Consider the following 56,559-nt stretch of genomic DNA (forward strand, 5'->3'; position numbering starts at 1 on the left):
CCAACCCTCCCCCTGAAGGGAGAGGGGATAGCACCGAGTTTGCCGCAATGCGCATGCGAACTCAGACCAAAAGCCCTCTCCCTTCAGGGGGAGGGTTGGGTGGGGGTGTCGGCGCAGGCCGAGTAGGCGGGGGGCCAAGTGCAGGTTGCCATCAACATTATGGCGCCGCCGCTAATCCTCATCCTCGTCGAACACCTTCGGCAGATGTGCGCCGAGGGCGCGGACACCCTCTTCCATCGCCAGCGTAAAGCTCGCGCGATTGCCGCTCCAATTGAGCGGCGATCCCACCACCGCATCGACCACGACGGGCACCAGCACGATCTCGCCGCGCGGCAAGGCCTTGCCGGCACCCTGCAGAAAAACGGGGATCACGGGCACGTCCGGATAGCGTTCCTTCAACCGCGCGACGCCGCCCTTGAACTTGCCCATCACTTCGGCGCTACCGCGCGAGCCTTCGGGAAAGACGATGAGGATCTCGCCCCGGTCGAGGGCGGCGGCACTTTCAGCGAGCGGATCTTCGCCGCGCGACGCTTGCCCGCGTTCCAGCGGCAGGATGTTAAGCAAGGTCAGGCTGAACCAGGCGAGAAAGCGGTTCTTCATAAAATAATCCGCCGCCGCAACCGGCCGCACCTTGTCGAGGAGGCCGAGCGGCATCAGTGACAGCAGCACCAGCGTATCGAGATGGCTGTTGTGATTGGCGATGACGATCGCCGGCCCCGACGCGGGCAGATTCTCGCGCCCGCGCACGGTGAGGCCCAGCATCATGAAGGCGACGGGCCGCAGGACGAGGATGGCGAAGAGCAGCCGCAGCCAGCGCGACATCGTCAGTAATGCAGGAAATAGACGATGTGGAAAAAGAGCGGTGCCGTGAAGGTGAGACTGTCGACCCGGTCGAGGATGCCGCCATGACCGGGCAGCAGGCTGCCGCTGTCCTTGAGCTTTAGATCCCGCTTCACGGCCGAGATGGTGACGTCGCCGGCAAAGCCCGCCAGCGCCAGCACGAAGCCGATGCCGGCCGCTTCATACCAGGCAAGTGGGGTGAGATAGGGCGCGGCCAGCGTCGCGACCAACGTGGTGATGACGACGCCGCCGGCAAGCCCTTCGACCGTCTTGTTGGGACTGACCTTGGGGATCACCTTGTGTCGCCCCAGAAGCTTGCCGCTGCAATATTGGCCGACATCGTTGATCTCGGTGAGCAGCAGCAGATAGAGGAGGAGCCCGTCGCCGCCCGCGACCGGATTGCCCGCCGCCGGCAGTGCCAGCAGGTAGGCAGCATGGCTCAGCGAGAAGACAGCGATCATCAGCCCCCAATGCACCGTGCCGGCGGCCTTGATGAAGCCCTGCGTCTCGCCGGCGAGCACCATGCGCAACGGCAGGGCGAGGAAGATGTAGACCGGGATGAAGATGATGAACATCCCGTACCAGCCGATCGAGACCCAATAGTACTGGAGCGGGATCGAGAGATAGGCCCAGAGCAGCACGCGATGATCGGCGCGGCGCGTCGGGATCAACGTCACGAATTCCTTGAAGGCGAGGAACGAGATGAGGCCGAAGAGCGCGATCGGAACCCAGGACGGCAACGCAATCGAGAGGCCGAGGAGTGCGATGATCACCCACCAGGTCCGGGTGCGTAGCCACAGTTCGCGCTTCTTATGGCGCTGCGGCCAGGCAAAACCGCTCGCGATGATCAGCAGGCCGAAGACGGCCGCCAGCGCATAGGCCACATTGGGGGCGATATCGAAGATCATTTTGGCGTCTCGGCGAGCGTCTTGCGGGCACGGTTGAGGAGCGTCACGAGGCCTAAGAGCGCGATCGCGGCCATCGCCCAGTTGATCCAACCGTCAAGGGACACGCCGATGCCGATCAGGAAACCGATGAGGCCGAAGATGGCCGCGCGGTCGCTCTTGCCCATCGGTCCGTCATAGCGGCGGCTGTTGCCAACCACTTGGCCGAGGATGCCGGTCATCTCGCCGATGATGGCGATGATGACGGCAAGGATCACCCAGAAACCGTTGACGGCGGGAAGCAGCACGAAGGGCAGATAGAGCGCCGTGTCGGAGACGACATCGCCCACTTCGTTGAGGATGGCGCCGAGGCGCGACTTCATCCCATGCTCGCGCGCCAGGATACCGTCGACGGCATTGGCTGCCATGCGCAGGAACAGGAAGACGGGCAGGATCAGCCACAGGCCCAGGCAGTCCGGCCACAGGGCGAGGATCAGGCCGACCAGGATCGAGGCCAGCATCGCCGCCAGCGTCACCGCATTGGCCGAGACACCGCGCGCGGCCAGTCCGGCCGCCACGGGTCTGAGAAGCGCCACGAAGCGTGGCTTGAGATCATAAACGGATGCCATGCGCGCCACTATAACTGGCGCGCGATTCCCGCCAAGGCCAGAAACGGGGATTCCGCTGTGCGCGCCGTCACCAAGGCACCGGATAGGCGTTTAAGCCCCTCGCGCCCCCAGCGTTCCTTGACGGCCGCCTCGACCCAAGCCGCCGCCTGGGCTTGGCGCTTCGCCGCGCCGCGGCCGCCTTCGGCGAGCCACGCAGCATGATCGGCGACCGCCCCGGTCAAGGCATCGATCCCCTCGGCCGCATTGGCTGAGACGATGAGCACCGGCACCGACCAGGCATCCTTGTCGAGGCGCCCTTCATTGAGACCGAGGGCACCTTTCACATCGGCCCTTGCCCGCGTGGCAGCGCGGCCGAGATCGCCCTTGGTGACGACGACGATGTCCGGAATCTCGACGATGCCCGCCTTCATGAATTGGAGGGAATCGCCCGAGCCCGGCTGGACGCAGAAGATGATCGTATCGGCGGCAAGCGCGATATCGGTTTCCGATTGGCCCACACCCACGGTCTCGATCAGCACCAGATCGTAAAGCGCCCGCATCAGGACCATCGCGGCGAAGGTGATCTCCGCGAGCCCACCCAACTGATCACGCGCCGCCATCGAGCGGACGAAGATGCCATCATCTTCCGGATCGGTCCGCAGCCGCGTGCGATCACCCAGCAAGGCACCGCCGCTGCGTTTGGAGGATGGGTCGATGGCGATGACGGCGACCCGCTTGCCGGCCTGGCGATAGGCGGTGATGAGCGCGCCGACCAGCGTCGACTTGCCGACGCCCGGCGGCCCCGTGAGGCCAATCACCTGCGCCATCGGCGCCACGTAAGCGGCGTTGAGCAAAGCGACGATCTCAGGATCGTCCGGATTGGATTCAAGACGCGCCAGCACGCGGGCGATGGCGGCCTTGCTGCCGGTGCGCAATGTCGGAAGATCGGTCACGCCATACCCCCCTCCCCGACCCTCCCCCTCAAGGGGGGAGGGAGGGTGGCGGTGTTGACTTCGACAGGAACAGCGAATTCGAAAGCAAGCCCTCCCCCCTTGAGGGGGAGGATTGGGAGGAGGGTATCGTCTACCCGCCTCACCCCTCGCCCTTGCGGCCGGACTGATCGCCGGTCAAGGCTGCTTGCGCAGCGGCAAGCTTGGCGATCGGCACGCGGTAGGGCGAGCAGGAGACGTAGTTGAGGCCGACCTTGGCGCAGAAATGGATCGAGGCCGGATCGCCGCCATGTTCGCCGCAGATGCCGAGCTTGATATCGGGGCGCGTCTTGCGGCCGCGCTCGGCGGCGATCTTCACCAGCTCGCCGACACCCTCGACATCGAGCGTGATGAAGGGATCGCGCTCGATGATGCCCTGGCGCTCATAAGACTGGATGAAGCGCGCGGCATCGTCGCGGCTGAGACCATAGGTCGTCTGCGTCAGGTCATTGGTGCCGAAGCTGAAGAAGGCCGCATCCTTGGCGATCTCACCGGCGAGCAGCGCCGCGCGCGGCAATTCGATCATGGTGCCGACCGAATAGGGGATCGGGCTGCCGCTCTTCTCGGCCACTTCCTTGGCGACGCGGTCGATGATCTCGCGCATCAGGGTCAGCTCCTTGGGGATGCCGACCAGCGGGATCATGATTTCGGGTTCAGCCGTATCGCCCTGCTTCGCCTTCACTTCCGCCGCCGCCTCGAAGATGGCGCGCGCCTGCATCTCGTAGATTTCAGGATAGGTGATACCCAGGCGGCAACCGCGATGCCCCAGCATCGGGTTGGATTCATGGAGCTGCGACGCGCGATGCGCCACCAGTTCTACCGAGATGCCGGCGGCGGCGGCCACTTCGGCCATCTCGGCGCGGCTGTTCGGCAGGAATTCATGCAGCGGCGGATCGAGCAGGCGGATCGTGACGGGCAAGCCCTTCATGATGTGGAACAGCTCGACGAAATCCTGGCGCTGCATGGGCAGGATCTTGGCGAGCGCCTTCTTACGCCCGGCCACATCCTCGGCCATGATCATCTCGCGCATGGCGATGATGCGGTCGCCGTCGAAGAACATGTGCTCGGTCCGGCACAGGCCAATGCCTTCGGCGCCGAACTGGCGCGCGGTGCGCGCATCGAGCGGCGTTTCCGCATTGGTGCGGATCTTCAGCTGGCGGAACTCGTCGGCCCAGCCCATCAGCTTGGCGAAATCGCCGGAAAGAACGGGCTCGATGGTCGGAACGGCGCCGACCATCACTTCACCCGTGCCGCCATCGATGGTGATGAGATCGCCCTCGGCGATCTTCTGGCCCTTCACCACCATGACCTTCTGCGCGGCGTCGACGCGGAGATCGCCGGCGCCCGAGACGCAGGGACGGCCCATGCCGCGCGCGACCACCGCCGCGTGGCTGGTCATGCCGCCGCGCGTGGTCAGGATGCCGACCGCCGCATGCATGCCGTGAATGTCTTCAGGGCTGGTTTCGACGCGCACCAGGATGACCTTGTCGCCCTTGGCGGCACGGTCTTCGGCCTCGTCGGCGGTGAAGACGACCTTGCCGCAGGCGGCACCGGGGCTTGCCGGCAGGCCGCGCGCGACGACATCCTTCTTCGCCTTGGGATCGAGTGTCGGGTGCAGCAGCTGATCGAGCGAAGCCGGCTCGATGCGCGCCACCGCCGTCTTCTTGTTGATGAGACCTTCGGCGCACATGTCGACGGCGATCTTCAGCGCCGCCTGGGCGGTGCGCTTGCCGTTGCGGGTCTGCAGCATATAGAGCTTGCCCTGCTGGACCGTGAACTCGATATCCTGCATGTCGGTGTAATGCTTCTCGAGCTGGTCGCGCACCTTCATGAGCTGGCCGAACACGTCCGGCATGGTTTCTTCCATCGCCGGCAGGGTCGAATTATTGGCCTTCTTGCCGGCAATGGTGAGGTGCTGCGGCGTGCGGATGCCCGCCACCACATCCTCACCCTGGGCGTTGATCAGATATTCGCCGTAGAATTCGTTGGCGCCGGTCGACGGATTGCGGGTGAAGGCGACACCGGTCGCGCAATCCTCGCCCATATTGCCGAACACCATCGCCTGCACGTTGACGGCGGTGCCCCAATCTTCGGGGATGTTGTTGATCTTGCGATAGGTGACGGCGCGCGGGATGTTCCAGCTGCCGAACACGGCGCCGATGGCACCCCAGAGCTGTTCCTTCGGGTCCTGCGGGAAGGGCTTGCCGAGTTCCTCTTCGACCTTCGCCTTATAGTCGGCGATGATCTTCTGCCAATCCTCGGCGGTGAGTTCGGTGTCGAGATTGACGCCCTTGTCCTGCTTGTGGAAGTCGAGGATGTCCTCGAAATTGTGATGCTCGACGCCGAGCACGACGTTGCCGAACATCTGGATGAAGCGGCGATAGGAATCATAGGCAAAGCGCGCATCGCCGGACTTGGCGGCGAGGCCCTTTACCGTCTCGTCATTGAGACCGAGATTGAGCACCGTATCCATCATGCCCGGCATGGAAACGCGCGCACCTGAACGCACGGAGACCAGCAGCGGCGCTTTCGGGTCGCCGAACTTCACGCCGACGATCTTTTCGATATGCGCGATGCCGGCTTCAACTTGCGCCGTCAGTTCAGCCGGATACTTGCGCCCGTTGGCATAAAAGTAGGTGCAGACTTCGGTGGTTGCGGTAAAGCCCGGCGGCACCGGCAGGCCCAGCGCCGACATTTCAGCGAGGTTGGCGCCCTTGCCGCCCAGCAGATTGCGCATATCGGCACGGCCTTCAGCCGAACCGCCACCGAAATGATAGACCCACTTCGTCATGGCAACATTCACCCTTCGATCTTTGAGAAATCCGCCACTGAAGACAGTGTGGAGGTAAACTTATTCAGAAGTTGCAATCGATTTAGCCTTCGCGAAACGTCGGCATCGTTAACGATCACCTTCTCGAAAAAGGCATCAATCTTGTCGCGAATGCGTGAGAGATATCCCATCGCAAGTCCGAACTGCTCCAGTTCAAGTTTTTCCTTCGCGCCTCTGATCGCAAATTCAAGTTCAGTGTTGAGCGCTTCTTCTTCGGCCAGCACGAATGTTCTGGGGTCAACTTTCCCCTCGTGCCTCTTTCCGTCTTTCTTTTCTTCTATTCGCAAGATGTTGTTGGCGCGTTTAAATGCAGCGAGAAGGTCAACCCCTTCTTTTTGTGTGAGAAGGCCCTTTAGAGCTTCGACCCGCGCTAATAGGCGAGTAAGGTCGCTTTCGCCCGACGCAAAAACCGCGTTGATCAAATCGTGCCGAACACCACTCTCCTTCAGAACAACACGCAGCCGATCTGCAAAGAACTCCAACAGATCACTTAGCGTAACATCTCGTTCCGCAAGGATTCTCTTGTTGTCTAGACGCGTTTCGATTTTGCCCTTTGCTGGAATCTGCCCAAGCGGGTCAAAACCGCGATACTTGTCCGTATCGATATCTCGAACGTAGTTCAGCAGCGACGTATCCAATACTGCTCTCAAGCTAAAACGCAGCTTGTTCTCGAGGATAAGGCGGATGATGCCCAGTGCCGCGCGGCGCAGGGCGAACGGATCCTTCGAACCCGTCGGCTTCTCGTCGATGGCGAAGAAACCGGTGAGGGTATCGATCTTGTCGGCCAAGGCGACGGCGATGCTCACCGGCGCGCTCGGGCAGGTATCGCCCGGTCCCAGCGGCTTGTAGTGATCGGCAATGGCATCGGCGACGGCGTCAGGCAAATTCTCATGGCGCGCATAGTAACGCCCCATGATGCCCTGGAGTTCCGGGAACTCGCCCACCATGCCGGAGACGAGATCGGCCTTCGCAAGGCCCGCCGCCTGATTGGCGAGACCCGCATCGCAGCCGGGAATGAACTTCGCAAGCTCACGCGACAGTGCTTTGACGCGGCTGACCTTCTGCCCCACCGAGCCGAGCTTGGCGTGATAGGTGATGGTGTCGAGCTGCGGCGTGCGCTCGGCCAAGCTCACTTTCAGGTCCTGGTCCCAGAAGAATTTGGCGTCCGACAGGCGCGCGCGCAGCACGCGCTCATTGCCGTGGACGATCGCCGCACCGCCGTCATTCGCCTCGATATTGGCGGTGACGAGGAAACGCGGCGCGAGCTTTCCATTCTTGTCGAGCAGCGCGAAATATTTCTGATTGACGCGCATCGAAGTGGTCAGCACCTCGTGCGGCACCGACATGAACTCATCGTCGATCTTGCCGACCAGCACCGTCGGCCATTCGACAAGACCCGTCACTTCGTCGAGCAGGCCTTCATCCTGTTTGACGGTGAGACCTTCCTTGGCCGCTGCAGCTTCCGCCTGGCGCTTGATCTCCGCGCGACGCTCGGCCTGATCGAGAATGACCTTGGCGGCTTTGAGCTTCGCCTGATAGTCGGCGAAGTTCGTGACGGTGATCTCGCCGGATGACAGGAAGCGGTGGCCCTTGGTCTTGTTCCCGAAGGCGACCTTGTCGCCACCCAATTCAAAGGCGCCGGAAAGAGCCTGTCCATCAAGAAGAGCAACGATGCTGTGCAGTGGCCGCACCCAGCGCTGCGTGTTGGCGGCCCAGCGCATCGATTTCGGCCAGGGCAGATCATTCATCGCCGCGAGGATGATCTCCGGCAGGATGGCAGACGTCGCCACACCCTTCTTCTCAACGACGGCGAAGTAGAACTCGCCCTTGCCCGTGTCGCGCTTTTCGCATTGATCCAGCGAGGCAAGGCCGGCGGATTTGAGGAACCCATCGACCGCCTGTTGCGGCGAGCCGACGCGCGGGCCCTTCTTTTCTTCCTTCACGTCCGGCTGAGCGAGCGGCAAGCCGTCGACGACCAGCGCCAGGCGGCGCGGCGTCACGAAGGATTTGGCCGATGTGAAGGCGAGACCGGCGGTCTTCAACTTGTCGGTGACGAGGCGCTGCAAATCTTCGGCGGCACGTGCCTGCATGCGCGCCGGAATTTCTTCGGAGAAGAGTTCGAGGAGGAGTTCGGCCATAGCTTATGCCCCCTCTCTCTGCGTTGCTTCCCAGGCTTCGCAACAGGCCTTGGCCAGCGTACGCACGCGGCCGATATAGGCCTGGCGCTCGGTCACCGAAATGACGCCACGCGCATCGAGCAAGTTGAAGAGATGGCTGGCTTTGAGCGCCTGGTCATAGGCCGGCAACGGCAGCGCCTTGTTGCCGCCGAGCAATGCCGCGCATTCCTTCTCGGCATCCTCGAAATGCTTGAACAGCGTCTCGGTGTTGGCGCGCTCGAAATTGAAGGCCGAATGTTCCTGCTCGGATTGCAGGAAGACGTCGCCATAGGTCATGCCGTGGCCGTTGTAATCGAGATCGTAGATGCTCTCGACGCCCTGCACATACATGGCGAGGCGTTCAAGGCCATAGGTGAGTTCGGTCGAGACGGGATCGCATTCGAGTCCGCCTACCTGCTGGAAGTAGGTGAACTGGCTGACTTCCATGCCGTCGCACCAGACTTCCCAGCCTAAGCCCCAGGCGCCGAGCGTCGGGCTTTCCCAATCGTCCTCGACAAAGCGGATATCGTGGGCGAGCGGATCGATGCCGATCGCCTTGAGCGATCCCAGATAGAGATCCTGGCTGTCGGCGGGCGATGGCTTCAGGATGACCTGGAATTGGTAATAGTGCTGCAGGCGGTTGGGGTTCTCGCCATAGCGGCCGTCCTTGGGCCGGCGCGAGGCCTGCACGTAAGCGGCACGCCAGGGCTTGGGGCCGAGCGCCCGCAAGGTCGTCGCCCAGTGGAACGTACCGGCGCCGACTTCCATGTCGTAGGGCTGCAGGACGACGCAGCCATGACTCGCCCAATAGGCTTGCAGCTTCAGGATGAGAGCCTGGAAACAGGTCTCAGGGTTGGGTTTCCGGCGCGCAGGCTTTGCCTCGGCGGGCATAATGACTTGATCCCCTTCAATTTTCATCCGGGCTGGCCATTTGCGGCTTCTTGGTGCGGCGCAACATACTCAGCCGCCGACGCTTTATCAAGCAAAGGCTGGGCGCCTCGCCCGCAAAAAAGCGCGCGAATCCGCCTCTTTCGTGTGACTTGGGCAGGAAAGCGTTGTCAGCAGCCCGGTCGATCCCCTGCGGGGACACTTAGCGCTGCGGCTGGCCGCAGGAACAGGTCGACGTCGCCGGAAAATAGGCGCCGCAGGATTTGCACTGAACCATGTCCTCGATCGGCTTCTGGCTGGCGCCCTTGCCGCCCGGCTTTTGCGGTGCCGATGCGTCATTCTGGGTCGACCGGGCGACCTGGCCACGGCGGATGAAATACCACACGACCGCGATGATGGCGGCGATGATGAAAAGCTTGGGGAAGCTGGGAAGACCGAACATGGGGCGAGATTTAGCGGCCTCGAACCCCAACGGTCAAGCAAGCTCGGTGGGCAGCAGTGACGCAGCATCGCGCAGGATGCGTTCCGTGGCCGGGGTGAAGGTGCCGTCTGCGGCATGCAGCGGCCAGGGCGCGCAACGCCTGAAAGCCGATGGCGCGCCCTTGATACCTTGCATCAGCACGCGTTTCGGCGCCTCGCCCGCGCGCGGCGCCAGGGGCAGTTCGACCAGCGCCCCTAGGCCCCGCTCCATCGCCGTTCGGAGTTCACCGGCACGATCGGCGCGGTGGATGAAACTCACCGAGCCACCCTTACGCGCACTGGCGATGGCGCGGTCGACCCAGTGGGCGAGCTTGGCATCGCCTTCGACATTGGCGAGCGCCTTGATGGGGTTGGGCGAGATGGATGCGCGCTCCCGTGCGAGATAAGGCGGGTTCGCCATCACATGATCGAAGCCGCCGCGCGTGAAATCGAGGAGGTCGCCGCTTTCGAAGCGCGCGCGCGCGCTCAACGCATTGGCGGCCGCATTGTTGTGGGCAAGAGCGATCAGTTGCGGCTGCAGATCGATGCCGAGCACCGCGACATCCGGGCAGCGCGCAGCCAGACACAGCGCCGCCGTGCCGACGCCGCAGCCGAGATCGAGCACGCTCTCGCCCGCTTGCGCCGTCACGAAGGCGGCGAGCAGCACCGGATCGATCGCCGCGCGATAGCCGTCCTTGGGCTGCATCAATTGCAGCCGGTTGCCGAGCACCCGGTCCGTGCTGGTTTCCATCCCACTTGTTTCCATCAAGATGTCGCCTCGTCGGCACGCATTTCCTCCGCTTCGATCAGCACCCGGCGCGCGCGCGCCAGATCGTCATCGGCCACCATCAGGCGCTGCGGCAGGATATCGAGGCTGCCCTGCATGATGCTGGAATGCGTGTCGAGGATGAGGGAGTCGATGCCGGCATCGGCCAAAAGCGCCGTCAGGAAGGACAGCCTAACCGGATCACCTGAGCGGATCAGTTCCCGCAATTTACCATTCCCCCTTTATGGCCTTGCCGCCCCCGCGCCGATATGTCGCGGCCCCGCCCGCCGGTTGGCTTGACCGAACGGGGATAGCGGCTATGCTCGCGCGAGATAAGGTTTTTCTCAAGAATTTAGGTAGGGATTTCACGCGTGGCCGTTATCGTCAATCTCGAAACCGGGCGCAAGGATGCCAAGGGCGATGCGCTCGACCGGCTGACCGACATGGTCAGCGGCGAGCTCGATCGCGTCAATCATCTCATCCTGCGGCATATGCAGAGCGACGTGCAGCTCATCCCGCAGCTGGCCGGTCACATCATCGCGGCCGGCGGCAAGCGCCTGCGCCCGCTCCTTACCCTCGCCAGCGCGCGCATGTGCGGCTATCACGGCGAGCGCGCGGCGGGACTGGCGGCCTGCGTCGAGTTCATCCACACGGCGACCCTTCTGCACGACGATGTCGTCGATGAAAGCGCGCTGCGCCGGGGCGAGGCCTCGGCCAATGCGGTCTGGGGCAACAAGGCCTCGGTCCTGGTCGGCGATTTCCTCTTCAGCCGCGCCTTCCAATTGATGGTGGCCGACGGCTCGCTGCGGGTGCTGGAAATCCTCTCCACCGCGTCGGCCGTCATTGCCGAGGGCGAGGTGTTGCAGTTGATGACCAGCAACGACACCGCGACCACGGAACAGGCCTATCTCGAGGTGATCAAGGGCAAGACCGCAGCCCTCTTCGCCGCCGCCTGCGAAGTCGGTGCCGTGGTGGCCGGTCGCCCCAAGGTCGAGGAAGACGCGCTGCAGAGCTTCGGCCTCAATCTCGGCATCACCTTCCAGCTCATCGACGATGCGCTCGACTATTCCGCCAAGCAGGAAACGCTGGGGAAGACCGTCGGCGACGATTTCCGCGAGGGCAAGATCACCCTCCCCGTCATTCTCGCTTACCTCCGCGGCGATGCCGAGGAACGCGCCTTCTGGCAGCGGACCCTGGAGCAGGTCGAGCAGGCGGAAGGCGATCTGCGCCACGCCATCCAGCTGATGGAAAAGCACGGCGCCCTCAAGGACACGGTCGCCCGTGCCGCCCATTACGGCGCCATCGCCCGCGACGCGCTCGGCATCTTCCCGGAAGGCCCGGAGAAGCGCGCCCTCATTGATGTGGTCGATTTCTGCATCGAGCGCGGCTTCTAAAGGCCGAAAAAGGGGCTTCCCGCTCAATAGGTTGGGCACCGCCCACAAAGTTTGCGGCCGAGGTCAAGGCGGGCTTGCACCTTCCCGTCCCAGCGGCTATAAGGCACCGCGTTTCGCCGCCCGGCACTTCCAGGACCCGGGCGTTTCGGGTCGGAGTGTAGCTCAGCCTGGTAGAGCACTACGTTCGGGACGTAGGGGCCGGAGGTTCGAATCCTCTCACTCCGACCATTTCATCTCCTCACACATCGCCATGTTGCCGGATCAGGGTCGTTCACCCGATCAGGGTCGCTCGCTGTGCTTTCGCGCGGCGTTGCGCAGACTCTTCGTTCAGTAGAGTTGAGACATACAGACGCAATTTCTGAATGAAACCGCGTCATTCAAAGTAAATCTCCCAACAATCTCATTGGCTGAAATAAAGGAAAACAACTTCGCGCTCTCCCGATCTACAGACGCGAGAGTTGCAAGATTGAAAGGTTCATTCTTAGTTGTTTTTGCCGGCAGGCACGAGATTTCTTCCTATTAATCTTAAGTTTTATTCGCCGGGGTGCCGTTTCTTGAAATGATTACTTAACGTTTGCCGCCGAAGCTCTGCGCGATCCAGAGCCGGCGGAGGAATGGGCCTTGCCTGGGGTAAAACTGCGGAGATTTCACATGGGTTTCTGGATGAATTTGAAGATCGGAAAGAGACTGGCGCTGGGGATCGGCGTCCTCCTCGTTCTTTCCGCCGTCATTGCCGGTGGCGCCTTTGTCAGCCTGAACGGGGCCAAGGGCTCCTTCAGCGACTATCGCCAGTTGGCGCGTGAGACCAAGACCGCGCTCAACTGGAATTCGGGCCTTTGGGCGACGCGCGTCATGGTGCGCGGCTATGCCCTGGCGCCAAATGCCGAGAACCGGCAAAAGGTCGTCGACGCCGGTGCTGCCCTGATCGGCGCCATCGACAAATCCGCATCGATCTTCATCGACCCAGACGATATCAAAATGGCGACGGACGTCCGCGACCTCGTCACGAAATACCTCGATGGCTTCAGCCAGATGGCCGATCAGCGCGAAAGCGCCGAAACCATCCTCGCTCATATGAACGAGATCGGGCCCAAACTTACCAGCGCCTACAATGACCAGCTCGAGGCGGCGAAGAGCAGCAACGATGTGGCGATGGCCGCCCAGGTCGCGGATGCGATGGTGACGCTGCAATCGCTCCGCTTGGCCGTCACCAAGTTTCGCACCGACAACAAGCAGGACTTCGTGGATCAGGCGACCCAGTTCGGCGCGACGCTGGACAAAACGACGGCGGCCCTGATCGCGGGCACCCAAGACGCTCAGCGCAAGCAGGTCCTGGGTGGTGCCGTCGAAATCCTGAAGGATTACATGGCCAGCTTCGAAACGCTTCATACAGCGATTGAAACCGCCAACCGGATCTATGCGGACATCAGCAAGATCGGCGGCGAGGCCTCGGAAAAGTTCGGCGCCATGGCCGATGATGCCTCGCAACGGCAGGATAAGCTCGGCCCCATCGCCAGTGCCGCAATGGACACCGGCAAGACCGTCGCCGTTTCCATCGCCGGCGTCGCCATCGTGCTCGGCATCGCCATCGGCTGGATCGTCGCCAGCAGCATCACCAGGCCGATCACCGCCATGACCGGCGCGATGGCCCAACTGGCCTCAGGCAACAAGGGCATCGAGATCCCCGCCCGTGGTCAAAAAGATGAAATCGGTGCGATGGCGCAGGCCGTCCAGGTCTTCAAGGAGAACATGATCGAAGCGGAACGCCTGCGCGAAGAGCAGGAAGCGATGAAACGGCAGGCCGAAGAGCAGCGCCGGCATGCGATGCTGGAACTCGCCGATCGCTTCGAACGCAATGTCGGCGGCGTGGTGAGCGGCGTGAGTTCCGCGGCGACGCAGATGCAGTCGACAGCGCAGTCGATGTCGGTAACCGCCGAGCAGACGACGCGCCAGGCCAATGCCGTTGCGGCTGCATCCGAGGAAACGACGCAAAACGTCCAAACGGTGGCATCGGCAACCGAAGAGCTTTCGGCGTCGATTGCCGAGATCAACAGCCAGGTCACAGAGTCGAGCCGCATTGTCAGCGAGGCTGTCGCCCAGGCCAACGACACCAATGCCAAGGTGCAGAGCCTGGCGGCGGCGGCGCAGAAGATCGGCGATGTCGTGCGTCTCATCAACGATATCGCCGGCCAGACGAACCTTCTCGCCCTCAACGCCACGATCGAAGCGGCCCGCGCCGGAGAAGCCGGAAAGGGCTTCGCCGTCGTCGCCTCGGAGGTGAAGACACTGGCAACCCAAACCTCCAAGGCAACCGACGAGATTGCCGGGCAGATCCGCGAGATCCAGGAAGCAACGGCCAATTCCGCCGAGGCCATCGGCAGTATCACGACCACGATCAGCCGAGTCCGCGAGATTTCAACGACGATCGCCTCGGCGATCGAAGAACAGGGCGCGGCCACGCTGGAAATTTCGCGCAACGTCCAGCAGGCGGCCCTGGCGACACAGGAAACCTCGTCCAACATTTCCGGCGTTACCGAAGCGGCTGAACAGACCGGGACGGCAGCCGGTGAAGTGCTGGAAGCGGCCCGGGAGCTCAGCAAGAACGGCGTTCATCTCCAGGACCAGGTCAGCGAGTTCCTGAGGACCGTTCGCGCCTCCTAGCCTTCGCACGAACCCCACCTAGCGCAGCGACCCCGCTCGGCCACACCGTCCGGCGGGGTCGTTCCACATTGGCGCCCATCTCGTCGCAGTGCAGCAAAATCATTTGCGGATTGGCCGCCGGCAACCCATCTTTGCTGCATACCCATCTTCGGAGCGAGAGATGAAGGCTGCTGGCCAACCTAAATCGCGGGCGCGCAAGCCACAAATACGCAAGGCACCGGCCAACGCCCTGGTTCCTGTGGCGGCGCCCGCTGCCCCAACCCGGCAGCCTGATGCGGCCCCTCACTTGGCCGAGCCGCCGGAGCGGGATCTGCTGTGGGGATCTATGAGCCCCGAGACGATCGACCGCCAGGTCCATGCGGCACTCGCGCGCCTCACCTTCGGTATCTCACCCGCCTCGTTGTTCGAAGCCTATGCCGATTGGGCGGTGCACCTCGCCATGTCGCCGGGGAAGCAGGCGCATCTGGTGCAGAAGGCCGTGCGCAAATCGCTGAAGCTTGCCAACTATGCACGCAATTGCGCGCAGCAGGGCCTGACCGCCGCCAATTGCATCGAGCCCCTTGCCCAGGACAAGCGGTTCAGCGCGCCCGACTGGCAGCGTTTCCCGTTCAACCTGATGCAGCAATCCTTCCTGCTGACGCAGCAATGGTGGCACAACGCGACGACCGAAGTGCCGGGCGTCTCGCGCCATCATGAGGACATGGTCTCCTTCGCCGCGCGGCAGATGCTTGATGTCTTCTCGCCGGCCAATTTCATCGCCACCAACCCGGAAGTGCTGGAAACCACATTGCGCGAGGGTGGCGCCAATCTCGAACGCGGCGCGCGCCAGTTCGCGGCCGATTGGGAACGTCTCATCGCCGGCAAGCCGCCGGTGGGCGCCGAGGCCTTCGTGCCCGGCAAGGATGTCGCCGTCACGGCAGGTGAGGTTGTCTATCGCAACGAGCTGATCGAGCTCATCCAGTACCGCCCGCAGACGGAAAAGGTCCATGCCGAACCGGTCCTGATCGTGCCGGCCTGGATCATGAAGTACTATATCCTCGACCTGTCGCCCGAGAATTCGCTGGTGAAATATCTGGTGAGCCGGGGCCACACGGTCTTCATCATCTCGTGGAAGAATCCGGATTCGGCCGATCGCGACCGCTCCTATGACGATTACCGCCGCCTCGGCGTGATGGCGGCGCTGGATCACATTTCGCAGGCGCTGCCGAAGCGCAAGATCAACGCCGCCGGCTATTGCCTGGGCGGGACATTGCTGGCGACCGCGGCCGCCGCGATGGCACGCGACGGCGACGATCGCCTCAATTCAATGACGCTCCTTGCGGCACAGGTCGATTTCACCGAGGCCGGTGAGTTGACGCTCTTCATCGATGACAGCCAGGTCCGCTTCCTTGAGGACATGATGTGGGAACAAGGCTATCTCGACACCAAGCAGATGGCCGGCGCCTTTCAGCTGCTGCGCTCGAACGACCTCATCTGGTCGCAGGTGCTGCGCCTCTATCTCCTCGGCCAGCAGCCGCAGATGACGGACCTCATGGCCTGGAACGCGGATTCGACCCGCATGCCCTATCGCATGCATTCCGAATATCTGCGCGGCATGTTCCTCAACAACAATTTGGCGCGCGGCCAGCACATGGTCGACGGGCGGCCGATTAACTTGGCCGACATCCGCATTCCCATCTTCGCGATCGGCACCGAGCGCGACCATGTGGCCCCCTGGACGTCGGTCCACAAGATCACCTTCCATCCGGCGACCGAGGTCACGTTCCTGCTGGCAAGCGGCGGGCACAATGCGGGCATCGTCAGCCCGCCGGGCAAGGACGGGCGCCATTACCGCGTTTCCACCAAGGAAGCGGGCGACCGCTACCGCGACCCGGAAAGCTGGTTCGCAGCGACCCCCGAACAGGAAGGTTCATGGTGGCCGGAATGGCAGAGCTGGCTCGCCGCCCATTCCGGACAGCGCGTGACACCGCCGGCACCGCCCCCAAGCCTGGGTGCCGCACCCGGTCGCTACGTGCTGCAGCGCTAAAGAGAGCGCTGCCGGCCTTATTTCAGCGGAATGCCCTCTTCCTGGGCCACGGCGCGGTAGATTTCGCAGGCCTTGTCCGGATTGCCGGCGGCCAGGGCTTCGCCACCTTCGTTCATCTTCGCGTTGGCAGCGACGACGCGCTGGCTGTCTTCCTCGGTCTGGGCGGCACCGGCTTTTTCACCGAGTGCGGTCGATACCTTGACCATGAGATCGACGGCTTCCTGCTGATCGCAGGCGAAGGCTGGGGTGGCGGAAAGGGTGACAAGGGCGATAAGAATGCGAGAGATGTTTTTCATGCCGCTAACTGTTTGAGTTTCTTCATCAAATACTCAAGGTTGTCATTGCCGATATCCTCGAACTGGGTGAGGACGCGTTCAATGACCCGGGCAGAAAACCGCGCTCTATCGTTGACGCCGCCGTCATATTCCGTCTCCCGCGCCACGTCGAAGGCAACACGGAAGGCCGGGAAAAGATTGGCCGGCAAGGGTGTCCGCTGATAGAGCGACTGCAACCCGAGCTTACCTTCGTCGTGGATGAGCACTCTTGCGTTCACGATGGACATGTTTGCAAGAACTGCAAGGCTCGCCTCGAAGAAGCCGAGGTCACCCGTGCAGAGCGTGCGCAGGATGAGGGACGGGGTGAGGCGCCGGGTGTCGCGCAACTGCTTCACCAGATCGACCACGTCGGCCGATTTCGACCCGGGCGGCAGCAGGCCGGCGGTCGCCCGCTCGCGCGCCTGCAGGACCAGATCGGCCGCCATCTCGGCCGAGATTTCTTTGTGCGAGAGCAGATGCTCGCGCAGCGATTCAGAGACCCGCGCCACGATCTTTTCCGAAACGCGCAGCGGCAGGTTGGCACGCGCCACCAGCGAATTGTTGACGTCGGGATCGGCGCCGAACTTGGCGAAAGCCTTCTCGAGCTCGGCATCCTTGAGCGCGGCGCCCGGATTGTTGACCAAAGTCGCCACCACCTGGCCCGTCTTGCCGTGATCGATCAGCGCATTGGCGACGTCGCCCGAAACATTGGCGCGCTTGGCGACCGCCGTCTGCTTCTCGGCGCCCGACATGCGGATGATGTCGATGAGATCGCTGTCCGACAGCACGGTCGAGAATTCAAGCACCGGCAGCGACACGATCTCGACATCATGCGCGAGACTGAGCGCCACGTCCTTGGGCAGTTCGGGGCTCGCCTTCAGATTGACCGAGAGCGCCTCACGCACGCGGACTTCGGCATCCTTCACCATGATGCGGAATATCTCTTCGGCGAGTTGTCGCTCCGATGCTGACAGCTCCGTCTCGTAGAATGCCTTGGCGACCTTGGTCGCTGTCTCGACCCGTGAATCGGCCGAGGGATCCGTCATCAACTTGCGGACATCGGCTTCGGTCAGCATCCCTGCCATCGAGGCGTTCTCCAGTCATGAGGGGCATCACACGCCCCATTGTGCACGCTCATCCCTAACCTGCAATTGGTTAAGGGAGTCACAACGGATCGCACGATAATACCTAAAATTTTCGCGCAATCACATACTTAGCGTTCATCCAACGACGCGCTTCAACGCGCGTCCCATCTTGTCGACAATCTCGTCGAGTTGGCTGTCGGCAAGGTTGAAAGGCGGAGCCAGCAGAATGTGGTCGCCGCTCTTGCCGTCGATGCAGCCACCGGCGGGGTAGGTAATCAATCCTTCCTCGAATCCGGCCTGACGGAACTTGAGCCATTTTTTGTCGGAAGGATCAAAGGCTTGCTTGGTCTCGCGATCGGCCACGAGTTCCAGGCCGATGAAGAGACCGCGCCCGCGAATGTCGCCGATATGGGGATGCTGGCCGAAACTGTCATTGAGACGCGCCCGCAACTTGGCGCTGAGGTCGCGCACCCGCGGCAGGAGATTCTCTTCCTCGAACGCGGTCTGCACGGCCAGAGCCGCCGCGCAAGCGACCGTATGGCCCGCATAAGTGTGACCGTGCTTCAACTGGCCCGATCCTTTTTCGAGGGCACCCACGATCTTGTCGTGGGCGAGGAACGCGCCGATCGGCTGATAGCCCGCCCCCAGCCCCTTTGCCATCGTGAGAATATCCGGCACCACGCCGTCCTCGGCGCAGGCATAGAGATAGCCGGTACGGCCCATGCCGCACATCACTTCATCGAACACCAGCAGCACGCCATAGCGGTCGCAGATCTGGCGCAGCCGCGCGAGATAGCCCGGCACCGGTTCGGCGCAGCCCAGCGATGAACCGGCGATCGGCTCGGCGAAGAAGGCCGCCACATTTTCCGGTCCCTGTTTGAGAATCGCCGCCTCCAGCTCGTCGGCGATGCGGATGCCATATTGCTCGGCGCTCTCGTCGCTGTGGCGCTCGCGATACTCATAGCAGGGCGAGATATGCGTCACCGGCAGCAGCAGCGGCTCATAGGTCTGGCGCCGGTTGAAATCATGGCCGAGAGACAGGGCGCCCAGCGTATTGCCGTGATAGCTCCGCTGTCGCGCGATGAAGTGGCGCCGCGTCGGCTGCCCGATCTCGAGAAAATATTGGCGCGCGAGCTTCATTGCCGCCTCGATCGCCTCCGACCCGCCGGAAACGAAGAAGGCATGATTGAGCCCCGCTGGCGCCTGCGCCGTCAGCTTGTCGGCCAGAGCTTCCATCGCCGGATGCGTGAAAAAGGCTGAATAGGCAAAGGCGATGTCGCCCACCTGCTGCCGCACGGCCTCGATCACCTTCGGGTGGCTGTGGCCGAGGCAGGAAACCGCCGGCCCACCCGACGCGTCGAGATAGCGCTTGCCGGCGCTGTCGATCACATAGGCACCGTCGCCTTTGACGGCGGCGGGCAGCGGGTTGCGCAGGTCGCGATGCAGGACATGGCTCATGATGCGTCGATCTTCTTTTTGATGTGAGGTGTCGGTCAGGATTGGGGAGCAGTGAGGATTTCGCCGATCAGCTTGTCGAAGACCTGCGCCAGCGCCGCTTCGAAGGCGCCGACGATGCCGGGAAGGCCGGCGCCGCTCGCCGGCTGCCGGGCCTCGGCCGAGATCGACTTGACGATCTTGCGTTCCGGCATCTTCACCAGCTTGGCGGTGATGCGCACCAGCGCCTCGCCGCTGCCGCCTGCATAGACGGCTTCGAAATCGCGCAGCTCCGATTGCAGGATATAGTCCGGCTTGAGCCCGGCGGAATCGCGCCCGACGGCGAGCTGCGGGACCACATCCTCGAAGGCTTCAATCAGCTTCGATTGCACCAGGGCCGGTGCCGCGTCCGACCAGACACCTTCGGCGAAATACTCGATGCGGTTGGCGGACCGCGTCAGCGCAATGCGATTGGTGGCAAGGTCCGCACCGGCCTTCGGCTCAGCCACCACCAATTGCCAGTCGAGCGTCGACGGCGCCGAGACGGCACCGACTTTGGGCGACAGAGAATAGAGGTTGAGCGGCTTGTCCACCTCGGGGATCACGTTGCAGGCGGCGAGCAGGCCGGCAGAACCGACGAGCAGTGCGGCGCGCCGGGTGATCGACGTCTTCAATTGGTCCTCGGCCGAATGAGTCACGAATTCGATCATGGCGCTGGCACACCCTTGTTGCGGTCGGAAAGGAAGAAGCGCGCCGGATCGCGCTCCAATTCCTGCGAAATGCGCGCCATCGAGGCGACGAGATCGCGCATCTGGGCGATGAGGTCGGTCGCCTCGTAGAGCGCGGTGCCGGAGAATTGCCGTAAGGGTTCGCGGTTCTCCGCCACCATCGCGTTCATCTGGTCGGACGTTTGCTCGAACGACTTGGCCATCTTCTCGAAAGCATCGACGGCCTTCTGCGCTTCCTTCGCTGCTGGCCCCAGGGTCTTCTGCAGATCGGCGGCGAGCTTGCTGAATTCATCGCCGGCGGTCCCCACGCGGTTCACCGCGGCATCGCTGTCGGCGATCAGCGCGTCGATCTGGGGCCCGCGCTCCTTGAGCCCGGCGGATAGGTCGCGCAGATTGTTGAGCGTATCGGTCAGGGCCTGCTGGTTCTCGCGCGACAGCATGGCGTTGAGGTTGTTGGCGATGCGGTCGATCTTGGCAATGAGGTCCGGCGCCTGGCGGGTGAGGCGTTCCAATGCCGATGCCGCCGCCGGCACTTCGCTGCCCGGCGGCAGCAAAGGCTGCGAGGAGTTGCCGCGCGAGAGCGACATGCCGACACCGCCGGCGATGCTCTGCAGTTCAAGGGTCGCCTGTGAGTCGACGCGGATCGGCGTGCCGTCGCGCACCTGGAAATCGACCCGCGCCAGCCCGCTATCCTCCGGGTCGATGCGGACATCGGTGACGCGGCCGACCGGAATGCCGCCGAAATTCACCGTGCTGTCGACGCGCAATTGCGAGACCGAGCCGGCAAAGCGGGCGTAATAGGAATTGTAGGCGACCTGTCCCTGGAACTTCGCCACCCACAGCACGAAGATGAAGGCGCCCGCCAGGAGCAGCAGCACGAAGCTGCCAACCGCCAGATGTCGCGCTCTCGTTTCCATGACGTCCTTATTCCTTCGTTTTTCAGCCGCCGATACCGGCAGCGCGGGCGCGCGGCCCGTGGAAATATTCCTTGATCCACGGATGCTCGTCCTTCAGATGATCCTGCAGGGTTCCGACGCGGATCTTCCGGTCGATGAGGATAGCGATTCGGTCGCAGATCGCCACCAGAGAGTCGAGGTCATGCGTGATCATGACCACGGTAAGGCCCAGGCTCCGCTGCAGATTCCGGATCAGTTGATCGAACTCGGCGGCGCCGATGGGATCGAGCCCGGCCGTCGGCTCGTCGAGGAAGAGAATATCCGGATCGAGCGCCAGGGCGCGGGCGAGACCCGCGCGCTTTTTCATGCCCCCCGAAAGCTGCGAGGGATATTTGGCGCCCGCTTCCGCCGGCAGGCCGGACAATCTGATCTTGAGGGCCGCCAGCTCGTCCATCAGCTGCGGCGACAGGTCGGTGTGCTCGCGCATCGGCGCCTGCACGTTCTCGGCAACGGTCAGCGAACTGAAGAGCGCACCGTTCTGAAAGAGGACGCCCCAGCGCGCCTCGATCTTCGTCCGCTCGGCATCGCTGATCTGGTCCATGCGCTGCCCGAGGACCGAAATGGTACCGGCCGCCTGCCGGTTGAGGCCGATGATGGTCCGCATCAGGACCGATTTGCCGGTGCCGGAACCGCCGACGACGCCGATCACTTCGCCCCGGCGCACGTCGAGATCGAGCCCGTCATGGAGGACCTGCGCGCCGAACCGGTTCACGATGCCGCGCAGCGAGATAACATTGTCCTGTTTCTGCGCCATCCCGTCAGACCCCGAGATAGGAGAAGAGGATGGAGAACAGCGCGTCGACGATGATCACCAGGAAGATGCCCTCGACCACGGACCGTGTGGTCAGGCGGCCGACGCTCTCGGCGCTGCCGGAGACACGCAGGCCTTCGAAACAACCGATGAGGGCGATGAGGGCCGCGAAGAACGGCGCCTTCACGATGCCGACCCAGAAATGGCTGATCGAAATCGCCTGATTGAGCAGGCTTAGGTACTGGCCGAAGCTGATATCGAGCAGGGCCACGCACATCAGGCCGCCGCCCAGCAGGCCCATCATGTCGGCGAAGAAGGTGAGGAGCGGCAGCGCCACCATCAGCGCCAGCACGCGCGGCACCACCAGCACGTCCATCGGATCAAGGCCGATCGTGCGCAGCGCGTCGACCTCCTCATTGACCTGCATGGTGCCGATCTGGGCCGTGAAGGCCGAGCCCGATCGGCCGGCGACGACGATGGCGGTCAGCAGCACCGCCATTTCGCGGAGAACTGAAATGCCCAGCATGTTGATGGTGAAGGTCTGTGCCCCGAACCGCGCCAGCTGGTCGGCGCCCTGGAAGGCCAGCACCACGCCCACCAGCAGATTGATCATGCCGACGATGGGCAGCGCGTTGAGTCCGGTCTGTTCGAGATGCGCGAAGATCGCGTTCCAGCGCAGCTTCCACGGCATCAAGGTGAGGCGCGCCAGGGCGCTCATCAGGGCACCGAAAAAGGCGACGAGGTCGCGACTCTCGACGAGGATGCTTTCGACCGAGGCGCCCACCTCGGCAATCTTGTCGCCCAGATTCCGGCGCGGCGGCTCGGCGGGGAGGACGTCGCGGGTCTCGATCACGCGCTTCAGAAGCGCGGCGAGGTCTGGATCGCCCTCCTTCGTCTCCACCTTGAATCCGGCCGCGACAAGGGCGTTGCCGTGCCGGCGGATGAGCCAGGCGCCGGACGTGTCCAGCTGGTCGATGGCGGCAAGGTCGATCAGCACCGCCTTGCCCTTGGCCTCCGGCGGGACGCCCAGCTCGTTTGCCAAGCGCGTTGCGTGATCGATGGTCCAGGCCCCGCCGCATGACCAGATGGCCGTGCTGCCGCTGGTGCTGAATTTGACCCAGCCGGGGTCGCTCATGGGTGCCTCAAATGCAAAACGGGCTGCAGTCTAGCAGCCCGTTTCGGCACAGCAATGATGGAACCGGTCGCGCCTCAGATGAAATAGGCCTTCAGCGGATCGAAGCCATTGAAATTGATGGCAGAATAGGTGGTGGTATAGGCCCCGGTCGAATGCAGACGCACGCGGTCACCGGCCTTCAAGTCCAAGGGTAGCCGGTAATTGGCCTTGTCATAGAGGATGTCGGCCGAATCGCAGGTGGGGCCGGCCAGGATGACTGGACCCGTTGCCGTCGCGACCGTATCCAGCGCCTCGACCCGGTAGCGGATCGCTTCGCCTTCGGTCTCAGCCAGACCGCCGAAACGGCCGATATCGAGATAGACCCAGCGGCGCTCCTCGGATTCCGACTTGCGGGAGACGAGCAGAACCTCGGCCTCGATCACGCCGGCATCGGCCACCATGTAGCGGCCGGGCTCGATGATGAGGCGCGGCCAGGTGTCGCCGAAATTATGCGTCAGCGCATCGGCGATCGCCGCGCCATAGGCGTCGATCCCGGCAACGCCCGGCGTGTATTCCGCCGGGAAGCCGCCGCCGAGGTCGATCATGTTGAGGGTCACACCCGCCTTGGCACACCCATCGAACACCGTCTTGGCACTGGCGATGGCGCGGTCCCACTGGGTGGGGTCAAGCTGCTGTGAGCCGACATGGAACGACACGCCGGCGGGCTTCAAGCCCAGCGCCTGCGCCTCGATCAGGAGGTCGGTCGCCATTTCCGGGACGCAGCCGAATTTGCGGTTGAGCGGCCACAGGGCGCCTTCCGCCTCGACGAGGATGCGGCAATAGACTTCCGCACCCGGGGCATGGGCCGCGATTTTGCGCAGTTCCTCGATCGCATCGAAGGCAAAGAGGCGGACACCCGTCTCAAAGGCCCAGGCGATGTCAGCGGGCTTCTTGATCGTGTTGCCGAACGAGATGCGGTCCGGGGTGGCACCGGCGGCAAGGGCCGCGCGGATCTCGCCGGACGAGGCAGTGTCGAAGCTCGAGCCGCCACGGACCAGGCGCTCCAGGATCTGCGGGGCCGGGTTGGCCTTCACGGCATAGAAGATCTCGGCCGCCGGCAGCGCCGTGCGGAGATCGGCGAACTTGCGCTCGACCACGTCCAGGTCGACCACCAGGCAGGGTGTCGCCGGTTTCTCGTCGGCCAGGAATTGAAGGGCGCGTTCCGGTCGGGGGCCGGCATCGTTGGCGATGACCGCCTGGGCCGCCAGCTGCGCGCGCACATGCCCCGCCTTGAGGTCGCGGGCGCTCACTTCCTTCTTCTTGGCTCGAACTGCCGCAATCTTGCTCATCCGCCGCTTCATCCTTCTTCGTTTGGCCGATGCCGGGCGAAAAGCCGCCCAAAAAACGCCGAAAATGAAATCGCCGCGTTGGAAACCCCTGTCTGGAGGGCGAATCCCACGCGGCGAATGCCATCATGGCTGGGCAATAGATAAGAATTGTTTAGCGGGATTTGTCGTTTTTGATGGGCGCCATCGCAGAATTTCTGCGCACCCCAGGCCCCCTCACCCGAAGATTTTTCTGCTTTTTGTCTATTCGGCCTTCAGCTCGCCCGGGTCGATCAGCTCTTTCAGGGGGTAGCCGGCGAACTTCTTGGTCTCAGACATGATGACGTTGGTGGTGACCGAGGCGATGTTGGGATCCTGCTCGATCAAGGCGTGGTGGATCTCGACATACTCGCCGACCGAGCGGCAAACGAAGTGGACGATATAGTCGAAATTGCCCGAGATCTGGTAGCAGGCGATGGCCTGCGGGGTCTCGTCGATCAGCTGTTCGAAGGCGCCCTGCTGGGCGCGGCCGTGCTTGTGGAGCGTCACGAAGCTCAGGATCTCGACATGGTCGGCGACCTTGGCCAAGTCGATGTCGGCGCGGTAGCCCCGGATGATTTTCTGCTTCTCCAGCTGCCTGAGGCGCGTGTGGCAGGGGCTGGCGGAGAGGCCCACCTTGGCGGCGAGTTCCAGATTGCTCATGCGGCCACCGGCCTGCAGGGCCTGGAGGATCTTCACGTCCATCTTGTCCATTCGCTGCGACTTGCGCATGCCCGTGCCCCTTCCGCTTTGACCTTTCCCCACCTGGGTCAATGGCTTATACAGCCAGAAGAAGCCTTCCTGCCACCACCCAACTGTTACAGGGACCGATGGACCTCAAAGCGCATATCCGCCACGTGCCGGACTTCCCGAAACCCGGCATTCTTTTCTATGACATCTCGACCCTCCTCGCCCATGCCGGCGCCTGGCACGAGGCCCTCAATCGCCTGACCGAGATCCTCGGCGCCTACAAGCCGGATGTCCTCATCGGCATCGAATCCCGCGGCTTTCTGGTGGCGGCCCCCTTGGCCGACCGGCTGGGAACGGGCTTCGTCATGGTCCGTAAGCGCGGCAAACTGCCGGGCGAAACGATCCGCCACGCCTATGACCTCGAATACGGGCAGGATGTCATTGAAATCCAGGCCGAGGCGATCAAGCCGGGCCAGCGCGTCATCGTCCTCGACGATCTGCTGGCAACTGGCGGCACTATGGACGCAGCCGTCACCTTGCTCGAAAAGGTGGGCGCCAACGTGGTGGCGATCGGCTGCTTGATCGAGCTCACCTTCCTCAACGGCCGCAAGCGGTTCAAGGCCCCCGTCCACAGCCTGCTCAGCTACGACAGCTGAAGCGCGTCCCGGCGGCGGCTGAGCCACAGCCGTTCCGCCGGTCCCGGGTCAAGGGCCAGGGCCGCATCGTAGGCGGCCCGCGCCGCGACGGCTTGGCCCAGGCGCCGCAACAGATCGGCGCGCACCGCGTGATAGGGCGGGAAGTGCGCCAGAGCCCCACCGTCCAGTCGGTCGATTTCGGCCAACGCCACTTCCGCGCCAGCGACTTCGGCGAGCGCCACCGCTCTATTCAGCCGGACGACTACATCGTCGCGCTGGGCAAGAAGCGCGTCATAGGCCTGCAGCACCTGTGGCCAGGGCGCCGCCTCCGCCAGGCTGCGCCGCGCGCACCATAGTCCGTGGATCTGCGCCTGCAGCATGCGCGGGCTGGGCGCGGCGGCATCGGTCCGCGCCAGATAGCGGCGGGCCTCGTCGATGAGCGGACGATGCCAATCCAGCGGGTCCTGCTCGGCCAGCGGGATCATGGCGCCGTCATCGGCCAGCCGCGCCGGGCGCCTGGCCTCGGCAAAGCGAATTGTAGCGGCGAGGGCCAGCACATCCGGCTCGCGCGGCAACAGATCGGCGAGAAGCCGGGTCAGGTCCAGCATCTCGGTGGCAAAGCCGGCATGTGGACCGGCGCCTGCCGCATCCTCATGCGCCTTCGAATAGGCGATCTCCAGTGTGGTGAGGACAGCATCGAGCCGCTCCGGCCAGTGCTCCGGGGCCGGCAGTTCGAACGAAATGCCGGCTTCGGCGATCTTGCGCTTGGCCCGGACCAGGCGTTGCGCCAGCGTGGGCTCGCTCACCAGGAAAGCGCGTGCGATCGCCGGTGTGGCAAGCCCGCAGACCAGCTTCAAGGTGAGTGCCGCGCGGGCATCGACGGCGACCGCCGGATGGCAGCAGATGAAGATGAGGCGCAGCCTTTCATCGGGTATCAGCATGCGGTCATCCGTGAGCAAATCTTCCGCATTGGGCGCGGGATCGGCCATGTCCGGGGCATCTGCCGTTTCGTGCCGGCGTTTGCGCAAGGCATCCAGCAGACAACGCTCGGCGACGCGGTAAAGCCAGGCCGCAGGATCTTTCGGCAGGCCCCGCTCCGGCCAATGGCGGGCCGCGCGCAGGCTTGCCTCGGCAAGCGCTTCCTCGGCCAGATCGAGATTGCGGTAGCGCACGGCGAGCGCCGCGACGATGCGGCCGCCCGCTTCGCGCACCGCGGCGTCAAGCGACGGGCTTGGCATCCGCCGTCAGCAGCGGCCGGATTTCAACCGCGCCATCCTTCAAAAGCGGCAGCTTGCGCGCAATGGCGATCGCCGCATCGAGGTCCGGCACATCGATGAGGTAGAAGCCGCCCAGCTGCTCCTTGGTTTCGGCGAAGGGGCCATCATGGACGATCTGCTTGCCGCCGTCGGTGCGGATCGTCGTGGCAGTCGCAACGCCGTTGAGGCCGGCACCGCCGATATGGTGCGCCTTGATCTCCTGCTGGAACGCCATGTGGCGCTTCAAGACCTCAGGGTCGGGCCGGCGATCGCCGTATTGGGCTTCGTTCTCAAAGACCATCAGCATGTATTTCATAGGTTTAGCCCCTCCTGCGGGCCGCCGGGGACCGGCCCATTGCCCGTCCCTTCCCCTAAGAGACGCGCGAGCAAACCGGATTTCGACAGCAGACCCAACTTTTTTCAAACCGCCAAGCGCCGAGCCAGAGCCAGGAGTGCCCGGTCGCGCCCGTGGCGGGCAATGAGCGAGATGCCGACCGGGGTGCCACCGACCCGCGCCCCCGGCAAGGTAACTTGTGGCAAGCGGGCAAGACCGGCGATGCAGGTCAAGCTCAGCGTCCGGTCGCGGAAACCCGCGGAATCAGAGGCACTCATGGATTTGAGCGGCGCGATATCGGCCGCGGTCGGGATGAGCAGGATGCCGCCCTCGGCCAGCATGTCATCAAGACGCCGCGTGATCAGGTGGCGCAATTCCGCCTCGCCGGTATCGGTCTTGGCCGCTGCCTCGCGCGACATGGCAAATCGCTCGGCGATCTCGGGGCCGAACTGCGGTTTTTCGCGCTCGATCCAGGCGCCATGTTCGGCCCAGATCTCGCGCATCTGCAGGAAGCGGAAGGCGGCGCGCCAAGCAGAGAGACCACCGCAATCGGCGGCGAGCGTCATGTCCACACTGGGCCCGATCGCGGCAATGATGCGATCCCGCACAGGATCGAGCGCCGCCGCCACCGCCGGATCGGCCAGCGCCCAGGCATCGCGGGCAACGAAAACTTCACCGAAGGGCGCATCCTCGCCGGTATCGGGCGGCAGCAGCACGTCGCCAACCTTTGCCAGCACATCGACTTCGCGCGCAAACCAGCCGACCGTATCGTGACTCTTGGACAGCACCATGACACCGCGATCGTCGACACTGCCGTGACTGGGGCGGATGCCGAAGATGCCGTTGAGGGCCGCCGGGATGCGGACCGAGCCGCCGGTATCGGTGCCGAGCGCGAAGTCGCAGGCAGCACCGGCAACTGCCGAGGCGGAGCCGGCGGAAGACCCGCCCGGAATGCGATCGGGTGCGGTCGAGTTCAACGGCGTGCCATAATGGAAGTTCTGGCCGTTGAGGCTGAAGGCCAGTTCGTCGGTGATCGTCTTGCCGATGGCGCAGGCCCCGGCCGCGAGCAATTTTTCCACCGCAGCAGCGTGGCGCGGTGCCGGCTGGTGCGACCGCAGCCAATCCGGATTGCCGCAGCCGGTCACGCGACCGGCAACATCGAACAGATCCTTGATGGCGAAAGTCAGCCCGTCGAGCGGACCGGATGCAGTGGGTTCAAGCGCGAAATCGCCGCCGGGCGCCAGTGCGCCAAGCTCCTTCAGGCGCCGGACTGCGTCAGGTTTCGGTGCCGTCGCTTGGTTCATCGTCCCCATCCTTGGGCTTTTGTGGCGGTTCGTCCTCGGGATGCAAACGGCGGATGATGATATCGCCATTGGGCAGCACCTCGGGCGCCGCATATTGCGGGATTGTCTTCAGCAACAGATCGAGCGCTTGCAAAATCTTGGCCAAACCTTCGTCCGCCAGTCGCTCAGCATCGTCCGTCGATTGGGCGGCGGCCGGGGAAATCAGCGAAGCGGCAAAGAGAATGGCGATGACGATCTGGCGCATGTCCCGGCCCTCGACAATTGGTCGGGGCCGAGACTAGCACGCGATGGCTCAGCGCCTTTGTAAATAAATATTGAGCGCACCGAGGAAGCGGTCGATCTCACCCGGCGTGTTGTAATGTGTCGGCCCCACGCGCACGACGCCGCCCTTGTCGATGAGACCGAGGCGCGTCACCGGCTCGACGCCGTAATTATGGCCGTCCCAAACATAGATGCCCTGGCCGGCCATGAACTTGGCGATCTCGGTCGGATCGCAATTGTCCATCGCAAAGGAAACCGTGGGCACGCGGCGCGCGAAGGATTTGCGGTCGGTGATCCCGAGGATGCGGATGTTCTTCACCTGCTCGAGGCCGCTGATGAGCCGGTCGGCAAGGCCGTGATCATGGCGCAGCATCGCCTCGACGCCGGCGACGATACGCTGGCGCCGGGTGAGCTTCGGATCGGTCGCCCCACCAAAATTCTTGCCCAGCCATTCGTAATATTCGACGGCACCCATGATACCGGCGAGCTCTTCGCGGTTGGTGGTGCCGGTCACGAATTTCGACGGCAGCTCCTCGGTCGCGGCACGGACCTTGTAGGCATTGAGATTCTGCAGGAGTTCATGGCGACCCCAGAGCAGGCCGTAATGGGGCCCGTAGAATTTATAGGCCGAGCAGACGAGGAAATCGCAGCCGATATCCTGGACGTCGATGACGCCATGCGGGGCGAACTGGACGGCATCGACATAGACCAGTGCCTTGCCGTTGCTGGCAGCCTTCGCCGCCGCGGCAATCGCCTTCACATTGTTGATCGTGCCGGTGACGTTGCTGGCATAGCCGACCGCCACCACGCGCGTGCGGTCGGTCACCACCTTGCTCACCTGGGCGAGATCGAATTCGAACGTCTCCGGGCTGAAGTCGAGCCATTTGACCTTGAGGCCGCGCTCTTCCGCCATGATCAGCCAGGGTGTGACGTTGCCGTCATGGTCCATGCGCGAGACGACGATCTCGTCACCTTCCTTGAAGGTACGCCCCAGCGTGCGCGACATCATGAAGGTCAGCGTCGTCATGTTCTGGCCGAAGACGATTTCCTCGACGCTCGCGGCGTTGATGAAATCCTTGGCCGCCTCATGCGCATCGTCGACCAGCTTGCCGGCGAGGATCGAGGTTTCGAACTGGCCACCGAGATTGGCGTTGACCTCAGTCATCGCCCAGACCATGCGGTCGATCGACTGCTTGGCCATCTGGGTGCCGGCGGGATTGTCGAAGAAGACGGCCGGTTCGCCGTTCTGCTGGCGCTTCAGGCCGGGGAATTGCGCGCGGATGGCGGCAACATCGTAAGTCATGGGATCAGGCTCCGGATGGATCGAGGAATCAGCGGCCGCTTTGGTGGCGCGCTTCGAAGATGAAACCGAGGAAGTTCATTAGCAATTGCGCGGCCAGAAAACCAGTGATGCCGGTCGGATCATAGGCGGGCGCCACTTCGACCAGATCCATGCCGACCACCCGGCCTTGCCTGGTGAGGCCCTGGAGGATTTCCAGCACCTCGTAATAGAGGAAGCCGCCGTGGCTGGGTGTACCGGTCCCCGGCGCGATCGAGGGATCGAACCCGTCGATGTCGATGGTGACGTAATAGCGGGCACCCTTGGGGATGAGGTCAAGGACGCCTTGCGTCCCCAGCTTTCGCACGTGACGCACCGACAGGATCTTGGAACCGAAATTCTGCGCCGCCTCGTAATCCGACCGGTTGGAAGAGGAGACGTTGCGGATGCCAAGCTGGGTCATGCTGGTGACATGGCCCGTCTCCGACGCGCGGCGCAGCGGATTGCCGTGGCCGTAGCGGACACCGTGACGCTCGTCGACAAAATCGAGATGGGCGTCGAAATGGACGATATGGACCGGCTCCTGGCCGGCGAATGCCTCGATCACCGGGGCATGGACCGCATGGTCGCCACCGAGAATGACCGGGAGCGCCCCCGATCTCAGGATCTTGCGCACGGCATAGCGCGTGTTCTCGTGGCTCTTCACCGTATCGGTATGGACGATGTCGGCATCGCCCATATCGACGATCTTCACCCGGTCGGTCGGCAGGTAGACCGTGTCGTCCTCGAAATCATAGGCGCCGCCATGACCGAAGGAGAACAGGGTCGACGCCTCGCGGATGGCGCGCGGGCCGAAGCGGGCACCGGAGCGGTATTGCGTGCCCATGTCATAGGGAACGCCGAGCACCGCAACATCGGCATTGATATTGTCCCAATCGGTGCAGATCGGTTGCTTGGCGAACGTGCAGTGACCGACGAAGGGGAGATTGAGACGGCCGGTTTCGTAGGCGTTCTGGCTCATGGCGCGAATTCCTTGGCTGAAGGCTGGAGGCAGGGGATGAGGCTCGCACAGCTTTACAATCGGAATAAAGGCGGGATAATGGGCGATAGATCGAAATTATCGATGTAAGAAGATGCGCGCCCTTGCCGACATGGACCTCAAGTTGCTGCGGGTCTTCACCACGATTGTGGAAAGCGGCGGGTTGGCGCCGGCACAGCTTACCCTCAACGTCAGCCAGTCGACGCTGTCGACGCAGCTGGCCGAGCTGGAAAAACGGCTGGGCTTTCGCCTCTGTCGCCGGGGCCGCGCGGGTTTCGCCCTGACAGACGCGGGCGAAAGACTTTATGCCGCGAGCGGCGATCTCTTTGCCGCTGTCGACCGTTTCCAGAAGGTGACGGACGGTGTCTCCGGCGAGATGCGGGGGACCTTACGCATCGGCACGGTCGACGCGATGCTGAGCAATCCGGCCTTCGACCTCCCTGCCCTGCTCGGCGCCTTTGCCGCCAAGGCACCATCAGTGGTCGTCGAGCTGTCGACCGATTCACCGGACGGCATGGCGCGCGCCGTGGCGGAAGGATTGCGCGATCTCGCCATCGGGCCCTTCGTGCGACCGACACGTGGCACCGGTTCCGAGATCGCCTTCCGGCCGCTGTTCAAAGAACGCCAGGCGATGTTTTGTGCCAAGGGACATCCGCTGTTCGGCCGGCGCAAAGTCGCCCTTGACGATGTGCGGCACCAGCCCTTCGTCGCGCGGCGCTATCTCAACCGCTATGATCTGGAAATTACTGGGCATATGAAGGCCGCTGCCATCGTCGAGCAGATGGAGGCGCAGGCGGCCTTGATCCTGTCGGGGAAGTTCATCGGCTTCCTGCCAATTCATTACGCGGCCCTCATCGGAGGCGACGGGCGGCTGCAGAAGCTGCCGCTGGGTCCAGCGGGGGAATATGAATCGCCCTTCTACCTGCTGCACAAGAAACATGCCGAGGATAATGTGGTGCTACGCTCGTTCCTCAACCGTGTCGACGAGCAATTGAAAAAGGACGGATGATGAGCCATGCCCCAGCTTCCGGCCTGTGGCCGGTTTTCGCGGAATATTTCGTGGGTGCGACCTTCACCGACCTGACCCACGCCTTCTTCCCGGGACAGCCGAAATTTCCCGACTTCCCGGACGAGGAACGCCGCCCGCTGCAGGATTATGCATTGGGCCACGATTGCCAGGTGCATCTTTACACCCATGTCGGGCAATGGGGCACGCATGTCGATCCGCCGGTCCATTACATCAAAGGAGGCCGCACGCTCGATGCCATTCCACCAGCCGAGATGCTGCTGCCGCTCGTCATTCTGGATATCTCGGCACGGGTTGCCGACGATCCCGATGCCACGCCGACCTTGGACGATATCGCCCTCTGGGAGAAATCGTTCGGCCCTATCCCGGCTGGCGCGTTCGTGGCACTGCGCACCGACTGGTCGAAGCGCTGGCCCGATGCCGCGCGGATGCAGAACCGCGACGGCAACGGTTTGTCACATTGTCCCGGCTGGTCACGCGACGTTTTGGAGACGCTGATCGAGAGGCGGCAGGTGCGCGCCATCGGCCATGAGCAACTGGATACCGATCCTGGCCTCGCTGTTTCGCGCGGCGACGACAGTCTGGAGCGCTATGTGCTGGCGCAGGACCGGTGGCAGATCGAGATGCTGACAAACCTGGATCAAGTTCCGGCTTGCGGCGCCCTCATCATGGCAAGCTGGCCCAAACCCAAGGAAGGGTCCGGCTTTCCGGCGCGCGCCATTGCCATCCATCGCTGAAATTGCCAGCGCCCCTCGTGCGGGCTAGAAAGGCGCTGTCATCCGATTGCGAGAGTGACCTTTCATGGCCGACATTTCCCCGCACATCCGCGCCGCCCAGATCCTGATCCCCTGTACCGATCTTGCCGCCGAGCTTCGCTTTTTCACCGGCACGCTGGGCTTCAAGGTCGCCATGATCATGCCGGCGGATTCACCGACGCTGGCCGTCGTCACCGGGCACGGCATTGCCTTGCGCCTGGAGAAGCGTGCCGCCAGCGGCAACCAATCGCCGCTGACGCTGCACCTGCTGTGCGACCGCGCGGCACTCCCCGCCGGCACGCCGGACGAATTGACGGCGCCGGGCGGAACCAAGGTACAGCTTGCTGATGCGATCCGCCCGCTGATGGTGCCGGAAGGCACCGCCGAATTCGTGCTGTCGCGCGGCGGCAAGGAAGCCTGGGGCACGGGCCGCGCCGGCATGCAATATCGCGACCTGATCCCAAGCCGGCTGGGCGGCCGCTTCATCGCCTCGCACATCCGTATCCCGGACGGCGGGCCGGTGCCGGACTACGTCCATTTCCACAAGATCCGTTTCCAGATGATCTTCTGCAAGGCTGGCTGGGTGAAGGTCGTCTATGAGGACCAGGGCGAGCCCTTCATCATGGAAGCCGGCGATTGCGTACTGCAGCCGCCGGAGATCCGCCACCGGGTGCTGGAAGCATCACCCGGTCTGGAAGTGATCGAGATCGGCTGTCCGGCGATTCACGAAACCCATGCCGACCAGAACATGACCTTGCCGACCGGCAGCGTCATTCCCGGACGCTATTACGGCGACCAGCGCTTCGTCCGCCACGTGGCGGCGAAAGCTGCGTGGTCGGATTGGCAAGGTTCGGATTTCCAGGCGCGGGATCTCGGCATCGGTGCCGCCACCGACGGTCTGGCCGGGGTCCATGTCGTCCGCGCACAAGAAGCGGCCCGGATGGATGCCCCTGCCCACGGCGGCGAATTCCTGTTCATGTTCGTGCTCAAGGGAACGCTGGAACTCAGCGCCGGCGGTCACGGACGGCATCAACTGACGGTCGGCGACAGCGTCTGCATTCCCGGCGATTGCGCCTTTGCGCTGTCGTCTGCCGCGGATACAGAATTTCTCGGCGTCCGCCTGCCGGGCTGAGGCTCGATCCGCGATACCTAAATTCCGTTTGTTCTTGCCACCCCTCTGATTTTAGGACAATTTTCAGCGGGGTGCTCTTTCGCGTTGGGTTGGGATGGGATTGGAATCGGACGTCGAGTTCCGCTTGCTTGGGATGCCGGAACTGGCGCGGCCTAGTGGTAACGTTGTGTTCCCGGCAAAGGGATTTCAGCTTCTCGCCTTGCTGGCGCGGGCACCGGCGAAGCGTTTGCCGCGCAAGGAAATCGCCGCCCTGCTGTGGGACAGTGAGAGCGAAGCGGTGGCGCTCGGCAATCTGCGCCAGCTGCTGACACGGGTGCGCAAAGCGAGCCAGCCGGAAAGCGACCTCATCGAAGCGGACGCGAAATCGGTGGCACTGGGGCACGGCGCGGCACTCATCGACCTCATTTTATTCGAGATCACCAGCCGCTCCGGGTCTCCTGAACAGGCGCTGCGCGGCCTGCTGCTGTTTCGTGGCGATCTGCTCGATGGGATCGGCGAGGCAACTGATTCCTTCCAGCATTGGCTGATCGTCGAGCGCGCGGCGCTGCGTGACCGTTTCTTTGCCGCCGCCAGCGCCATCCTGCTTGAATTGACGCGGTTCGGGCGCGCCTCGGAGCAGGATCTGCGCCTTATCGCCGACCGCATGCTGGCAATTGAACCGGAACGGGAAGCCAGCTATCGCAGCCTGATCGAGGCCTTCGGCCGCAACGGCATGTTTGCGGAAGCCGAACGGCTCTACCACGCGCTCATCGTCATGCTGGAGCGCGAGTTCGGCACTCCACCGCAGCCCGAAACGGCCGCCTTGGTACGGCGCGTCCTGGCGGGACGCCACCATGCCGCGGGCGAGGGACACCCGCAGCCGCGTGCCAGGAACCTGCCGCGCGTGGCGTTCCTGGCACCGAAATGGATCTCGCCACCCACGACCGCATATGAGGCACCCTTGCTCATGGCGCTGGTCGAGGACATCGCCAACGAACTTGCGCGCTACCGGTCCTTCGCCACCCTGGCGCCGCATTCGACATTCCAGCTGCGGCACGATTCCGGGTTGCCGGAAGACAATTCCATCCTCAGGGCCGATTTCACCGTCAGCGGATTCATCAAGCCGGGCGCGCGCGCGCAGGTGATGGCACTGCGCATGGCCGATTGCGCCAACGGCGAAATCCTGTGGAGCGGCGAATTTTCGTTCCGCGCCGAAGACCTGGTGCGCTCGTTCCGCCTCCTCGCGCTGCAGGTGGCAACGGCGGTCGCGGCCTCGGTCGAGCGGCATCTTCTCGACGCCATGCGGCGGGACGGCAACAGCAGCGCCTATTTCCACTATCTCGACGGGCAGAACCAGTTGAAGAACTGCGACCTGCCGATGCTGCGGCGGGCGCGGCGCTGCTTTCAGCAGGCGACCGAACTCAATGGCGGCATGGCGCTGGCACATGCGCGCATCGCCCAGACGCTTTATCTCGAATGGATTTCTCTGGGCGGAGACGATCCGGACCTGCTGCGGCGCGCGCGGCAGACCGCCGAGAATGCCATCGCGATCGATCCTGGCGCGGGCTTTGCGCATTTGATGTCGGCGACCGTCGCCCTCTATCAACGCGACTATGACAAATCGGCCGAGAAATTCGCCGAAGCGGAGAGCCTCAACCCGAATTCCGCCGATCTTCTCGTGCAATATGCCGATGCCCTCTCCTCCTTTGGCGACAATGAAGCGGGCTGGAAGATGTTCCAGCGCGCGATCGACCTCAACCCGATGGCGCCGGATCATTATTGGTGGGCGGGCGCCAGCATCGCCTTCAACAGCGCCAACTATGCAAGCTCGATAGAGCTTTGCGACCGCATGGAGAATTGGAAGCCCGCCGTGCGCCTGTTGGCGGCGAGCCATGCCTTGTCGGGCAATCTGGAAGCGGCGCAGGAATATGGCCGGCATATCCGTGAAATCTATCCCGATAGACCGGCGCGCGAGAAAGTCGACCACTCGCCATTGAAGGACGATGCCGTCCGCAAACGCTTCGAGGAAGGCCTGCGGCTGGCGGGCGTCTGACGACGCGACGATCAAGGCTCAAAAAACGAGAATGGAAATGGACCAGGAGCATCAACCGCCGCTGCGGCGCGCGGGCAAGAGCCGAGGCAAGGGAAAGCCCAACCCGATCGACATTCATGTCGGCCGCCGGCTGCATACCAGGCGCACGCAGCTGGGGCTCAGCCAGGAGCGGTTGGCGAAGGCGATCGGACTCACTTTCCAGCAGATCCAGAAGTACGAGACCGGCATCAACCGGGTGAGCTCAAGCCGCCTGTTTGATCTGGCTCGTGCCCTTGAAATCGACGTCACTTACTTCTTCAGCGGCATCGAGAACGGGCTTGCCGATGCCGTCGGCGCCGTGCCGTTGGTCCCTACCAACGAGGGCGATCCACTGGAACAGCGCGAGACGATCGAACTGGTGCGCGCCTATTACCGGATCAAGAATGTCCGCGTGCGCCGACAATTGGTCGAACTGGCGCGGAGCCTTGGCAAGGAGCGTTGAATCCGGCCTTCCTTCCACCGGCCATCACGGCGCGCCCTGCGCCCAGCCAAGTTCGTGGTCGATGTAATTGAGCATGTTGAGCGTCGTCGGCACGTCCGCACCTCTGCGCGCCAGCTTTGCCGCCGTTTCCGCAAGCGAGCGCACCTGCGGCAGGTCAGTACAATCGCCGCAGAGATAATCGGCATAGGCGGGGCCACCAACCAAGGCCGAACGCACGAGGCTGTGCCGCTCGTCGAGCCAACGCAGACGCGCGCCGAGATCACCAATCCGATCCAGATCGTTGCGCGCCCGATCGATCTCGTCGCTCAAGGCCCGCGACGTGACCTGATAGGCGGTCCGCAGCGCCTTCAATGCCTTCAGTTGATGTTCCGCCTGATCGATGGCCGAACCAGCGCGTGCGCCGGTCCTGTTCTTTCTTGCACCCGTCATCGCTACCCCACGCATAAACCCTGAACTGCTGGTCGGTCCGGTGCCGTTGCTCTTCCGGCGACCGGGGCGACCCTGCAGTCTCTTTAGGCGCAGGGGCGTGACACGGGCGTGAATCGAATGAATTCAGATGGGGCGGCGCGCAAGCCGATCAGGACTGCGTCGCAATCTCACGCAATGCGCGCTCGAACACCTCGATCGGCTGCCCGCCGGAGATGAGATATTTCTCGTTGATGACAATCGCCGGCACGGCATGGATGCCCTGCTGCCGGTAATAGGCCTGCTCGGCACGGACATCGGCGGCGAAAGTATCGTCGGCCAGTATCTGCCGGGCCGCCGCCGGGTCGAGCCCGACCGAGCCGGCGATGCGGACCAAGGTCTCGCGGTCCGACATGTTCTCGCCATCGGTGAAATAGGCCTTGAACATCGCGTGCTTCAAGGCCGATTGCTTGCCCTCGCCAAGCGCCCAATGCAGCAGGCGATGGGCGTCGAAGGTGTTGTAGATGCGGCTTGCCTCGTTCATGCGCATCTCGAAGCCGAGGCTGCCGGCACGTTCGCGGATCATCGCCCGGGTCTCGGCCGATTGCTCCGGGGTCGATCCATATTTCTCGCCGATATGCTCGACGATATTCTGCCCCTCCGGCCCCATATGCGGGTTGAGTTCGAAGGGAAGGAAACGGATGTCAGCCTCGATCTCCCCGGCGAGGTGCGACAGCGCCGTCTCGAGCGCCCGCAGGCCGATGACACACCAGGGACAAGAAACGTCGGAAACGAAATCGATCTTCATTTTGTCGGTCACGATCAATACCTCTTTCATTTCATGCCTGGCGCCAATTAGCGGGCGCGGGCGATCATCTCGGTGGGCACGATCAGCCCCTGCTCCAACGCCGCCATGACGTTCTTCAAGCGCGCCTCAGCGCCTCCCGGCATGAACTCATAGGTTCCCAGCGAGACGCGCCCGCCCGCTTGACCAAAAGACTGCCTCAGCTTTGATTGGTCGACATAGACAACCGTCCGCCGCTGGTATGGGTCACCTGATAGTGCGCGTCCGCCTGATAGTCCGCATAGAGATTCCGGCCATCTCCTCTCCAAACTCAATGTATCGCGCCCCCGCTCGACCGACCTCAGCTTGACGATCCTCAGGACTGGCGCGACCTACCGCCCTGGTCAAAATCTTGCTGGATATCAGTCAGACGCTCCTCCGCCGGCCGTACGTCGAACCTGATGAAGTCTGCATCAACGAACCATCATAACCTCTCCGCAGTCGTAGGCGTAGATTCACGACTCCTCTCTTACAATGATATCTCGTTCACGCTGAAAGATCGGCAGTATCGAGGGATCGCGATCATAGAAACGCTCTGCAAAATCGGGAGCTTGCCACGTTGCTGGTGACACGCCTATAGCCGACGATTCATGAATCCAGACTCTCCAGTTTGAAGGTACGATTGTACTTACGACCTCAAAACATTCGGCTTCATGGCTAACCATGTTCGGCCATTCGCCTTCGTGCTCATTGCCGACAATTGCATAGCTACGTTTACCGTCCTGATCGATGAATATCGACAATACATTATATACTTGGCCGACCTTCAACCAAGGTGAGGTATTCACCTCACGACCACCTGAATCGATCAATCGGATACATTTCACTTTCATTTCGCAACTCCCGACAAACTATTGAATACAGACTTGCAATCAAGGCCATAGAGTACTTTGCCATGTCCGTCGGCAGAGTATTTGAGACTTTGTTGGTCGTGATTTGACGGAGTATCCGGCTCATCGGTTGTTGAGTTTAAGCAGCGGCGTTTAGGTGTTGCAAGCGTCGTTGGGTGATGGTGTCATGCTTGATCCTTCCCCGTTGTTCGATGATAGCTTGGCCGCGGCCGAAGTAGACATCGGCGGGCGTCAGATTGTTGATGCTCTCGTGGTAACGCTGGTGATTGTAGTGATCGACGAAGGCATCGATTTTGGGCTCGAGCGCCCCCGGCAGGTAGTAGTTCTCCAGCAGAATGCGGTTCTTCAGGGTTTCGTGCCAGAGCTCGGTCTTGCCCTGTGTCTGCGGGTCATAGGGCGCACCGCGCGTGTGCGGCATGCCCTTGCGTTCCAGCCAGGTAGCCAGATCGGCCAAGGTGTAGCTCGACCCATGTCCGACAGCAGCCGTGGCTGGTGCCTGACCTTGGCCCGGCCGCAGCCCGAGGCGATGAGCGCCAGGTTGAGAGTGTCGGTCACATCCTAGGCTTTCATGGTGGTGCAAAGCTTCCAGGCGATGATGTAGCGGGAGTAGTCATCCAGCACCGTCGAGAGATAATACCAGCCCAGCCAATCACCTTCAGATAGGTAAAGTCGGTCTGCCAAAGCTGGTTGGGCACCGTGGTCAGGTCCTGGAAGCTGTCGGCGGCCTTCAAGAGCCGATAAACCGATGCCTTCGAGACGAAGTAGCGCCTGGTGTCGGTGAAGCGGATCGCCAGTTCCCGGGGCGATAGTTCCGGTGCCTCTAGCGCGAGGTCGATCCGTATTTCTCGACGATATTCTGCCCCTCCGGCCCCATATGCGGATTGAGTTCGAAGGGAAGGAAACGGATGTCGGCCTCGATCTCCCCGGCGAGGTGCGACAGCGCCGTCTCGAGCGCCCGCAGGCCGATGACACACCAGGGACAAGAAACGTCGGAAACGAAATCGATCTTCATTCTGCTGGTCACGATCAATACCTCTTTCATTTCATGCCTGCCGCCAATTAGCGGGCGCGGGCGATCATCTCGGTGGGCACGATCAGCCCCTGCTCCAACGCCGCCATGACGTTCTTCAAGCGCACGTCAGCGGCCTCGCCCATGATCAGATGGAGGCCCAGGCGTGGCCTGCCCTCGGCTGCATTCCTCTCGCGCATCGCGGCGGCCAGTTCCCGCACGAAGGTCGACCGGTCACGTTCGCCCACGATCTCGAATCCGGCCGCAGCCAGCGTCTCACGATAGAGCTCCGGTGGTGCCGCGGCCGACGCGGCGGGATCGGCCGCCCAGGGCATCGGGTAGGTCAGCTTGGTGGGGTCGGGCGCCATGACGTCATAGACCACAAAACGACCGCCGGGTTTCAGGACGCGATGCGCCTCCGCGAAGAGGCGCGCCTTGTCGGCGATGTTCATGCCGACATGGATCAGCATCGCCGCATCGAACGTCGCCGGCGCGAACGGCTGGGCCAGCGCGCTCGCGATCTTGAAGTCGACGCGCTCGGTCAGGCCGCAGCGGCGCGTGAGGTCCCGTGCCAACGCCACGAATTGCGGGGTGAGGTCGATGCCGCTGACATGGCAGCCGCCATGCACCGCCATAAAGCGTGCCGGTCCACCGATCCCGCAGCCGATATCCAGCAGGCGCTCTCCGGGCTGCAATTCCAGCACTTCCGCCAGCGCCTTGGTTTGCTCCCGCCAGCCGAGATGGAATTCGTCGACCGCGGCGAGATCATCGATCGTCAGCCGGTCGATATCCTTACCTGCCTCGCTGAGTGCCGCCAGGACGCGCCGTGACAGCGCGTCGTCGCCGTAATGTTGCTGTACCCGATCTTCAAGGTTCATGGCGCGAGCCTCCCGTTCGGTGGGGTCAACAGCATGCACCTGTTCAAGCGCCCGCCAAACGTTCAATATATTTATCATGTTGATTAAAATCTTGACCACAAAGCGTGGCTTCTCTATATCAGCGCCAACCTACAACAATCCCTGTTGATCTGGAGAGGGCGGCAATGCGGACCATCAATCATTTCATCGGCGGCAAGGAAGTGGCGGGTACATCGGGCCGCACCTCCGACGTGTTCAACCCGGCGACCGGCGAGGTTCAGGCCAAGGTCCATCTGGCGACCGCCCAGGAAGTCGACGCCGCCGTGAAGAACGCCCAGGCCGCGTTCCCGGGCTGGGCCAACACGCCGCCGCTCACCCGCGCCCGCATCATGTTCAAGTTCAAGCAGCTCGCCGAAGACAATGCCGACAAGATCGTCGCCATGATCACGGCCGAGCATGGCAAGGTCCTCTCGGACGCGCGCGGTGAATTCACCCGCGGCCTCGAAGTGATCGAGTTCGCCTGCGGTGCGCCGCAGCTCCTCAAGGGCGAGTTCTGCGAAAACGTCGGCACCAATGTCGACAGCTGGTCTGTGCGCCAGCCCTTGGGCGTCGTCGCCGGCATCACGCCGTTCAACTTCCCGGCCATGGTGCCGATGTGGATGTTCCCGACCGCCCTCGTCGCCGGCAATTGCTTCATCTTGAAGCCCTCCGAGCGCGACCCCTCGGTCTCGTTGATGGTGGCCGACCTCCTCAAGAAGGCGGGGCTCCCCGATGGTGTCTTCAACGTCGTCCACGGCGACAAGGTCGCGGTCGATGCGCTCCTTACCCATCCCGGCATCGAAGCCATCAGCTTCGTCGGCTCGACGCCGATTGCCGAATACATCTACACGACAGGCACCGCGCACGGTAAGCGCGTCCAGGCACTGGGCGGCGCCAAGAACCACATGATCATCATGCCGGATGCCGACATGGACCAAGCCGCCGACGCCCTCATGGGTGCCGGATACGGTTCGGCCGGCGAGCGCTGCATGGCGATCTCGGTCGCCGTCGCGGTGGGCGACAAGGTCGGCGACACCATCGTCGACAAGCTGGCCCCGCGCGTACGCGGCATGAAGGTTGCGCCGGGCACCGACCCGGAAGCCGAAATGGGTCCGCTCGTCACCAAGCAGCATTATGAAAAAGTGAAGGGCTATGTCGACCAGGGCGTCAAGGAAGGCGCCAAGCTGGTGGTCGACGGCCGTACTTTGAAGCTGCAGGGTTACGAGAACGGCTATTTCCTCGGTGGCTGCCTGTTCGATCACGTCACCCCGGAAATGAAGATCTACAAGGAAGAGATTTTCGGCCCGGTCCTCTCTGTCGTCCGCGTCCCCGACTATGCTGCCGCGGTGAAGCTCATCAATGACCACGAATACGGCAACGGCACCGCGATCTTCACCCGCGATGGCGACGCCGCCCGCGACTTCACCTCGCGCATCAAGGTCGGCATGGTCGGCGTCAACGTGCCGATTCCGGTGCCGATGGCCTTCAACAGCTTCGGCGGCTGGAAGCGCTCGCTGTTCGGCGATCACCACATGCACGGCATGGAAGGCATCCGCTTCTTCACCAAGCTGAAGACGATCACCGGCCGCTGGCCGACCGGCATCCGTTCCGGCGCCGAATTCGTCATGCCGACCATGAAGTAAATCGCGCACCCGGATATCTTTTTATCCGCGGCCGGATCGGTTAAACCGATCCGGCCGTTTCCTTTTCGCGGAGTCGCCATGCCCCTCACCCCCTTCCTGCAGGATGCCTTTGTCCTGGCCCGCCGGCAGGGCTGGTCCCGGCGGCAGATCATGGCGGCGCTCACTGGCAGCGCGGCAGCAAGCCTGCTGCCAGGTACGAGCCGCGCCGCCGCCAAGGAACTGGTCTTCGCCACCTGGGGTGGGGATGAGATCAAGAGTCTGACCCGCGCCTTCGGCAAGAGCTACGAGGCCGCCAGCGGCTCGACCATCGTCTTCGACGGCACCGGGCCGACCGAAGGTGCCATCCGGACCTTGGTCGATTCCGGCGACGTCACCTGGGACGTCTGCGACGCCGACGGCTTCACGGCGCTGCGCTTAGGAGCCAGCGGTCATTTGAGCTCGATCGACTACAAGACCGTCGATCCCGCCAAGATCATGTCGCCCTTCGCCTTCACCCACGGCGCCGGCGGCTATACCTATTCCTACGTGCTGGCCTTCGACACGGAGCGGTTTGCCGAGCGCCCGCCGATGACGTGGAAGGACTTCTTCGACACCAAGCATTTTCCAGGTGGCCGCGCCGTCTACCGCTGGATGAACGGCGCCTTCGAAGCAGCGATGATGGCCGGTTCCGACAAACCGACCAATCCCTATCCCATCGATCTGACCACGGCCATCAACCGCATCGATCGCTTGAAGCCCAATCTGCAGACGTGGGAGAGCGGCGAGCAGGTGCATCAGATGTTCATCGACAAGACCATCTCGATGGCCTGCATCTGGCATACGCGCGCCGTGGCGCTGGCCAAGGAAACGGAAGGAAAGATCGCCTTCACCTGGGCCGGTGGGATCCTGCATCCAGGGGTCTGGGCGGTACCCAAGGGCAATCCGGCCGGGATCGACGCTTTCAAGCTGATCGCGCACATGCAGGATGCAGGCAGGCAAATCGATTTCACCAACCTGCAGCGTGTCGGCCCGGTCAACCCGGAAGCAACAGCAGCGATGCCGAAGGCATTGCGTGATTACGACCCAACCCAGCCGGAAAATCTGTCACAGCAAGTGGTGGTCGACAGCAAATGGTGGGCCGACAATTTCGACAAGGCCCGCACGGAATTCGCGGATATGCTGCAGCGGTCCTGATACCGGTCAGGACATCATATAGAAGACGATGCCGATGACCCCGAGCAGGAACGCGGCTATCCCAAGCGCCGCGGCGATCTGCCCTTCGCTCATCTTCTGCTTTGCCGGTTCATCCCAGCTCTGATAGCTCGGCATGCGCTTCTGCATGACGCCAAGCGACTCTCGGATGTTGGAGAGCGATGTGTTCGGTGCCACCGACATGGTCGCATGCGCGATACCGGCCTGCGCAGGCGAGATGCCGTGGCGACCGGCGACATTGGCCAGATCCTCGGCGATCGCGGCGCTGCTCTTCGATGGATCGTGCAGCAGGTTGTAGAGGCCGCGTGACGGATTGGACAGAATGCCTTCGTGGGCCGTGCCGGACAAAGTCTCGCCTACGCTACGCTCGAATGCGGCTATCTCCTCAGACCCCAGGGCGCTAAGCTTCTTGGCATCGCTCAATCCGCCAACCTCGATTGTGGTGAGATCGAGGGATGCCGATGCCTGAGACGCAGCCAGTTCGACCAGGCGCAGAAATTGGCCCTCGTCCGCCATCACAACGGGCAGATCGAGATCGTCGAGACCTTCTGCCCCACCGGTGTCGCGGGTGAACATCAGCCAATTGTCGTCCGCCGTACGCCCCGCCTGGGCTTCCATCGCATAGGAGCGCAGGCTCGTCGTCGTTTGCAATGAAACGAGGGCCGCCCGCTTGGCGCGCGGCCGGTTGAGTTGCCCCATGAAGCGGCGGAAATAGGAGCGCTCGTCGCTGGCAATGAACGAGAAGAAAGAGCGCCCGATGAGGCTCTGGAGATTGAGCCCCAAATGCTCGTTGCAGGCACCGCGGCCTTCCAGAATCCGACCGTCCTTATCCACCAGGAAGGACAATTCCCATGTGCCCTGCAAACTCATCGCCTACCCCGGCCATCTCGTGAAGTCGCACCGCACGCAAGCGCGGCAGCATTGAAACGATGGGCGCAACCATGCAGGAATAGGGTTGAAAGTTGGTTAATCGAACCTTTTGGATGGACCTCATGCCGGACGATCTCGCCTTTCTGACCGCGACCGAACTGGTGGCGCTCTACCGTGCCCGCAAACTGTCGCCGGTCGAAGCAACACGCGCGGCGCTGGACGGGATCGATCGCCACAACTCAAGCCTCAATTCCTATTGCTTTGTCGACCAAGACGGCGCGCTCGCAGCAGCGCGGGAGTCCGAGGCCCGCTGGCATCGCGGTGCACAATTGGGGCTGATCGACGGCGTGCCCGTTTCGGTGAAAGACCTTGTGCTCAGCAAAGGCATGCCGACACTGCGCGGATCGCGCCTGATCGACGCCACGCAGGAGTGGAACGTCGATGCGCCAAGCAGCGCGCGCCTGCGCGAACATGGCGGCATCATTCTCGGCAAGACGACAACACCCGAATTCGGCTGGAAGGGCGTTACTGATTCACCCCTCACCGGCATTACGCGCAACCCGTGGAACCCAAGCTTGACACCGGGTGGTTCGAGCGGCGGCGCTGCCGTCGCGGCGGCCACGGGTATGGGCGCCCTGCACATCGGCACCGATGGTGGCGGATCGATCCGCATTCCGGCGAGCTTCACGGGCATCGTCGGATTCAAGGCAACGTTCGGACGCGTGCCCGCTTTCCCGCTGTCACCCTTCGGCAGTCTGGCCAATGTCGGACCGATGACCCGCACTGTGGCCGATGCGGCACTGATGTTCTCGGTCATCTCGCGCCCGGATCCGCGCGACTGGTACGCCTTGCCGGTGGAGCCCGCCGATTTTCACGAAACCCTCAACGGCAACATCGCCGGATGGCGTATCGCCTATGCACCGAGCCTTGCCGGAGAAGCCGTCGATCCGGAAGTAGGCGCCTGCGTTGCCAAGGCCGCCCTCGTCTTCGAAGCGCTGGGCGCCAAGGTCGAGCAAGTGGACCATGTGCTTGAAGCGAGCCTGGCGACGTTCCAGGCGCATTGGTTTGCCGGGGCCGCCTTCCTCGTCAACCAGTTCCCGGCAGATAAGCAGGCGCTGCTCGATCCGGGCCTCGCTGCCATTGTCGATATGGGGCGCCGCATTTCGCTGATGGAGCATATGGCGGCAGTAAAAGCGCGGGAGGCGATGGGGACGGCGATGAACCAGTTCCACCAGCGCTTCGATCTGCTGCTGACGCCGACCATGCCCATACCGGCCTTTGCCGCTGGCCTCGATTTCCCGGATCAGGACCGGCACAGGCAATGGTCCGACTGGACACCCTTCACCTACCCGTTCAACCTCACCCGCCAACCCGCCATCTCGGTCCCCTGCGGCCTCACCGCAGCCGGCCTTCCGATCGGTCTCCAAATCATAGGGCCGCTCTATGGTGATCGCGCGGTCCTCAATGCAGCGCGCGCTTTCGAACAGGGACGCCCCTTTCAGCGGCCAAATCTTTCAAAGGCTTAGGACGCGCGTTGCAGGTGACAATCAGCCGCATGGCGGCTTCGCCAGTCATAGGTATGGTTTAGTGAAATAGTGGGTTAAAGGACTTTTGCTCATGGACACCTTGGATACGTCGACGAACTGGCGCACGGCTCTGCTGCGCGGTTGGCGGCGCAAGTGCCCGCGCTGCGGCGAGGGCGCCATGTTTCGCGGCTATTTGTCGATCGCCGAGCAATGCTCGCATTGCGACCTGCCGTTCGAGCCGCTGCGTGCCGATGATGCACCCGCCTATTTCACCATCGCGATCGTCGGGCATGTCGTCGTTCCTGGCCTGCTGGCGCTGGAAACCTATGCGCATCCGCCCAGCTGGGTGCAGGCGGCGATCTGGATGCCGGTGACGTTGTTCATGACGCTGGGTCTGCTGCCCTTTATCAAGGGCGCCGTCATGGCCGTGATCTATTCGTCGAACGCCGAGACCTGAGCGGCGGCCTGCGCCGCGAGCTACAGTGCCTCGCGGTGCCAACCCTGCACCCAGCCCTCGATCTCTTCACCGGGCATCGGTCTGGCGACATGATAGCCTTGCATCTCGTCGCAGCCGAGGTCGCTGAGCAGCTGCCAATCGTCCTGGCTTTCGACGCCCTCGGCCACCGTCTTCAGCCCCAGGTGTCGCGCCAGCTTCAGTGAATATTCCAGCACGCCGAAGAATTGCGGCTGGTCGAAGACGCCCGTTACCAGCGCCTGATCGATCTTCACTTCGGTGAACGGGGTCCGCGCCAATTGTTCGGGCGTTCCCATGCCGGTGCCGAAATCGTCGATCGACAGGCCGAATCCTTTGATGCGCAGTCTGGCGAGGGCTTCGAGCGAGGCCGCGCTGTCGGTGATGGCCGCGGATTCGGTCACTTCCAGCACGATACGTTCATGCGGCACCTGATGCTGATGCGCCAGATCGGCGATCCGCTCCGGCAGACCCGGCTGGTTGAGGCCATTTTCCGTGAGATTGACCGAGACCGCGATGTCGATGCCGCTGTCGCGCCAGATGCGCGCCCAGCTGATCGACTTTTCCAGCACGACATCGGTAATGCCGTCGATGAGGCCCGTGCGGTCGGCCAGCGGAATGAACGCGCCGGGCGACACCAGCCCGCGATCCGGATGCCGCCAGCGGATTAGGGCCTCGACGGCGGTGACGCCACCATCCTCGCGTCGCACGCGCGGCTGGAAATGCGGAACGAACTGCTTGTCGGCGATGGCGTGACGCAGATCCTCGACCGTGACATGCACCGATCGCGGCTTCAGCAATGGGGCAGCCGCGCGCCGCGCCACCAGGCGCACGATCAGCGGCCGCAGGCTTTCCGGGCTGATGGGGCGCCTGACGTGACCGGCAAATTCGATGCCAAATCCGCGCGCCATCGTCTCGATCGAGCGGATGATCGACTCTTCGAGAGCCGAGGCGATGACGAGATGTTCGACCAACCGTCGCTCGGCAACGCGGCGCACGAATTCGACACCGTCCAGACTGTCGTCCTTTGCGGCCTTGATGTCGGTGATGACCAGATCGACCGGGCGGTCCTGCGCTTCGAGGATCGTCATCGCATGCAGCGGGCTTTCGGCCTCGAGCACTTCCCCCGCGCCGCTGTCGCGCACCATTTTCGCCGCCATGCGGCGCGTGATGTTCTGCTCGTCGATGATGAGAACGCGCAACCTTCAACCCCTTACGGCATCCCGAACTGCCGGCCGGCCCGCGCGGCCTGCCACCGCCACGCGCCGCAATCAGCCTTTCGGCTCAAAGATCACGTACCACTTCTTCACGGCTTCCACTGTCTCCCAGGTACCAGTGAAGCCTTTAGGAATGATGAAGGCGTCACCGGTGACGAATGTCTCGGCAACCCCATCGGCATTGGTCAGGATCACTTTCCCGGCCAGAATGGCGCAAAATTCCTCTTCGCCGTAACTGACCTGCCATTTGCCGGGCGAGGCTTCCCAGATGCCGGCGAAGAACTGGCCGCTCGTGTCGGTATAATAGTTCTGCAGCTTGGTGCTGGGATTGCCGCTGACGACATTGCCGGGCTTGCCGGTCTCCACGGCGGGCGGATTGCTGCCGAAACGGATCAATTTGACGCTCATTCGAATTCCCCCAATTTGCATAGTGCATTTCTAACATCAAACCGGCTTCCGTCGCCAGCTTGGCAAGCTCATGGCCAGGCGATACGCCGACAAGGCAAACATCGTCATTCGGCAGTGCAAAACACCCTTGCGTGCGAAAGCGCGAGCAAAAACCGGTGCGTGAAAGCATGGCTGATCCGCGCTGAGAGATTTTGACCTCTTATGCCTCTCCTTCTACAGTCCACCGCCCTCGCACCCCGCGCGGAGCATTTGCCCCATCAAGGATGCCACGCATGACTTCGCCGACATCGACAGCTCCGGCCGGTACGTGGCGCGCCTTGTTCGGACATGGGCTGGGGCTTTACGTCGTCATGCTCAATCTCGGCATTGGGTTGCATGCCGTCGATGTCTTCGTCGTTTCGACCGTCATGCCGGATGTGGTGCGCGACCTGGGCGGCGCCCATTTCTATGCCTGGTCGACCATGCTCTACATGGTGGCATCGATCATCGGCGCCGCCGCGACGGCACCGCTCCGCCTGCGCTATGGTGGGCGCCGCGCCTATTGCGTGGGTGCCATTCTTTTTCTCTTCGGCTCCATCTGCTGCGCGGCGGCACCGCGCATGGAGTTCTTCATCCTGGCGCGCTTCGTTCAGGGATTTGGCGGTGGCATCGTCCTGTCGCGCTCGATGGCGATGGTGGGTGAGCTTTTTCCCGAACACCTCAAGAAGCCGCTGCTCGCCCTCATTTCCTCGACCTGGGGTGTCGCGGCATTGATCGGCCCGGCCCTGGGCGGCACCTTCGCCGCTTTCGATTTCTGGCGCGGTGCCTTCTGGTTCAACACGCCCTTCGTGCTGCTCTTCCTCGCCGTCGCCTTGACGCGCCTGCCGGCCGACAAGCCGCAGCGGGGCGACATGCCGCAATTCCCCTTCGGTCGTCTAGGGCTGCTCAGTGCCGGCGTCATGAGCATCGGCATCGCCAGCGAGGGTGCCAACATCGCCGAAAGGCTGGGCCTCATTGCACTGGCCATCGCGCTGGTCTTCGCAACCTTCCTGCTTGACCGCCGCGGCCTCAGCCGCATCTTTCCCAGCAGCCCCTTGTCCCTCGCCACCACGACGGGGACCGGCTATTGGGTCATGTTCCTCGCCTCGATGACGCATACGGTGATCGGCGTATTTTTGCCGCTGGCATTGCAGGAACTCCACGGCCAGTCGCCCATCGTCGCCGGCTACATGATGGCGACACTGGCCATCGGCTGGACGGCCGCTTCGGTCTTCACCGCCAAATGGCAAGGCAAGGCCGCCTTCTCGGCGATGATCGTCGGCCTCTGCTTCTGTGTCACGGGGCTGGTGGCGCTGGCCTTCGGCGTGACGATCCTGCCGCCACTTGCCATCGCGGCCTGCAATGGGCTCGTCGGCATCGGCCTCGGCAGTTCGAACCTTCATGTCGTCGCGGCCACCATGCGCCACGCGGCCAAGGGCGAGGAATCGATCACGGCCTCGTCCATTCCGACCATGCGTTCGCTCGGCATCGCTTTCGGCGCAGCGGCGGCAGGAGCCATCGCCAACGCCGCCGGCCTCACCGACGCGCTGGAACCGGCCGACGTCGCCCGCGCGGTCACCTGGGTTCTCTCGGTTGGTACGCTGGCACCGTTTTTCGGCCTGCTCTGCGTGCTGCGCTTCATCGGCTTGGTACGGCATCACGCGGCCTAGGTGCCGCCGCTATCCCAATCTGGGCTTGCACCTTGCCCAGGCGGCGCGGCGCGACAGGCTGATCCACCAACGCGACAGGCGCGTCGAGGCTTGCAGGGCCGTCTTCCCTTCCGGTGTCGCCATCAGATAGCCGGCGATCGGCATCAGCATGATGTCGGCAAGGCTGAGATCGCCGCCGATCAGAAATTCCGACTGCGCGCCGTCATGCGAGAGAAGCGACAGCTGCTCGATGGCATAGAGCGAATCCCGCATCGCCGGAATGATGCGCGTGACGACATTGAGGTCCGGCGCACCGCCCAGGAACGGCACGAAGAGGCGCTGGGCGATGACGACGCCGACCGCCGACGGTGCCAGATGGGCGCGTATCACGGCCATGATCTGGGTCATCAGGGCCCGGTCGCGGGGATTGTCGGGTTGCAGAATCGGCCCCGGAAAGCCTTCGTCGACATAACGCAGGATCGCTTCCAGATCGAACAGCATCAGCCCGGCATGGGACAGGGTCGGCTGGCGCTCGCACAGATAGGTCAGCAATTCGGCGAGTCGAAAGCCGCCCGCTTTCAACAAATCGGGCTCCTGCACACTATAGAGCAGGCCTTTTTCCTCGCATGCCAGTCGCGCGGCAACCACATGCGTGCCGTTGAGGGGGCCGGAAAGGAGGATTTCGGTCATGTGAGGAACGTTAGCGGGCACCTTCGCGCGGGGCAATCGGCTTGCTGGCAGCGCTGCCAAGCCCGCGGAAAGCCGTCAGTTTTTGCGGTTTAGCACTCTGTTCAGTGATACTCTATCAATCGAATAGTGTTGCAAGGCAGCAACACAAATTTGCTAGTTTTTTCAGCATGATGACGCTTAATTAACCAGTGCTCAAAGACTTGACATTGCACTGCAAAAACGCCATCTTTGGGTCGTGACGACGCATTTCTCCCCTGACAGGCGTCGTCACAAGGCGCCCCTCATGGGCGTTTCCTCCCAGAACTTGGGCCGTGCCAAAAGCACGGCCTTTTTTTTCTGCCCGCGCACTAAATCGCTGAAAAGATTAATTTGTCGGAGCAGTGTCCGCGCCTTTTCCGAGGGCGCGCTGCATGAGGACGCTGTCCACCCAGCGGCCGAATTTGAACCCGATGGCGTGGAACGTCCCGGTCATTTCGAATCCGAGCGCGCGGTGGAGGCCGATCGAGGCCGCATTGGCCGAATCGCCGATGACCGCGATCACCTGCCGCTTGCCCGCTGCCTCGCAGGCCTCCAGCACCCGGCCGAGCAACGCCCGCCCGATGCCCCGCCCGGCAAAGGCCGGATCGAGATAGATCGAATCCTCGACCGTGAAACGATAGGCGCTGCGCGGGCGGTAGGGGCCCGCATAGGCGTAGCCGGCGATTTGGCCCTGACCATCGCCCTGATCAGCACTGGCGACCAGGTAAGGCAGCCCTGCCGCCACGATGGCCTGCCAGCGCCGTGTCATCTCGCCAAGATCGGGCGGTGTCTCCTCGAAGCTCGCCAGGCCCTCTTGCACGTGCCGGGCATAGATGCGGGCGATGGCCGGAAGATCCGCCGCTTCTGCCGCGCGAATAGCGATACCGTTCATGTCTTGAGGAGCTCCGCTGCCTTCTCCGCCAGCATGGCGATGAGACCCGACATGGACGCCTGCACTGCGGCAAAGCTCGGCTTCTTCTCCAGCGAGCGCTCGTCGACATAGAGGGCGCGGTTGATTTCGACCTGCAACACATGGACGCCGGCCGCCGGCCGGCCGTAATGCTGCGTCACGTACCCCCCCGAATAGGGCGAATTGCGGCGCATATTGGCACCGCCGGCACGCAGGAAGGCATCGACCGCAGCGGTAATTCCGGGGGCGCAGGAGGCGCCGAAGCAATCGCCGAGCACGAAATCCACGCGGCCGCTCGGTGCATAGCGCGGATCATGCGCCCCACCCACCGAAGGCATGGAATGGCAGTCCAGGATGAGGCAGGCGCCGAATTGCGCAACCGCCTCGTTGCAGAGCGCGTTGAGCGCCGCATGATAGGGCCGGTAGTAACGCGCCAGACGCGCCTCCGCCTCGGCAAAGGTCAGTTTGCGCAGATAGATCTCGCGGTCGTTGGCGCCGAGGCGCGGCACGACGCCAAGCCCCGCAGCGACCCGGGGCGAGGAAACATTGGCACCCTTGGGCAGCGGATCGCTGAACATCGCCGGATCAAGCTCCAGCGGCTCGCGATTGACGTCGCAGAAGCTGCGCGGGAAGAGCGCCGCCAGAAGCGGCACACCCAGCTCGGGCGCGGCGCCGACCAGCTGGTCGACATAGCAATCCTCGGAAAGGCGCAGCTCCTGCTGCGACAGGCCGGTACTCTCCAGAAATTCGGGTGGGTAGTCCTGGCCGGAATGCGGCGAGGCAATGATCAGCGGGGCCCGCCACGATGTCGGCCGGACCAGGTTGAAAATGGCAGGACCGTTGGCGACGGATTCAAGGACAGTCGCACTGTTGGCCGGCTCGCGTTGCAAGTCACCGTGTGGCATCCGCTTCAGATTTAGTGTCTTTTTCGGCGCCTGTCACTGATGCCAAAGGGATAGAGGGGGCATTTTCGCCATACCCCGGTCAGATACCGCTGATTGAGCCTATCTTCTTACGCCAGCAAAGATTTCTCGACATCCCGCCAGCAAGGCTTGCATTCCCCGGGCGAGGATGCTATTTCGCCACCCGCCGACCGAACGGGCCATCCCAACCCAGCCCGTTCATGCCCACCACCCCCGAACTCCAGGCGGGATGGTCGCAAGGTCCAGGCGGGCGCGTAGCTCAGCGGGAGAGCACTACCTTGACATGGTAGGGGTCACAGGTTCAATCCCTGTCGCGCCCACCATTTTCCTTTGCGCGATTACTCGTTCTCTGCTGCAAAGCCCATTCCGGCCATTGCGGAATCGTCGCGCCATATTCGCACGAACATGAAAAAGGCGGCGCCCGTCGCCGGCGCCGCCCTTCCACATTCTGGCCGATTGCGCTTACTTCCGCCCTTCCCAGTTCGCGTACCAGTTCTTGAAGAGCTTCAACTGCGTTTCGGCGAAATGCTTCTGGCTGGCGGACAGTTCATCGCTGGCATTGAAGTGCAGCGTGAATTCCGGGTTGCCTTCCAGCACCAGCATGTATTTGAAATAGAGCACCAGGTCGGGGCCTTCGTCATAGGTCGAGAGCACCATCAGCGCCTCATCGAGTTCCTTGGCCTGGCGGCGCGCGACCACATCGCCCTTGGCGGCCTTCTCGCACAGTTCCACGAGATGCAGCACATGCTTCGGCAGCACGTTGCCGATGCCCGTGATGGCGCCGACGGCGCCACAATTGACGAAGCCGTGGAACACCTGCGTGTCGACGCCGATCATCAGCGCCAGCGATTTGTCGCGCCCGGTGATGTGCTCGGCCGCGTAGCTCAGCGAGCTGGCGCCACCGAATTCCTTGAAGCCGACCAGATGCGGATATTTCTGGCGCAGCTCGAAGAAGAGGTCGGCCTTGGTCTCGAAGCCGTAGTAGGGGCTGTTATAGATGACGGCGGGCAGATCGACCGCCGCTTCAAGGATACCGGCGAAATGCGCCTTCTGCGCCGCCGGCACGGGACTGCGCGACAGCACGCGCGGAATGACCATCAAGCCCTTGGCGCCGACCTTCTTGGCGTGGGCGGCCAGGGCCGCCGCGCGCGCCGGGTTCTGGGCGCCGGTGCCGACGATGACCGGCACGCCGGCCTTCACCAGATGCTCGACACCCTCCATGCGCTGCTCGTCGGTGAGGAGCGGCCAATCGCCCATCGACCCGCAATAGACGACGCCCGACATGCCGAGGCCGATCAGCTCCTTCGCCTTTTTGACGAGCGCCGCGAAATCGGGGGTCCGGTCAGGCTTGCAAGGGGTCATCAAGGCCGGGATGCAGCCCCGGAAAACATTGCTGCTCAAGATACGTCTCCTCATCGCTGGTGCGGCCGCCACTGTCGGCCTCTTGGATATTGTATACAATCTTGCATACCAATACCCCCATCTCTGAGAGAAGGCAATGGGGTCGTGCGCCCACCTTAGGGGCAGCGCATCCTCAGTGGGAGATGGCGCCGGGCAGCGTTGCCAAAATCTCGGCCGAAAGCGCCGGCTGCGTTTCGGCTGTTGCCCGCGCCAGGATCATGCCGCCGACCAGGGCGGAGACGGTGGCGATGGCCCTTGTGCGGACCTCCGCCGCTGGCAGTTCCGGCTCGGACCGCTTGATAAGCGCTTCGATTCCAGCCAGATAGTCGGCAACGCCACCGGCGAACTTTGCCTGAACTTCTGTCTCCTGGTGCCGGATTTCGCTGCCCAGGGCCACCATCGGGCAGCCGCCCATCTGCCGGTCGCGATGGGCCGGGGTGAAATAGCGGGCGACATAGCTTTCGATATCGCTGTCTTTGGCGACGCGGCTCAGTCCCTCATCGAAAGCCGCCCGACAGGCTTCGGCTGCCAGCGCATCCTTGGATTTGAAATGGCCGTAGAAGCCGCCATGCGTCAGGCCGGCCGCCTGCATGATCTCGGCGACACCGACACCGCCCAGGCCCCGGGCACGAAACAGATCCGCCGCCGCCCGCACGATGGCGGTACGATGCTCTGCTGCTTTCTCACGCGTTACCTTCATGGCCCTACCTCAAATCTGCACGGCTTCGGCTCTTGCGGTAATCATGATCATCATCATAATTCCATTCAAGCGGATTGTCTCTGCAGTCCCATTTATGTACTTGGCGCCACGCCGGGGATGCAGCCGATTGTCCTACCGTTAAACAAGCGTGCAGGAAACCGCCGATGATTTCAAACGCCCTCGCCGCCGCCCTTGCCCGCCGGGGCATCCACTATGGATGGGCGGTCGCCGCGACCACTTTCCTCACCATGCTGGTGACCGCCGGGGCGATGGGCGGCCCGGCTGTGCTGCTCGTTTCCCTGCAAAAGGAATTCGCCTGGACCACGTCCGACATCTCCAGCGCCTTTGCCGTTCGCCTGGTGCTCTATGGATTGATGGGTCCCTTCGCTGCGGCGCTGATGAACAAGTTCGGCGTGCGCCGCATGATCCTGACCTCGCTGGCGCTGATCATCTTCGGGCTGGCGGCGTCACTCGCCATGACCAATGTCTGGCAGCTCATCTTTCTCTGGGGCGTCGTGCTGGGCTTCGGCACGGGCATGACGGCGATGGTGCTGGGGGCGACCGTCGCCACGCGCTGGTTCACCCAGCGGCGCGGCCTTGTCATCGGCTTCCTCACTGCGAGTGCGGCGACCGGGCAACTCGTCTTCATTCCGCTTTTCATCCATATCGCTGAGACAGTCGGCTGGCGCTGGTCGATCGGGCTGCTCTGCATTCTGCTGGGGCTCGTCGCCCTCATCGTCACTGCCGTGATGCGCAACCGGCCGGCGGATATCGGCCTTCTCCCCTATGGCGACAACGGGTCTTCGGTTGCCGGTACCGTTGCGGCCCAGGCTGCCGCCGCGTCGCATTCGATCACCTTTGCCGCCCTCCACGCCCTTAAGGATGCCTCCCGTTCCTGGGTGTTCTGGGTGCTCGCCTTCACCTTCTTCATCTGCGGCACCAGCACCAACGGCCTCATTCAGCCGCATCTCATTCCCTTCTGCCTCGATTTCGGCGTGCCGGAACAGACCAGTGCCAACCTGCTCGCCTTGATGGGCATCTTCGATTTCATCGGCACGGTGGCTTCGGGCTGGCTCTCAGACCGCTTCGACAATCGCTGGCTGCTGTTCTGGTATTACGGTCTGCGCGGCCTGTCGCTGCTTTATCTGCCGGCCTCCGACTTCACCTTCGTCGGCCTCTCCGTTTTTGCTGTCTTCTACGGCCTCGACTGGATCGCAACGGTGCCGCCGACGGTGAAGCTCTGCGCCGAACGCTTCGGCCGGGAACGCGCCAATCTCATCTTCGGCTGGGTCTTTGCCGCGCATCAATTGGGCGCTGCGACGGCGGCCTATGGGGCCGGCTGGTCGCGGACGGAGCTTGATACCTATCTCCCCGCCTTCTTCACGGCAGGCGCGCTCTGCCTCGTCGCCTCGATCCTGCTGCTGACGGTGCGGAAACGCGCAACTCATGTGCAGGTCGCGGTCGCCGAATAGCGGCGTGCCTACCAGATCTGCTTGGCCGATTTAGGTGTCAGGTCCGTGCTGATGCCGAACAGCGCGCGGGTGCGCGCCTCGATACTCCGCGCCAGCGTCTCGCCTAACTCCAAGGCCGCCAGCAATTCGGTACGGCAATAATAAGTGAGGAATGAGGCGGCAAGGTCGGGCTTGCCGGCGTCGATCAACGTCTGCGCCGTTTCAACGATACCGGGATAATCAGCGACCAGTTTCCGCTCGGTCGCTTCCCAGACCGCCGTCACTTCCGGGCGGTACAGATCATCATGCTCGGCCACGAGATAGAGCAGCCGCTTGAACACGGCGCTGGCCGAACGGGTCGATTCGATTCCCTGCGGCACGACGGACAGTACCTCGGCGCCGTGGCGCAGATCGACAAAGCGCGCGGACTCGCCTGCGGTGAGGTAGCGGTGCTGGCGATATTCTTCGGGCACATGCTCGATGCCCATGAAGACCGGCACGAAGGGTGCCGCGATGGCGCCGACCTGCGTGTGCCACAGCATGCGCAGGGTCGGTGTGCGTGCGCCGTAGAGCGGCACCACCTGCCCATAGCCTGCCGTATCGCCGGTCAGCTTCTCGGTACGGACTGCCCAGAAGATGTCGTCGATGCCGATTTTCTGGGGCCGCGCCGCGCGCCGCGCCATTTCCGCTTCGATCCATTGCGCGCCGGCCCAGGGTCCCTTCCCGTCGCCATAGACCTTGTTGAGGTCGAACGGCCTGCCGGCCGCGGGATCGAACCAGCCTTGCGCCATCGCAAACGAGACCAGGTTGGGCGCATAAAGAAAGTCCGGATGATCCGGCCGGTCGATGGGTATGACACCGATATAGCCGGGCCGCGATGCACGGATGCTGTCAGACCCCAAGCGCTCGGCCGCCCACAGACCCTTGCCGCCGGAACATTGGATCACAACCCAGGCTTCCTCGGCATCGGCGATGAGATGCGAATTGCCGCCGTA

53 protein-coding genes, 2 tRNA genes and 2 pseudogenes (1 of these 57 only partly in view) are annotated in these 56,559 nt (G+C 63.1%); 17 read left to right on the forward strand and 40 right to left on the reverse strand.

Going from position 1 to position 56,559, the window contains the following annotated elements:
* Positions 1-171 precede the first annotated feature (171 nt).
* From ACE3PP_RS01440 to ACE3PP_RS01485, 10 genes are all read right to left on the reverse strand, one after another.
* On the reverse strand, positions 172-822 hold the full coding sequence (locus ACE3PP_RS01440; RefSeq protein ID WP_374377394.1) for a lysophospholipid acyltransferase family protein: 651 nt from the start codon (positions 820-822) through the stop codon (positions 172-174).
* A 2-nt stretch (positions 823-824) separates the two neighbouring features.
* On the reverse strand, positions 825-1,748 hold the full coding sequence (locus ACE3PP_RS01445) for a phosphatidate cytidylyltransferase (RefSeq protein WP_374377395.1): 924 nt from the start codon (positions 1,746-1,748) through the stop codon (positions 825-827).
* Positions 1,745-2,353 (reverse strand): CDP-alcohol phosphatidyltransferase family protein, encoded by a 609-nt coding sequence (locus tag ACE3PP_RS01450; protein ID WP_374377396.1) that lies wholly within the window; start codon positions 2,351-2,353, stop codon positions 1,745-1,747. Before ACE3PP_RS01450 ends, ACE3PP_RS01445 begins: the two co-directional genes overlap by 4 nt.
* An 8-nt stretch (positions 2,354-2,361) precedes the next feature.
* A complete protein-coding gene (gene meaB / locus ACE3PP_RS01455) occupies positions 2,362-3,285 on the reverse strand; it encodes a methylmalonyl Co-A mutase-associated GTPase MeaB (RefSeq protein ID WP_374377397.1) in 924 nt (307 codons plus the stop codon).
* Positions 3,286-3,424: 139 nt separating this feature from the next.
* Positions 3,425-6,112 (reverse strand): pyruvate, phosphate dikinase, encoded by a 2,688-nt coding sequence (gene ppdK / locus ACE3PP_RS01460; RefSeq protein ID WP_374377398.1) that lies wholly within the window; start codon positions 6,110-6,112, stop codon positions 3,425-3,427.
* 8 nt (positions 6,113-6,120) lie between these two features.
* Positions 6,121-8,289 carry a glycine--tRNA ligase subunit beta gene (gene glyS, locus ACE3PP_RS01465; protein WP_374377399.1) on the reverse strand — a complete coding sequence of 723 codons (2,169 nt, stop codon included), beginning with the start codon at positions 8,287-8,289 and terminating at the stop codon, positions 6,121-6,123.
* A gap of 3 nt (positions 8,290-8,292) precedes the next feature.
* The gene (locus tag ACE3PP_RS01470) at positions 8,293-9,198 is read right to left on the reverse strand and encodes a glycine--tRNA ligase subunit alpha (RefSeq protein ID WP_374377400.1); all 906 of its coding nucleotides are present in this window, start codon (positions 9,196-9,198) and stop codon (positions 8,293-8,295) included.
* Between the two features lie 199 nt (positions 9,199-9,397).
* The gene (locus ACE3PP_RS01475; RefSeq protein WP_374377401.1) at positions 9,398-9,637 is read right to left on the reverse strand and encodes a hypothetical protein; all 240 of its coding nucleotides are present in this window, start codon (positions 9,635-9,637) and stop codon (positions 9,398-9,400) included.
* A 33-nt stretch (positions 9,638-9,670) separates the two neighbouring features.
* Entirely contained in the window at positions 9,671-10,405 is a 735-nt protein-coding gene (locus ACE3PP_RS01480) for a tRNA1(Val) (adenine(37)-N6)-methyltransferase (protein ID WP_374377402.1), read from the reverse strand.
* 14 nt (positions 10,406-10,419) lie between these two features.
* Positions 10,420-10,647 (reverse strand): DUF2007 domain-containing protein, encoded by a 228-nt coding sequence (locus ACE3PP_RS01485; protein ID WP_374377403.1) that lies wholly within the window; start codon positions 10,645-10,647, stop codon positions 10,420-10,422.
* Positions 10,648-10,791: 144 nt separating this feature from the next.
* On the opposite strand from ACE3PP_RS01485, the gene ACE3PP_RS01490 reads away from it, so the two are divergent.
* The 4 genes from ACE3PP_RS01490 (at position 10,792) to ACE3PP_RS01505 (ending at position 16,501) form a co-directional block, all read left to right on the forward strand.
* Positions 10,792-11,814 carry a polyprenyl synthetase family protein gene (locus ACE3PP_RS01490; protein ID WP_374377404.1) on the forward strand — a complete coding sequence of 341 codons (1,023 nt, stop codon included), beginning with the start codon at positions 10,792-10,794 and terminating at the stop codon, positions 11,812-11,814.
* A gap of 151 nt (positions 11,815-11,965) precedes the next feature.
* A tRNA-Pro gene (locus ACE3PP_RS01495) sits at positions 11,966-12,042 on the forward strand.
* A 423-nt stretch (positions 12,043-12,465) separates the two neighbouring features.
* Complete coding sequence (locus tag ACE3PP_RS01500) at positions 12,466-14,475, forward strand: methyl-accepting chemotaxis protein (RefSeq protein ID WP_374377405.1); 2,010 nt, start codon at positions 12,466-12,468, stop codon at positions 14,473-14,475.
* Between the two features lie 325 nt (positions 14,476-14,800).
* Positions 14,801-16,501 (forward strand): PHA/PHB synthase family protein, encoded by a 1,701-nt coding sequence (locus ACE3PP_RS01505; protein WP_374377406.1) that lies wholly within the window; start codon positions 14,801-14,803, stop codon positions 16,499-16,501.
* 17 nt (positions 16,502-16,518) lie between these two features.
* Here ACE3PP_RS01505 and ACE3PP_RS01510 read toward each other — a convergent pair whose 3' ends face one another.
* The 9 genes from ACE3PP_RS01510 to ACE3PP_RS01550 all read right to left on the reverse strand — a co-directional run bounded on the left by ACE3PP_RS01510 (position 16,519) and on the right by ACE3PP_RS01550 (position 24,979).
* A complete protein-coding gene (locus ACE3PP_RS01510) occupies positions 16,519-16,797 on the reverse strand; it encodes a hypothetical protein (RefSeq protein ID WP_374377407.1) in 279 nt (92 codons plus the stop codon).
* Positions 16,794-17,900 carry a DUF2336 domain-containing protein gene (locus tag ACE3PP_RS01515; protein WP_374377408.1) on the reverse strand — a complete coding sequence of 369 codons (1,107 nt, stop codon included), beginning with the start codon at positions 17,898-17,900 and terminating at the stop codon, positions 16,794-16,796. Before ACE3PP_RS01515 ends, ACE3PP_RS01510 begins: the two co-directional genes overlap by 4 nt.
* A 135-nt stretch (positions 17,901-18,035) precedes the next feature.
* A complete protein-coding gene (locus ACE3PP_RS01520) occupies positions 18,036-19,358 on the reverse strand; it encodes an aspartate aminotransferase family protein (RefSeq protein ID WP_374377409.1) in 1,323 nt (440 codons plus the stop codon).
* Between the two features lie 35 nt (positions 19,359-19,393).
* Positions 19,394-20,044, reverse strand: a complete 651-nt coding sequence (locus tag ACE3PP_RS01525; protein WP_374377410.1) for an ABC-type transport auxiliary lipoprotein family protein — start codon at positions 20,042-20,044, stop codon at positions 19,394-19,396.
* Positions 20,041-20,979 (reverse strand): MlaD family protein, encoded by a 939-nt coding sequence (locus ACE3PP_RS01530; RefSeq protein WP_374377411.1) that lies wholly within the window; start codon positions 20,977-20,979, stop codon positions 20,041-20,043. Before ACE3PP_RS01530 ends, ACE3PP_RS01525 begins: the two co-directional genes overlap by 4 nt.
* Positions 20,980-21,001: 22 nt before the next feature.
* Positions 21,002-21,772, reverse strand: a complete 771-nt coding sequence (locus ACE3PP_RS01535; protein ID WP_374377412.1) for an ABC transporter ATP-binding protein — start codon at positions 21,770-21,772, stop codon at positions 21,002-21,004.
* Positions 21,773-21,776: 4 nt separating this feature from the next.
* A complete protein-coding gene (locus tag ACE3PP_RS01540) occupies positions 21,777-22,904 on the reverse strand; it encodes an MlaE family ABC transporter permease (RefSeq protein ID WP_374377413.1) in 1,128 nt (375 codons plus the stop codon).
* Positions 22,905-22,978: 74 nt separating this feature from the next.
* Positions 22,979-24,232 carry a type III PLP-dependent enzyme gene (locus tag ACE3PP_RS01545; RefSeq protein WP_374377414.1) on the reverse strand — a complete coding sequence of 418 codons (1,254 nt, stop codon included), beginning with the start codon at positions 24,230-24,232 and terminating at the stop codon, positions 22,979-22,981.
* Between the two features lie 240 nt (positions 24,233-24,472).
* On the reverse strand, positions 24,473-24,979 hold the full coding sequence (locus ACE3PP_RS01550; RefSeq protein WP_374377415.1) for an Lrp/AsnC family transcriptional regulator: 507 nt from the start codon (positions 24,977-24,979) through the stop codon (positions 24,473-24,475).
* A 98-nt stretch (positions 24,980-25,077) separates the two neighbouring features.
* On the opposite strand from ACE3PP_RS01550, the gene ACE3PP_RS01555 reads away from it, so the two are divergent.
* Positions 25,078-25,593, forward strand: a complete 516-nt coding sequence (locus ACE3PP_RS01555; protein WP_374377416.1) for an adenine phosphoribosyltransferase — start codon at positions 25,078-25,080, stop codon at positions 25,591-25,593.
* Here the strand turns inward: ACE3PP_RS01555 and ACE3PP_RS01560 are convergent.
* The 6 genes from ACE3PP_RS01560 to speB all read right to left on the reverse strand — a co-directional run bounded on the left by ACE3PP_RS01560 (position 25,581) and on the right by speB (position 31,027).
* Positions 25,581-26,810 carry an RNA polymerase sigma factor gene (locus tag ACE3PP_RS01560; protein ID WP_374377417.1) on the reverse strand — a complete coding sequence of 410 codons (1,230 nt, stop codon included), beginning with the start codon at positions 26,808-26,810 and terminating at the stop codon, positions 25,581-25,583. The two genes, ACE3PP_RS01555 and ACE3PP_RS01560, sit on opposite strands and share 13 nt — an antisense overlap.
* A complete protein-coding gene (locus ACE3PP_RS01565; protein WP_374377418.1) occupies positions 26,791-27,144 on the reverse strand; it encodes a YciI family protein in 354 nt (117 codons plus the stop codon). The genes ACE3PP_RS01560 and ACE3PP_RS01565 overlap by 20 nt, the downstream gene beginning before the upstream one ends.
* Positions 27,145-27,248: 104 nt before the next feature.
* Complete coding sequence (locus ACE3PP_RS01570; RefSeq protein ID WP_374377419.1) at positions 27,249-28,466, reverse strand: amidase; 1,218 nt, start codon at positions 28,464-28,466, stop codon at positions 27,249-27,251.
* Positions 28,438-28,710 (reverse strand): hypothetical protein, encoded by a 273-nt coding sequence (locus tag ACE3PP_RS01575; RefSeq protein ID WP_374377420.1) that lies wholly within the window; start codon positions 28,708-28,710, stop codon positions 28,438-28,440. Before ACE3PP_RS01575 ends, ACE3PP_RS01570 begins: the two co-directional genes overlap by 29 nt.
* A 48-nt stretch (positions 28,711-28,758) precedes the next feature.
* A complete protein-coding gene (locus ACE3PP_RS01580; RefSeq protein ID WP_374377421.1) occupies positions 28,759-30,030 on the reverse strand; it encodes a cysteine desulfurase-like protein in 1,272 nt (423 codons plus the stop codon).
* Positions 30,031-30,058: 28 nt separating this feature from the next.
* Entirely contained in the window at positions 30,059-31,027 is a 969-nt protein-coding gene (speB, locus tag ACE3PP_RS01585; RefSeq protein ID WP_374377422.1) for an agmatinase, read from the reverse strand.
* Between the two features lie 112 nt (positions 31,028-31,139).
* On the opposite strand from speB, the gene ACE3PP_RS01590 reads away from it, so the two are divergent.
* From ACE3PP_RS01590 to ACE3PP_RS01610, 5 genes are all read left to right on the forward strand, one after another.
* The gene (locus tag ACE3PP_RS01590) at positions 31,140-32,054 is read left to right on the forward strand and encodes a LysR family transcriptional regulator (protein ID WP_374377423.1); all 915 of its coding nucleotides are present in this window, start codon (positions 31,140-31,142) and stop codon (positions 32,052-32,054) included.
* Positions 32,051-32,809, forward strand: a complete 759-nt coding sequence (locus ACE3PP_RS01595) for a cyclase family protein (RefSeq protein ID WP_374377424.1) — start codon at positions 32,051-32,053, stop codon at positions 32,807-32,809. The genes ACE3PP_RS01590 and ACE3PP_RS01595 overlap by 4 nt, the downstream gene beginning before the upstream one ends.
* A 64-nt stretch (positions 32,810-32,873) precedes the next feature.
* Positions 32,874-33,959, forward strand: coding sequence for a hypothetical protein (locus ACE3PP_RS01600; RefSeq protein ID WP_374377425.1), 1,086 nt, complete (start codon positions 32,874-32,876; stop codon positions 33,957-33,959).
* Positions 33,960-34,059: 100 nt separating this feature from the next.
* The gene (locus tag ACE3PP_RS01605) at positions 34,060-35,991 is read left to right on the forward strand and encodes a BTAD domain-containing putative transcriptional regulator (RefSeq protein ID WP_374377426.1); all 1,932 of its coding nucleotides are present in this window, start codon (positions 34,060-34,062) and stop codon (positions 35,989-35,991) included.
* Between the two features lie 37 nt (positions 35,992-36,028).
* On the forward strand, positions 36,029-36,472 hold the full coding sequence (locus ACE3PP_RS01610; RefSeq protein WP_374377427.1) for a helix-turn-helix domain-containing protein: 444 nt from the start codon (positions 36,029-36,031) through the stop codon (positions 36,470-36,472).
* A gap of 24 nt (positions 36,473-36,496) precedes the next feature.
* Here ACE3PP_RS01610 and ACE3PP_RS01615 read toward each other — a convergent pair whose 3' ends face one another.
* The 6 genes and pseudogenes from ACE3PP_RS01615 to ACE3PP_RS01640 all read right to left on the reverse strand — a co-directional run bounded on the left by ACE3PP_RS01615 (position 36,497) and on the right by ACE3PP_RS01640 (position 40,459).
* Positions 36,497-36,901, reverse strand: coding sequence for a hypothetical protein (locus ACE3PP_RS01615; RefSeq protein ID WP_374377428.1), 405 nt, complete (start codon positions 36,899-36,901; stop codon positions 36,497-36,499).
* Positions 36,902-37,049: 148 nt separating this feature from the next.
* A complete protein-coding gene (locus tag ACE3PP_RS01620; protein ID WP_374377429.1) occupies positions 37,050-37,697 on the reverse strand; it encodes a DsbA family oxidoreductase in 648 nt (215 codons plus the stop codon).
* A 479-nt stretch (positions 37,698-38,176) separates the two neighbouring features.
* Complete coding sequence (locus tag ACE3PP_RS01625; protein ID WP_374377430.1) at positions 38,177-38,554, reverse strand: hypothetical protein; 378 nt, start codon at positions 38,552-38,554, stop codon at positions 38,177-38,179.
* A gap of 136 nt (positions 38,555-38,690) precedes the next feature.
* Positions 38,691-39,466, reverse strand: a pseudogene (locus tag ACE3PP_RS01630) (DDE-type integrase/transposase/recombinase); the annotation flags it as partial.
* A 31-nt stretch (positions 39,467-39,497) separates the two neighbouring features.
* Positions 39,498-39,614, reverse strand: a pseudogene (locus ACE3PP_RS01635) (hypothetical protein); the annotation flags it as partial.
* A 17-nt stretch (positions 39,615-39,631) separates the two neighbouring features.
* Positions 39,632-40,459: a class I SAM-dependent methyltransferase gene (locus tag ACE3PP_RS01640; protein ID WP_374377431.1), complete on the reverse strand. Its 828-nt coding sequence runs from the start codon at positions 40,457-40,459 to the stop codon at positions 39,632-39,634.
* Positions 40,460-40,623: 164 nt separating this feature from the next.
* Between ACE3PP_RS01640 and ACE3PP_RS01645 the strand changes: the two genes are divergently transcribed.
* Positions 40,624-42,120 (forward strand): CoA-acylating methylmalonate-semialdehyde dehydrogenase, encoded by a 1,497-nt coding sequence (locus ACE3PP_RS01645; RefSeq protein ID WP_374377432.1) that lies wholly within the window; start codon positions 40,624-40,626, stop codon positions 42,118-42,120.
* A 78-nt stretch (positions 42,121-42,198) separates the two neighbouring features.
* Positions 42,199-43,293, forward strand: coding sequence for an extracellular solute-binding protein (locus tag ACE3PP_RS01650; protein WP_374377433.1), 1,095 nt, complete (start codon positions 42,199-42,201; stop codon positions 43,291-43,293).
* A gap of 6 nt (positions 43,294-43,299) precedes the next feature.
* On the opposite strand, the gene ACE3PP_RS01655 is transcribed toward ACE3PP_RS01650, so the two are convergent.
* Entirely contained in the window at positions 43,300-44,181 is an 882-nt protein-coding gene (locus tag ACE3PP_RS01655) for a PAS domain-containing protein (protein WP_374377434.1), read from the reverse strand.
* Between the two features lie 122 nt (positions 44,182-44,303).
* Between ACE3PP_RS01655 and ACE3PP_RS01660 the strand changes: the two genes are divergently transcribed.
* Both ACE3PP_RS01660 and ACE3PP_RS01665 read left to right on the forward strand, forming a co-directional pair.
* Positions 44,304-45,707, forward strand: a complete 1,404-nt coding sequence (locus ACE3PP_RS01660) for an amidase (RefSeq protein WP_374377435.1) — start codon at positions 44,304-44,306, stop codon at positions 45,705-45,707.
* Between the two features lie 91 nt (positions 45,708-45,798).
* Positions 45,799-46,164: a DUF983 domain-containing protein gene (locus ACE3PP_RS01665; RefSeq protein ID WP_374377436.1), complete on the forward strand. Its 366-nt coding sequence runs from the start codon at positions 45,799-45,801 to the stop codon at positions 46,162-46,164.
* A 20-nt stretch (positions 46,165-46,184) separates the two neighbouring features.
* Here ACE3PP_RS01665 and ACE3PP_RS01670 read toward each other — a convergent pair whose 3' ends face one another.
* Together ACE3PP_RS01670 and ACE3PP_RS01675 are read right to left on the reverse strand one after the other, a co-directional pair.
* Positions 46,185-47,381 carry an EAL domain-containing protein gene (locus tag ACE3PP_RS01670; RefSeq protein WP_374377437.1) on the reverse strand — a complete coding sequence of 399 codons (1,197 nt, stop codon included), beginning with the start codon at positions 47,379-47,381 and terminating at the stop codon, positions 46,185-46,187.
* Between the two features lie 69 nt (positions 47,382-47,450).
* Entirely contained in the window at positions 47,451-47,804 is a 354-nt protein-coding gene (locus tag ACE3PP_RS01675) for a cupin domain-containing protein (protein WP_374377438.1), read from the reverse strand.
* 272 nt (positions 47,805-48,076) lie between these two features.
* On the opposite strand from ACE3PP_RS01675, the gene ACE3PP_RS01680 reads away from it, so the two are divergent.
* The gene (locus ACE3PP_RS01680; protein WP_374377439.1) at positions 48,077-49,492 is read left to right on the forward strand and encodes an MFS transporter; all 1,416 of its coding nucleotides are present in this window, start codon (positions 48,077-48,079) and stop codon (positions 49,490-49,492) included.
* A 9-nt stretch (positions 49,493-49,501) separates the two neighbouring features.
* Here ACE3PP_RS01680 and ACE3PP_RS01685 read toward each other — a convergent pair whose 3' ends face one another.
* From ACE3PP_RS01685 to ACE3PP_RS01695, 3 genes are all read right to left on the reverse strand, one after another.
* A complete protein-coding gene (locus ACE3PP_RS01685) occupies positions 49,502-50,161 on the reverse strand; it encodes a glutathione S-transferase family protein (protein ID WP_374377440.1) in 660 nt (219 codons plus the stop codon).
* Between the two features lie 364 nt (positions 50,162-50,525).
* Positions 50,526-51,071, reverse strand: a complete 546-nt coding sequence (locus ACE3PP_RS01690; protein WP_374377441.1) for an N-acetyltransferase family protein — start codon at positions 51,069-51,071, stop codon at positions 50,526-50,528.
* Positions 51,068-51,979 (reverse strand): N-formylglutamate amidohydrolase, encoded by a 912-nt coding sequence (locus ACE3PP_RS01695; RefSeq protein WP_374377442.1) that lies wholly within the window; start codon positions 51,977-51,979, stop codon positions 51,068-51,070. The genes ACE3PP_RS01690 and ACE3PP_RS01695 overlap by 4 nt, the downstream gene beginning before the upstream one ends.
* A 281-nt stretch (positions 51,980-52,260) precedes the next feature.
* Between ACE3PP_RS01695 and ACE3PP_RS01700 the strand changes: the two genes are divergently transcribed.
* Positions 52,261-52,335, forward strand: a tRNA-Val gene (locus tag ACE3PP_RS01700).
* Positions 52,336-52,474: 139 nt separating this feature from the next.
* On the opposite strand, the gene ACE3PP_RS01705 is transcribed toward ACE3PP_RS01700, so the two are convergent.
* Positions 52,475-53,413: a dihydrodipicolinate synthase family protein gene (locus ACE3PP_RS01705; protein WP_374377443.1), complete on the reverse strand. Its 939-nt coding sequence runs from the start codon at positions 53,411-53,413 to the stop codon at positions 52,475-52,477.
* Positions 53,414-53,546: 133 nt separating this feature from the next.
* Positions 53,547-54,113 carry a TetR/AcrR family transcriptional regulator gene (locus ACE3PP_RS01710; protein ID WP_374377444.1) on the reverse strand — a complete coding sequence of 189 codons (567 nt, stop codon included), beginning with the start codon at positions 54,111-54,113 and terminating at the stop codon, positions 53,547-53,549.
* A 164-nt stretch (positions 54,114-54,277) separates the two neighbouring features.
* Here ACE3PP_RS01710 and ACE3PP_RS01715 point away from each other — a divergent pair, with 164 nt between their 5' ends.
* Positions 54,278-55,585: an MFS transporter gene (locus ACE3PP_RS01715; protein WP_374377445.1), complete on the forward strand. Its 1,308-nt coding sequence runs from the start codon at positions 54,278-54,280 to the stop codon at positions 55,583-55,585.
* Between the two features lie 8 nt (positions 55,586-55,593).
* Here ACE3PP_RS01715 and ACE3PP_RS01720 read toward each other — a convergent pair whose 3' ends face one another.
* Positions 55,594-56,559, reverse strand: partial view of a C69 family dipeptidase gene (locus ACE3PP_RS01720; protein ID WP_374377446.1) — the 3' portion only. 462 nt of this gene lie beyond the right edge of the window; only the last 966 of its 1,428 coding nucleotides appear in the window; its start codon lies beyond the right edge, outside the window; the stop codon is at positions 55,594-55,596.

It is taken from the genome of Dongia sp. (genome assembly GCF_041910485.1).
Lineage (GTDB): Bacteria > Pseudomonadota > Alphaproteobacteria > Dongiales > Dongiaceae > Dongia.

Coding starts and splice junctions, on each gene's coding strand:
- ACE3PP_RS01440 (WP_374377394.1), bottom strand. CDS start 822: ATGTCGCGCTGGCTGCGGCTGCTCTTCGCCATCCTCGTCCTGCGGCCC.
- ACE3PP_RS01445 (WP_374377395.1), bottom strand. CDS start 1,748: ATGATCTTCGATATCGCCCCCAATGTGGCCTATGCGCTGGCGGCCGTC.
- ACE3PP_RS01450 (WP_374377396.1), bottom strand. CDS start 2,353: ATGGCATCCGTTTATGATCTCAAGCCACGCTTCGTGGCGCTTCTCAGA.
- ppdK (WP_374377398.1), bottom strand. CDS start 6,112: ATGACGAAGTGGGTCTATCATTTCGGTGGCGGTTCGGCTGAAGGCCGT.
- glyS (WP_374377399.1), bottom strand. CDS start 8,289: ATGGCCGAACTCCTCCTCGAACTCTTCTCCGAAGAAATTCCGGCGCGC.
- ACE3PP_RS01470 (WP_374377400.1), bottom strand. CDS start 9,198: ATGCCCGCCGAGGCAAAGCCTGCGCGCCGGAAACCCAACCCTGAGACC.
- ACE3PP_RS01475 (WP_374377401.1), bottom strand. CDS start 9,637: ATGTTCGGTCTTCCCAGCTTCCCCAAGCTTTTCATCATCGCCGCCATC.
- ACE3PP_RS01480 (WP_374377402.1), bottom strand. CDS start 10,405: ATGGAAACCAGCACGGACCGGGTGCTCGGCAACCGGCTGCAATTGATG.
- ACE3PP_RS01500 (WP_374377405.1), top strand. CDS start 12,466: ATGGGTTTCTGGATGAATTTGAAGATCGGAAAGAGACTGGCGCTGGGG.
- ACE3PP_RS01505 (WP_374377406.1), top strand. CDS start 14,801: ATGAGCCCCGAGACGATCGACCGCCAGGTCCATGCGGCACTCGCGCGC.
- ACE3PP_RS01510 (WP_374377407.1), bottom strand. CDS start 16,797: ATGAAAAACATCTCTCGCATTCTTATCGCCCTTGTCACCCTTTCCGCC.
- ACE3PP_RS01515 (WP_374377408.1), bottom strand. CDS start 17,900: ATGGCAGGGATGCTGACCGAAGCCGATGTCCGCAAGTTGATGACGGAT.
- ACE3PP_RS01520 (WP_374377409.1), bottom strand. CDS start 19,358: ATGAGCCATGTCCTGCATCGCGACCTGCGCAACCCGCTGCCCGCCGCC.
- ACE3PP_RS01525 (WP_374377410.1), bottom strand. CDS start 20,044: ATGATCGAATTCGTGACTCATTCGGCCGAGGACCAATTGAAGACGTCG.
- ACE3PP_RS01530 (WP_374377411.1), bottom strand. CDS start 20,979: ATGGAAACGAGAGCGCGACATCTGGCGGTTGGCAGCTTCGTGCTGCTG.
- ACE3PP_RS01535 (WP_374377412.1), bottom strand. CDS start 21,772: ATGGCGCAGAAACAGGACAATGTTATCTCGCTGCGCGGCATCGTGAAC.
- ACE3PP_RS01540 (WP_374377413.1), bottom strand. CDS start 22,904: ATGAGCGACCCCGGCTGGGTCAAATTCAGCACCAGCGGCAGCACGGCC.
- ACE3PP_RS01545 (WP_374377414.1), bottom strand. CDS start 24,232: ATGAGCAAGATTGCGGCAGTTCGAGCCAAGAAGAAGGAAGTGAGCGCC.
- ACE3PP_RS01550 (WP_374377415.1), bottom strand. CDS start 24,979: ATGCGCAAGTCGCAGCGAATGGACAAGATGGACGTGAAGATCCTCCAG.
- ACE3PP_RS01555 (WP_374377416.1), top strand. CDS start 25,078: ATGGACCTCAAAGCGCATATCCGCCACGTGCCGGACTTCCCGAAACCC.
- ACE3PP_RS01560 (WP_374377417.1), bottom strand. CDS start 26,810: ATGCCAAGCCCGTCGCTTGACGCCGCGGTGCGCGAAGCGGGCGGCCGC.
- ACE3PP_RS01565 (WP_374377418.1), bottom strand. CDS start 27,144: ATGAAATACATGCTGATGGTCTTTGAGAACGAAGCCCAATACGGCGAT.
- ACE3PP_RS01570 (WP_374377419.1), bottom strand. CDS start 28,466: ATGAACCAAGCGACGGCACCGAAACCTGACGCAGTCCGGCGCCTGAAG.
- ACE3PP_RS01575 (WP_374377420.1), bottom strand. CDS start 28,710: ATGCGCCAGATCGTCATCGCCATTCTCTTTGCCGCTTCGCTGATTTCC.
- ACE3PP_RS01580 (WP_374377421.1), bottom strand. CDS start 30,030: ATGACTTACGATGTTGCCGCCATCCGCGCGCAATTCCCCGGCCTGAAG.
- speB (WP_374377422.1), bottom strand. CDS start 31,027: ATGAGCCAGAACGCCTACGAAACCGGCCGTCTCAATCTCCCCTTCGTC.
- ACE3PP_RS01590 (WP_374377423.1), top strand. CDS start 31,140: ATGCGCGCCCTTGCCGACATGGACCTCAAGTTGCTGCGGGTCTTCACC.
- ACE3PP_RS01595 (WP_374377424.1), top strand. CDS start 32,051: ATGATGAGCCATGCCCCAGCTTCCGGCCTGTGGCCGGTTTTCGCGGAA.
- ACE3PP_RS01600 (WP_374377425.1), top strand. CDS start 32,874: ATGGCCGACATTTCCCCGCACATCCGCGCCGCCCAGATCCTGATCCCC.
- ACE3PP_RS01610 (WP_374377427.1), top strand. CDS start 36,029: ATGGACCAGGAGCATCAACCGCCGCTGCGGCGCGCGGGCAAGAGCCGA.
- ACE3PP_RS01615 (WP_374377428.1), bottom strand. CDS start 36,901: ATGACGGGTGCAAGAAAGAACAGGACCGGCGCACGCGCTGGTTCGGCC.
- ACE3PP_RS01625 (WP_374377430.1), bottom strand. CDS start 38,554: ATGAAAGTGAAATGTATCCGATTGATCGATTCAGGTGGTCGTGAGGTG.
- ACE3PP_RS01640 (WP_374377431.1), bottom strand. CDS start 40,459: ATGAACCTTGAAGATCGGGTACAGCAACATTACGGCGACGACGCGCTG.
- ACE3PP_RS01645 (WP_374377432.1), top strand. CDS start 40,624: ATGCGGACCATCAATCATTTCATCGGCGGCAAGGAAGTGGCGGGTACA.
- ACE3PP_RS01650 (WP_374377433.1), top strand. CDS start 42,199: ATGCCCCTCACCCCCTTCCTGCAGGATGCCTTTGTCCTGGCCCGCCGG.
- ACE3PP_RS01655 (WP_374377434.1), bottom strand. CDS start 44,181: ATGAGTTTGCAGGGCACATGGGAATTGTCCTTCCTGGTGGATAAGGAC.
- ACE3PP_RS01660 (WP_374377435.1), top strand. CDS start 44,304: ATGCCGGACGATCTCGCCTTTCTGACCGCGACCGAACTGGTGGCGCTC.
- ACE3PP_RS01665 (WP_374377436.1), top strand. CDS start 45,799: ATGGACACCTTGGATACGTCGACGAACTGGCGCACGGCTCTGCTGCGC.
- ACE3PP_RS01675 (WP_374377438.1), bottom strand. CDS start 47,804: ATGAGCGTCAAATTGATCCGTTTCGGCAGCAATCCGCCCGCCGTGGAG.
- ACE3PP_RS01680 (WP_374377439.1), top strand. CDS start 48,077: ATGACTTCGCCGACATCGACAGCTCCGGCCGGTACGTGGCGCGCCTTG.
- ACE3PP_RS01685 (WP_374377440.1), bottom strand. CDS start 50,161: ATGACCGAAATCCTCCTTTCCGGCCCCCTCAACGGCACGCATGTGGTT.
- ACE3PP_RS01690 (WP_374377441.1), bottom strand. CDS start 51,071: ATGAACGGTATCGCTATTCGCGCGGCAGAAGCGGCGGATCTTCCGGCC.
- ACE3PP_RS01710 (WP_374377444.1), bottom strand. CDS start 54,113: ATGAAGGTAACGCGTGAGAAAGCAGCAGAGCATCGTACCGCCATCGTG.
- ACE3PP_RS01715 (WP_374377445.1), top strand. CDS start 54,278: ATGATTTCAAACGCCCTCGCCGCCGCCCTTGCCCGCCGGGGCATCCAC.